Annotated in this window: 52 protein-coding genes (2 of these 52 cut by a window edge); 24 read left to right on the top strand and 28 right to left on the bottom strand. The window is 73.0% G+C overall.

Annotated features, from left to right (window positions below; genetic code table 11):
• The 7 genes in view from ACIP60_RS26860 to ACIP60_RS26830 are tightly spaced (at most 55 nt apart) and all read left to right on the top strand, a layout consistent with a single transcriptional unit that may run on beyond the window.
• A protein-coding gene (locus ACIP60_RS26860) for an amino acid adenylation domain-containing protein (protein ID WP_400688580.1) crosses the window boundary here: on the top strand, positions 1 to 4,007 show its end. The gene continues 8,830 nt to the left of window position 1, outside the view; the window shows 4,007 of its 12,837 coding nt (coding positions 8,831–12,837); its start codon lies off the left edge, out of view; it ends in the stop codon at positions 4,005 to 4,007.
• Positions 4,004 to 4,234: an MbtH family protein gene (locus ACIP60_RS26855; protein WP_400688578.1), complete on the top strand. Its 231-nt coding sequence runs from the start codon at positions 4,004 to 4,006 to the stop codon at positions 4,232 to 4,234. The genes ACIP60_RS26860 and ACIP60_RS26855 overlap by 4 nt, the downstream gene beginning before the upstream one ends.
• Positions 4,231 to 5,259 (top strand): 4-hydroxyphenylpyruvate dioxygenase, encoded by a 1,029-nt coding sequence (gene hppD / locus ACIP60_RS26850; protein ID WP_400688576.1) that lies wholly within the window; start codon positions 4,231 to 4,233, stop codon positions 5,257 to 5,259. The genes ACIP60_RS26855 and hppD overlap by 4 nt, the downstream gene beginning before the upstream one ends.
• A complete protein-coding gene (locus ACIP60_RS26845) occupies positions 5,256 to 6,371 on the top strand; it encodes an alpha-hydroxy acid oxidase (protein ID WP_400688574.1) in 1,116 nt (371 codons plus the stop codon). The genes hppD and ACIP60_RS26845 overlap by 4 nt, the downstream gene beginning before the upstream one ends.
• A 55-nt stretch (positions 6,372 to 6,426) precedes the next feature.
• Positions 6,427 to 7,764 carry a PLP-dependent aminotransferase family protein gene (locus tag ACIP60_RS26840; RefSeq protein ID WP_400688653.1) on the top strand — a complete coding sequence of 446 codons (1,338 nt, stop codon included), beginning with the start codon at positions 6,427 to 6,429 and terminating at the stop codon, positions 7,762 to 7,764.
• A gap of 46 nt (positions 7,765 to 7,810) precedes the next feature.
• Entirely contained in the window at positions 7,811 to 8,632 is an 822-nt protein-coding gene (locus ACIP60_RS26835) for an ATP-binding cassette domain-containing protein (RefSeq protein WP_400688572.1), read from the top strand.
• Positions 8,629 to 9,285 (top strand): hypothetical protein, encoded by a 657-nt coding sequence (locus ACIP60_RS26830; RefSeq protein WP_400688570.1) that lies wholly within the window; start codon positions 8,629 to 8,631, stop codon positions 9,283 to 9,285. Before ACIP60_RS26835 ends, ACIP60_RS26830 begins: the two co-directional genes overlap by 4 nt.
• Before the next feature lie 55 nt (positions 9,286 to 9,340).
• Here ACIP60_RS26830 and ACIP60_RS26825 read toward each other — a convergent pair whose 3' ends face one another.
• Positions 9,341 to 10,639, bottom strand: a complete 1,299-nt coding sequence (locus tag ACIP60_RS26825; RefSeq protein ID WP_400688568.1) for an MFS transporter — start codon at positions 10,637 to 10,639, stop codon at positions 9,341 to 9,343.
• A 526-nt stretch (positions 10,640 to 11,165) separates the two neighbouring features.
• On the opposite strand from ACIP60_RS26825, the gene ACIP60_RS26820 reads away from it, so the two are divergent.
• Positions 11,166 to 11,420, top strand: coding sequence for a hypothetical protein (locus ACIP60_RS26820; RefSeq protein WP_400688566.1), 255 nt, complete (start codon positions 11,166 to 11,168; stop codon positions 11,418 to 11,420).
• Positions 11,421 to 11,758: 338 nt separating this feature from the next.
• Here ACIP60_RS26820 and glnA read toward each other — a convergent pair whose 3' ends face one another.
• Positions 11,759 to 13,171, bottom strand: a complete 1,413-nt coding sequence (gene glnA, locus ACIP60_RS26815) for a type I glutamate--ammonia ligase (RefSeq protein ID WP_100835888.1) — start codon at positions 13,169 to 13,171, stop codon at positions 11,759 to 11,761.
• 321 nt (positions 13,172 to 13,492) lie between these two features.
• Between glnA and ACIP60_RS26810 the strand changes: the two genes are divergently transcribed.
• Entirely contained in the window at positions 13,493 to 13,960 is a 468-nt protein-coding gene (locus tag ACIP60_RS26810; protein WP_400688563.1) for an RDD family protein, read from the top strand.
• A gap of 149 nt (positions 13,961 to 14,109) precedes the next feature.
• Here the strand turns inward: ACIP60_RS26810 and ACIP60_RS26805 are convergent, their stop codons facing one another.
• From ACIP60_RS26805 to ACIP60_RS26775, 7 genes are all read right to left on the bottom strand, one after another.
• Entirely contained in the window at positions 14,110 to 14,796 is a 687-nt protein-coding gene (locus tag ACIP60_RS26805) for a DUF4191 domain-containing protein (RefSeq protein WP_400688561.1), read from the bottom strand.
• 121 nt (positions 14,797 to 14,917) lie between these two features.
• Positions 14,918 to 15,070, bottom strand: a complete 153-nt coding sequence (locus tag ACIP60_RS26800; RefSeq protein ID WP_199528046.1) for a hypothetical protein — start codon at positions 15,068 to 15,070, stop codon at positions 14,918 to 14,920.
• A gap of 191 nt (positions 15,071 to 15,261) precedes the next feature.
• Positions 15,262 to 16,218 (bottom strand): lipoyl synthase, encoded by a 957-nt coding sequence (locus ACIP60_RS26795; protein WP_033254401.1) that lies wholly within the window; start codon positions 16,216 to 16,218, stop codon positions 15,262 to 15,264.
• Positions 16,219 to 16,368: 150 nt separating this feature from the next.
• Entirely contained in the window at positions 16,369 to 17,142 is a 774-nt protein-coding gene (gene lipB, locus ACIP60_RS26790) for a lipoyl(octanoyl) transferase LipB (protein WP_400688650.1), read from the bottom strand.
• Between the two features lie 165 nt (positions 17,143 to 17,307).
• The gene (locus tag ACIP60_RS26785) at positions 17,308 to 19,200 is read right to left on the bottom strand and encodes a helix-turn-helix domain-containing protein (RefSeq protein ID WP_400688558.1); all 1,893 of its coding nucleotides are present in this window, start codon (positions 19,198 to 19,200) and stop codon (positions 17,308 to 17,310) included.
• Positions 19,201 to 19,327: 127 nt separating this feature from the next.
• Complete coding sequence (locus ACIP60_RS26780) at positions 19,328 to 20,683, bottom strand: MFS transporter (protein ID WP_400688556.1); 1,356 nt, start codon at positions 20,681 to 20,683, stop codon at positions 19,328 to 19,330.
• Between the two features lie 58 nt (positions 20,684 to 20,741).
• Positions 20,742 to 21,515, bottom strand: a complete 774-nt coding sequence (locus ACIP60_RS26775; protein WP_400688554.1) for a 3-hydroxybutyrate dehydrogenase — start codon at positions 21,513 to 21,515, stop codon at positions 20,742 to 20,744.
• A 297-nt stretch (positions 21,516 to 21,812) separates the two neighbouring features.
• On the opposite strand from ACIP60_RS26775, the gene ACIP60_RS26770 reads away from it, so the two are divergent.
• Complete coding sequence (locus tag ACIP60_RS26770) at positions 21,813 to 23,420, top strand: regulator (RefSeq protein WP_400688552.1); 1,608 nt, start codon at positions 21,813 to 21,815, stop codon at positions 23,418 to 23,420.
• 53 nt (positions 23,421 to 23,473) lie between these two features.
• Here the strand turns inward: ACIP60_RS26770 and ACIP60_RS26765 are convergent, their stop codons facing one another.
• On the bottom strand, positions 23,474 to 24,796 hold the full coding sequence (locus ACIP60_RS26765) for an NAD(P)/FAD-dependent oxidoreductase (RefSeq protein WP_400688550.1): 1,323 nt from the start codon (positions 24,794 to 24,796) through the stop codon (positions 23,474 to 23,476).
• 446 nt (positions 24,797 to 25,242) lie between these two features.
• Positions 25,243 to 26,166: a TIGR01777 family oxidoreductase gene (locus ACIP60_RS26760; protein ID WP_400688548.1), complete on the bottom strand. Its 924-nt coding sequence runs from the start codon at positions 26,164 to 26,166 to the stop codon at positions 25,243 to 25,245.
• A gap of 58 nt (positions 26,167 to 26,224) precedes the next feature.
• Between ACIP60_RS26760 and ACIP60_RS26755 the strand changes: the two genes are divergently transcribed.
• A complete protein-coding gene (locus ACIP60_RS26755) occupies positions 26,225 to 26,728 on the top strand; it encodes a GNAT family N-acetyltransferase (protein WP_400688546.1) in 504 nt (167 codons plus the stop codon).
• A gap of 114 nt (positions 26,729 to 26,842) precedes the next feature.
• Entirely contained in the window at positions 26,843 to 27,697 is an 855-nt protein-coding gene (locus ACIP60_RS26750) for a hypothetical protein (RefSeq protein WP_400688544.1), read from the top strand.
• Between the two features lie 108 nt (positions 27,698 to 27,805).
• Here the strand turns inward: ACIP60_RS26750 and ACIP60_RS26745 are convergent, their stop codons facing one another.
• The 7 genes from ACIP60_RS26745 to cobU all read right to left on the bottom strand — a co-directional run bounded on the left by ACIP60_RS26745 (position 27,806) and on the right by cobU (position 36,724).
• Complete coding sequence (locus ACIP60_RS26745; protein WP_100835877.1) at positions 27,806 to 28,321, bottom strand: DUF4240 domain-containing protein; 516 nt, start codon at positions 28,319 to 28,321, stop codon at positions 27,806 to 27,808.
• 145 nt (positions 28,322 to 28,466) lie between these two features.
• Complete coding sequence (gene sucB, locus ACIP60_RS26740) at positions 28,467 to 30,314, bottom strand: 2-oxoglutarate dehydrogenase, E2 component, dihydrolipoamide succinyltransferase (protein ID WP_400688542.1); 1,848 nt, start codon at positions 30,312 to 30,314, stop codon at positions 28,467 to 28,469.
• Between the two features lie 57 nt (positions 30,315 to 30,371).
• Complete coding sequence (gene lpdA / locus ACIP60_RS26735; RefSeq protein ID WP_400688540.1) at positions 30,372 to 31,778, bottom strand: dihydrolipoyl dehydrogenase; 1,407 nt, start codon at positions 31,776 to 31,778, stop codon at positions 30,372 to 30,374.
• 364 nt (positions 31,779 to 32,142) lie between these two features.
• A complete protein-coding gene (locus ACIP60_RS26730) occupies positions 32,143 to 33,639 on the bottom strand; it encodes a leucyl aminopeptidase (RefSeq protein WP_100835874.1) in 1,497 nt (498 codons plus the stop codon).
• A gap of 223 nt (positions 33,640 to 33,862) precedes the next feature.
• Positions 33,863 to 34,591, bottom strand: a complete 729-nt coding sequence (locus ACIP60_RS26725; protein WP_400688538.1) for an adenosylcobinamide-GDP ribazoletransferase — start codon at positions 34,589 to 34,591, stop codon at positions 33,863 to 33,865.
• Between the two features lie 442 nt (positions 34,592 to 35,033).
• A complete protein-coding gene (locus ACIP60_RS26720) occupies positions 35,034 to 36,152 on the bottom strand; it encodes a nicotinate-nucleotide--dimethylbenzimidazole phosphoribosyltransferase (protein WP_111553080.1) in 1,119 nt (372 codons plus the stop codon).
• A gap of 11 nt (positions 36,153 to 36,163) precedes the next feature.
• The gene (gene cobU / locus ACIP60_RS26715) at positions 36,164 to 36,724 is read right to left on the bottom strand and encodes a bifunctional adenosylcobinamide kinase/adenosylcobinamide-phosphate guanylyltransferase (protein ID WP_400688536.1); all 561 of its coding nucleotides are present in this window, start codon (positions 36,722 to 36,724) and stop codon (positions 36,164 to 36,166) included.
• Between the two features lie 92 nt (positions 36,725 to 36,816).
• On the opposite strand from cobU, the gene ACIP60_RS26710 reads away from it, so the two are divergent.
• Positions 36,817 to 37,017 carry a hypothetical protein gene (locus ACIP60_RS26710; RefSeq protein WP_400688648.1) on the top strand — a complete coding sequence of 67 codons (201 nt, stop codon included), beginning with the start codon at positions 36,817 to 36,819 and terminating at the stop codon, positions 37,015 to 37,017.
• A 57-nt stretch (positions 37,018 to 37,074) separates the two neighbouring features.
• On the opposite strand, the gene ACIP60_RS26705 is transcribed toward ACIP60_RS26710, so the two are convergent.
• Both ACIP60_RS26705 and ACIP60_RS26700 read right to left on the bottom strand, forming a co-directional pair.
• Entirely contained in the window at positions 37,075 to 37,719 is a 645-nt protein-coding gene (locus ACIP60_RS26705) for a methyltransferase domain-containing protein (protein ID WP_233533464.1), read from the bottom strand.
• Between the two features lie 257 nt (positions 37,720 to 37,976).
• Positions 37,977 to 38,579, bottom strand: a complete 603-nt coding sequence (locus ACIP60_RS26700; protein ID WP_400688533.1) for a DUF3043 domain-containing protein — start codon at positions 38,577 to 38,579, stop codon at positions 37,977 to 37,979.
• 219 nt (positions 38,580 to 38,798) lie between these two features.
• Here ACIP60_RS26700 and ACIP60_RS26695 point away from each other — a divergent pair, with 219 nt between their 5' ends.
• Positions 38,799 to 39,572 carry a PspA/IM30 family protein gene (locus ACIP60_RS26695; RefSeq protein ID WP_400688531.1) on the top strand — a complete coding sequence of 258 codons (774 nt, stop codon included), beginning with the start codon at positions 38,799 to 38,801 and terminating at the stop codon, positions 39,570 to 39,572.
• Positions 39,573 to 39,599: 27 nt separating this feature from the next.
• Positions 39,600 to 39,893 carry a hypothetical protein gene (locus ACIP60_RS26690; RefSeq protein WP_111553086.1) on the top strand — a complete coding sequence of 98 codons (294 nt, stop codon included), beginning with the start codon at positions 39,600 to 39,602 and terminating at the stop codon, positions 39,891 to 39,893.
• 88 nt (positions 39,894 to 39,981) lie between these two features.
• Here the strand turns inward: ACIP60_RS26690 and nadA are convergent, their stop codons facing one another.
• Complete coding sequence (gene nadA / locus ACIP60_RS26685) at positions 39,982 to 41,163, bottom strand: quinolinate synthase NadA (protein WP_400688528.1); 1,182 nt, start codon at positions 41,161 to 41,163, stop codon at positions 39,982 to 39,984.
• A gap of 181 nt (positions 41,164 to 41,344) precedes the next feature.
• On the opposite strand from nadA, the gene ACIP60_RS26680 reads away from it, so the two are divergent.
• The 3 genes from ACIP60_RS26680 to ACIP60_RS26670 all read left to right on the top strand — a co-directional run bounded on the left by ACIP60_RS26680 (position 41,345) and on the right by ACIP60_RS26670 (position 44,342).
• Positions 41,345 to 42,271 (top strand): NADP-dependent oxidoreductase, encoded by a 927-nt coding sequence (locus ACIP60_RS26680; protein ID WP_400688526.1) that lies wholly within the window; start codon positions 41,345 to 41,347, stop codon positions 42,269 to 42,271.
• Between the two features lie 90 nt (positions 42,272 to 42,361).
• Positions 42,362 to 42,838, top strand: a complete 477-nt coding sequence (locus ACIP60_RS26675) for an Lrp/AsnC family transcriptional regulator (RefSeq protein ID WP_100835865.1) — start codon at positions 42,362 to 42,364, stop codon at positions 42,836 to 42,838.
• A 136-nt stretch (positions 42,839 to 42,974) separates the two neighbouring features.
• On the top strand, positions 42,975 to 44,342 hold the full coding sequence (locus ACIP60_RS26670; RefSeq protein WP_400688524.1) for a pyridoxal phosphate-dependent decarboxylase family protein: 1,368 nt from the start codon (positions 42,975 to 42,977) through the stop codon (positions 44,340 to 44,342).
• 16 nt (positions 44,343 to 44,358) lie between these two features.
• On the opposite strand, the gene ACIP60_RS26665 is transcribed toward ACIP60_RS26670, so the two are convergent.
• Complete coding sequence (locus ACIP60_RS26665) at positions 44,359 to 45,240, bottom strand: GNAT family N-acetyltransferase (protein WP_400688522.1); 882 nt, start codon at positions 45,238 to 45,240, stop codon at positions 44,359 to 44,361.
• A gap of 206 nt (positions 45,241 to 45,446) precedes the next feature.
• Between ACIP60_RS26665 and erpA the strand changes: the two genes are divergently transcribed.
• Positions 45,447 to 45,800, top strand: coding sequence for an iron-sulfur cluster insertion protein ErpA (erpA, locus tag ACIP60_RS26660; RefSeq protein ID WP_033219641.1), 354 nt, complete (start codon positions 45,447 to 45,449; stop codon positions 45,798 to 45,800).
• Between the two features lie 113 nt (positions 45,801 to 45,913).
• Here erpA and ACIP60_RS26655 read toward each other — a convergent pair whose 3' ends face one another.
• Positions 45,914 to 46,528 (bottom strand): hypothetical protein, encoded by a 615-nt coding sequence (locus ACIP60_RS26655; protein ID WP_400688519.1) that lies wholly within the window; start codon positions 46,526 to 46,528, stop codon positions 45,914 to 45,916.
• A gap of 106 nt (positions 46,529 to 46,634) precedes the next feature.
• Positions 46,635 to 46,853 carry a hypothetical protein gene (locus ACIP60_RS26650; protein ID WP_282205497.1) on the bottom strand — a complete coding sequence of 73 codons (219 nt, stop codon included), beginning with the start codon at positions 46,851 to 46,853 and terminating at the stop codon, positions 46,635 to 46,637.
• Positions 46,854 to 47,056: 203 nt separating this feature from the next.
• Here ACIP60_RS26650 and ACIP60_RS26645 point away from each other — a divergent pair, with 203 nt between their 5' ends.
• Positions 47,057 to 48,034, top strand: coding sequence for a carbohydrate kinase family protein (locus tag ACIP60_RS26645; protein ID WP_400688516.1), 978 nt, complete (start codon positions 47,057 to 47,059; stop codon positions 48,032 to 48,034).
• Positions 48,035 to 48,069: 35 nt separating this feature from the next.
• Here the strand turns inward: ACIP60_RS26645 and ACIP60_RS26640 are convergent, their stop codons facing one another.
• Positions 48,070 to 49,473: a cysteine desulfurase/sulfurtransferase TusA family protein gene (locus ACIP60_RS26640; protein ID WP_400688514.1), complete on the bottom strand. Its 1,404-nt coding sequence runs from the start codon at positions 49,471 to 49,473 to the stop codon at positions 48,070 to 48,072.
• Positions 49,474 to 49,836: 363 nt separating this feature from the next.
• Between ACIP60_RS26640 and coxB the strand changes: the two genes are divergently transcribed.
• The 4 genes from coxB (at position 49,837) to ACIP60_RS26620 (ending at position 54,352) form a co-directional block, all read left to right on the top strand.
• The gene (coxB, locus tag ACIP60_RS26635) at positions 49,837 to 50,697 is read left to right on the top strand and encodes a cytochrome c oxidase subunit II (RefSeq protein WP_100835858.1); all 861 of its coding nucleotides are present in this window, start codon (positions 49,837 to 49,839) and stop codon (positions 50,695 to 50,697) included.
• Positions 50,694 to 52,472: a cytochrome c oxidase subunit I gene (gene ctaD, locus ACIP60_RS26630; RefSeq protein WP_100835857.1), complete on the top strand. Its 1,779-nt coding sequence runs from the start codon at positions 50,694 to 50,696 to the stop codon at positions 52,470 to 52,472. The genes coxB and ctaD overlap by 4 nt, the downstream gene beginning before the upstream one ends.
• Positions 52,469 to 52,885 carry a cytochrome c oxidase subunit 4 gene (locus tag ACIP60_RS26625; protein ID WP_400688511.1) on the top strand — a complete coding sequence of 139 codons (417 nt, stop codon included), beginning with the start codon at positions 52,469 to 52,471 and terminating at the stop codon, positions 52,883 to 52,885. The genes ctaD and ACIP60_RS26625 overlap by 4 nt, the downstream gene beginning before the upstream one ends.
• Before the next feature lie 171 nt (positions 52,886 to 53,056).
• Positions 53,057 to 54,352, top strand: a complete 1,296-nt coding sequence (locus ACIP60_RS26620) for an Ig-like domain-containing protein (RefSeq protein ID WP_400688509.1) — start codon at positions 53,057 to 53,059, stop codon at positions 54,350 to 54,352.
• Positions 54,353 to 54,421: 69 nt separating this feature from the next.
• On the opposite strand, the gene ACIP60_RS26615 is transcribed toward ACIP60_RS26620, so the two are convergent.
• The 3 genes from ACIP60_RS26615 to ACIP60_RS26605 form a co-directional block, all read right to left on the bottom strand.
• Positions 54,422 to 54,787 carry a GntR family transcriptional regulator gene (locus ACIP60_RS26615; protein ID WP_400688507.1) on the bottom strand — a complete coding sequence of 122 codons (366 nt, stop codon included), beginning with the start codon at positions 54,785 to 54,787 and terminating at the stop codon, positions 54,422 to 54,424.
• A gap of 108 nt (positions 54,788 to 54,895) precedes the next feature.
• Entirely contained in the window at positions 54,896 to 56,557 is a 1,662-nt protein-coding gene (locus ACIP60_RS26610) for a cytochrome bc complex cytochrome b subunit (protein WP_400688505.1), read from the bottom strand.
• On the bottom strand, positions 56,554 to 56,859 hold the end of the coding sequence (locus tag ACIP60_RS26605; protein ID WP_400688503.1) for a Rieske 2Fe-2S domain-containing protein. 750 nt of this gene lie beyond the right edge of the window; only the last 306 of its 1,056 coding nucleotides appear in the window; its start codon lies off the right edge, out of view — the gene reads right to left on this strand; its stop codon occupies positions 56,554 to 56,556. Before ACIP60_RS26605 ends, ACIP60_RS26610 begins: the two co-directional genes overlap by 4 nt.

Raw genomic sequence — 56,859 nt, 5'->3', positions numbered from 1 at the left:
TCGAACTGCCGCTGCGCGCGGTCTTCGAGACGCCGACCCCGGCCGGCTTGGTGGCCCGGCTGGACACCGCGGACACCGCCCGCCAGGCGCTCGTCCCGGCCGAACGCCCCGCGGTGATCCCGCTGTCGCACGCCCAGCAGCGGTTGTGGTTCCTCAACCGGCTCGACGGCAGCCCGGGGGCGTACAACATCCCGCTGGCCCTGCGGCTGTCCGGGGAGCTCGACCCGGCAGCGCTGGACGCCGCACTGCGGGACGTGGTGGAACGGCACGAGGTCCTGCGCACCGTCTTCCCGGACCACGACAGCGTTCCCCACCAGCGGATCCTCGTGGCCGAGGACGGCCCGGCCGCCCTCGTCACGGTGCCGGTCACCGCTGCGGAGCTGCCCGCCGCGCTGTCCACCGCGAGCCGGACCGGCTTCGACCTGGCCGTCGAACCGCCGCTGCGCACCGTGCTGTTCCGGCTCTCGCCGACCGAGCACGTCCTGCTCCTGGTGCTGCACCACATCGCCGGCGACGGTTCCTCGTACGCTCCGCTGGCCCGCGACCTCACCACCGCCTACCGGGCCCGCTCGTCGGGCCGGGCCCCGCAGTGGCAGCCCTTGCCGGTCCAGTACGCGGACTACACGCTCTGGCAGCGGCAACTACTCGGCACCGAGGACGCCCCGGACAGCGCCATCGCGCGGCAGCTCGCCCACTGGCGGGACGCTCTGGCGGACCTGCCGGAGGAGCTCACCCTGCCCGCCGACCGTCCGCGCCCCGCCGTGCCCGGCCACCGGGGCGGCCTGGTGCCGCTCGAACTGGACGCGCGGCTGCACCGGAAGCTGACCGAGCTGTCCCGGCGCGAGGGCGTCACCACCTTCATGGTCTTCCAGGCCGCGCTCGCGGCGCTGCTCACCCGGCTCGGCGCCGGGACGGACATCCCGATCGGCAGCCCGCTGGCGGGCCGCGGCGACCAGGCCCTCGACCAGCTGGTGGGCTTCTTCGTCAACACCGTGGTGCTGCGCACCGACACCTCCGGCGATCCGGACTTCGTCACGCTGCTGCACCGGGTCCGTACCACCGCGCTGGCCGCCTACGCTCACCAGGACGTGCCGTTCGAGCGGCTGGTCGAGGTCCTGAGCCCGACCCGCTCGGTGTCCCGGCACCCTCTGTTCCAGATCCTGCTGGTGCTGCAGAACACCGAGCCGCCGCGGTTCGACCTGGACGGCCTGACGATCACCCAACCGGAGGTGGACCCCGGCACGGCCAGGTTCGACCTCGACGTATCCATCGGCGAGAGCCGCACGCCGGAGGGCTTGGCGGCCGGCGCGCAGGGCAGCATCCGGTACAACGCGGACCTGTTCGACGAGGCCACGGTGACCGCGCTGGCCGACCGCCTGGTGGCCCTGCTGACCGCCGTGGCGGACGACCCGCGGGCGCCGATCAGCTCTCTTGACGTGCTGTTGCCGCACGAGCGGCTCGGCATCGAGCAGTGGTCCGCTGCTCCGGAGCCGCCGGTGCCCGCGCGGACCATGCCGGAGCTGTTCCAGCTGCAGGTGGCGCGCACGCCAGACCGTACGGCGCTGCGCTCCGGAGATGACACCCTGTCGTACGCGGAGCTGAACCGCCAGGCCAACCGGCTGGCGCACCACCTCCGTTCGCTCGGCGTGGGTCCGGAGAGCACCGTGGCGCTGCTGCTGCCGCGCTCGCCCGAGCAGGTGACCGCCGTGCTGGCCGTACTCAAGGCGGGCGGCGCCTTCCTGCCGGTGGACCCGGACTACCCGGCCCAGCGGATCCGGCACATGCTGGACGACGCCCGGCCGGCCCAGGTGCTTACCCTGCGCTCGCTGACCGATCGGCTGCCGGAGCCGGCTGCCGCGCTGGTGCTCGACGACCCGCTCACCGCGCGGACGGTCGACGCGCTACCGGACACCGAGCTGGCCGACCAGCACCGCACCGTCGCGCTGTTGACCGCCCATCCGGCGTACGTCATCCACACCTCGGGCTCCACCGGCCGCCCGAACGGGGTGGTGGTGACCCACGAGGGCATCGCCAATCTGGCGGTCCGTCAGATCGAGCGGTTCCAGGTCACCGCAGCGGACCGGGTGCTGCAGTTCGCCTCGCCCAGCTTCGACGCCGCCTTCTCCGAACTGTGCATGGCGCTGCTGTCCGGCGCCGAACTGGTGCTGGCCACCAGGGAGGAGCTGATGCCGGGCCGCCCGCTGGCCGAGCTGATCGCCCGGCACCGCGTCACCCACGTGACCCTGCCGCCGGTGGCACTGTCGGTCCTGCCGCCGGACGGGCTGGCGACGGTTCGAACCCTGGCCGTGGCCGGCGACGCGATGCCCGCCGACGCGGTGCGCCGGTGGGGCTCCGGACGGCGCCTGATCAACGCGTACGGGCCGACCGAGACGACCGTCTGCGCCACCATGAGCGAGCCGCTGACCGGCCCGGACCGCCCGTCGATCGGCCGTCCCATCGGCGGCGCCCGCGTGCGGGTCCTCGACGGGCGGCTGCGGCCCGTGCCGCCGGGAGTCGCCGGGGAGCTGTACGTGAGCGGTCCCGGCCTGGCCCGCGGCTACCTCGGACGGCCCGGGCTGACCGCGCAGCGGTTCCTGCCCGATCCGTTCGGCCCGCCGGGTTCGCGCATGTACCGCACCGGTGACCTGGTCCGCTGGGACCGCGAGGGTCGGCTGCACTTCCTGGGCCGCGCCGACCACCAGCTCTCGGTGCGCGGGTTCCGGATAGAGCCAGGCGAGATCGAGGCCGCGCTGCTCGACCATCCGGCCGTCGCCCAGGCCGTGCTGACCGTCCGCGAGGACGGTCGGGGCGAGCCGCGGCTGATCGGCTACGCCGTATCGCACGGTGACGCGCCGGACCCGGCCGAACTGCGAGCGCACGCGGCCGAACGGCTGCCCGCCCACATGGTGCCGGCCGCGGTGATCGTCCTACCGGCGCTGCCGGTCACGCCGAACGGGAAGCTGGACCGTGCCGCGCTGCCGGAGCCGGACTTCTCCGGACGGCCGGACCGCGCCGCGCGCAGCCCGCGCGAAGCCGTCCTGCGCGAGCTCTTCGCGGAGGTCCTCGGCGCTCCCGACCTCGGGGTCCACGACAGCTTCTTCGATGTCGGCGGCCACTCCATGCTGGCCGCCCGGCTGATCGACCGGGTCCACAACGTGCTGGGCCTCGACCTCGGGCTGCGGCTGCTGTTCGAGGCCCCGTCGGTCGCGGAGCTGGCGGCCGCCCTGGACGGCGGCGCGGACGGATCGCGGCTCGGTGGCGACTGGGACGCCTTGTTGCCGCTGCGGCCGGGCGGCACGGGCGCACCGGTGTTCTGCGTCCATCCGGCGGCCGGTCTCGGCTGGTCCTTCGCCGGGCTTGCCCGGTATCTGGACGCCGGGCACCCGCTGTACGCGCTGCAGTCGCCGGGACTGGACGGCGGCCCGGACCGCCTCCCGGCGACGGTGGCCGACATGGCGGGAGCGTACGTCGCCGAGATCCGCCGGGTCGCTCCGCAGGGTCCGTACCACCTGCTCGGCTGGTCGGCGGGTGGGCTGATCGCCCACGAGATGGCCGTGCAGCTCCAGGAATCCGGTGAACAGGTGGGTCTGCTCGCGGTGCTGGACGGCTATCCGCTGGCCGACCTGACTCCGGTCGCCGCCACGGCGCCCGAGGAGGTCGCCGAGGCAGTGCGCCGGGAGACCGCCGGACTCCAGCTCGATGACCGGATTCGGAGCAATCTGGCGGCCGTGTACCTGAGCGTCGTCCGAGCCGCCCAGGCGTTCACTCCCGGCGTCTTCCAGGGGGAGCTGCTGCACTTCGCCGCGGCCCACGACCGGGATCAGGACCGATTCGAAGCGAAGCTCTGGCAGCCGCACGTCGATGGCCCGCTGCGGCGACACGAAGTCGCCTGCGGGCACGAGGAGATGACCCGGCCGCAGGCCCTCGGCGTGATCGGACCGGTAGTCGCGGATCGGCTCCGAGAGATCACCGCATCCGCACAACACACGGAGGGAACCAACTCATGACCAATCCATTCGAGGACGACGCCACCTACCTCGTGCTGCGCAACGCCGAGGGCCAGTACTCGCTGTGGCCCTCGTTCGCCGAGGTGCCGGCCGGCTGGGAGAGGGTCTACGGCGAGGCCGACCGCCAGTCCTGCGTCGACCACGTGAACGAGCACTGGGTCGACATGCGTCCCAACAGCCTGATCGCGGCTATGGACACTGCCACGAGGGGGAGTGCCACCCCGTGAACACCGACCGCAGCCACTTCGAGGATCTGACTGTCGATCACATCATGCTCTGCGTAGTCGATCTGGACGCCCGGACCAGCGAGTTCGTCCGCGGCTACGGGCTGACCGTCACTGATGCGCCGGAGCGGACCGGTGCGGAGCGCACCGCTGTCCTCACTGGTGGGGGAATCCGCCTGGTGCTCAGACAACCGCTGCACGACGAGCATCCGGACGCCGCCTACACCCGGCGCCACGGCGACGGCGTCGCGGACATCGCCCTGGGCGCCACGGACGCGGCGGGCGCCTTCGCCGAGGCGGTTCGCCGCGGCGCGCGTCCGCTCGCTGAGCCGACAGAAAAGGACGGGGTCGTCACCGCGTCTGTGGCCGGATTCGGCGACGTGGCCCACACCTTCGTCCAGCGGCCCGCGGCCCGGCCGTCTGCCGACGCGGCGGCGACCGACACCGGCCTGCGGTACGTGGACCACTTCGCCGTGTGCGTGGAGGCGGGCGAGCTCGACGCCACCGCGGAGTTCTACCAGCGGGTCCTGGACTTCCGGATGATCTTCGAGGAGCGGATCACCGTCGGCGCCCAGGCGATGAACTCCAAAGTAGTGCAGAGCCGTTCCGGCCTGGTCACGCTGACCGTCATCGAGCCGGACACCACCGGCGACCCGGGACAGATCGACGGGTTCCTCAAGAACCACGGCGGCGCCGGCGTCCAGCACGTCGCCTTCACCACCGACGACATCGTGCGTACCGTCACGACGATGCGCTTGGCCGGTGTCGAGTTCCTCGACACCCCCGACGCGTACTATGGCAGGCTTCCTGAGCGGCTGGCGCTGTCCCGCCATTCGTCCGAGCAGCTCGGCAGTCTGCGCATCCTGGCCGACGAGGACCACGCCGGACAGCTGTTCCAGATCTTCACCCGCTCCACGCACCAGCACCGGACGCTGTTCTTCGAGCTCATCGAACGTGCCGGGGCCACTACGTTCGGCAGCGGCAACATCCGTGCGCTGTACGAGGCCGTGGCAGCGGAGGGCGAATGAGGACCGGCCCGCGGCATCCGGCCTTTACAGCGCCGCCCGGCCTGGCCGGCCTGCGGAGCGCGGCGCACGCCGCCACGGCGCCCGAGGTATGGGACTTCATCGAGGGTGGCAGCGGCTGGGAGACGACGCTGTCGGCGAACAGGGCCGCCTTCGACGCGGTGACGCTGGTGCACCGGGTGATGGCCGGCACAGCCTCCGCGTACTGCGGCGGCCGGCTGCTGGACACCGACATCGCCATGCCGCTGCTCGTGGCGCCGATGGCCTACCAGCGCCTGCTGCACCCCGACGGCGAACTCGCCACTGCCCGGGCGGCCCGCGCCGCCCGGGTGCCGTTCATCCTCAGCACTCTCAGCAGCCATCCGATCGAGGCCGTGGTCGACACCGGTGCTGCCGTGTGGTTCCAGCTGTACTGGCTGCGCGAGCGCCAGGCACGCGAGGAGCTGGTGGCCCGGGCCGAGCAACTCGGTTGCCGGGCCCTCGTGGTGACCGTGGACGTGCCGGTCATGGGCCGGCGCTGGCGGGACGTGGCCAACGGGTTCACGCTGCCCCCACACGTCCGGGCCGCACTGCTCGGGCCCGGACTCGACGACCTGGCGCACCGCCCGGCGTCCGGGGTGTCCGCGGTCGCCGCACACACCCGCTCGCTCTTCGGTGTCCCGACCCTGTCGGAGCTGGAACAGCTGCGCCGGCGAACGGAGCTGCCCCTCGTGGTCAAGGGCATCCTGGACCCGCAGGACGCCCGACGGGCGGTGGAGTGCGGCGCCGACGCGGTGGTGGTGTCCAATCACGGCGGCCGCCAACTCGACGGCGCCATCCCGAGTATCGCCCAGCTGCCCGCGGTGGTCGAGGCGGTCGGCGGGCAGTGCGACGTCCTGCTGGACAGCGGGGTGCGCACCGGCACGGACGTCCTGCGCGCGTTGGCGCTCGGTGCGGCCGCAGTGCTGTTGGGCAGGCCCGTCCTGTGGGGTCTGGCCGCTGACGGCGAGAAGGGAGTCGCCGAGGTGCTGTCCGTTCTAAGTGACGAGCTGCGCGAGAGTATGCTGCTCGCCGGCTGTGCCGACCTGGCCGCCGCGGCCGGGCTGCACGCTCGCAGGTGGGTGCCCGGTGACTGACGACCGCCGCCCCTCGGAAGCCTACGACCTGGACCTCGCCGACCTGCACGCCTCGATGGAGGATCCAGCGCTTGCCTCCATGACCTTCCTCAACGAGGTCACCGCGCGTTACCCGAACGCCCTGTCTTTCGCACCGGGCCGGCCGGCCGAGGACCGCTTCGACATCCAGTCGGTGCACTGCCGCCTGGAGCGGTTCTGCGACCACCTGTCGACCGACCTCGGCTACGGCCCCGCCGAGGTGCGCAGGACCCTGTGCCAGTACGGACGGACCAGCGGCATCGTGCAGCACCTCATCGCACGCCACCTCGAGGTGGACGAGGAGATGCGCGTCGATCCGGAGTCGATCGTCGTCACCGTCGGTTGCCAGGAGGCGATGTTCCTGGCTCTGCGCAGCCTGCGCCGGGACGAGCGCGATGTCGTCCTGGCTGTGGCACCGACCTACGTCGGGCTGACCGGCGCGGCGCGGCTGGTCGACATGCCGGTGGTGCCGGTGGCCAGCGGTACGACCGGCGTCGACCTGGCGGACTTGGCCGCGAAGCTGCACCAGGCCCGCGAGCGCGGACTACACCCCCGCGCTTGCTACGTCGTACCGGACTTCGCGAATCCCTCCGGGTTGCGCCTGGAGCTCGAAACGCGCCGCGAACTGCTCGCCCTGGCCGCCCGGGAAGGGATCCTCCTCTTGGAGGACAACCCGTACGGAATGTTCCACGACGGCTCCGGGCGTCTGCCTACTCTCAAGGCGCTCGACACCGACAGGACGGTGGTGTACCTCGGATCATTCGCGAAGACCGTGCTCCCCGGCGCCAGGGTGGGCTACCTGGTGGCCGATCAGCGGGTACGGGACGCCCAGGGGCAGGTCGGTGGATTCGCCGAGCAGCTCTCACGGATCAAGAGCATGGTCACCGTGAACACCTCACCGATCTCGCAGGCCGTCATCGGGGGCGCCCTGCTGGAGGCCGACTTCAGCCTGGCCCGGGCGACCTCCGGCGAACGGCAGATCTATCAGCGCAATCTGGCGCACGTTGTGCGCGGTCTGGAGTCGCGGTTCCGGCGGTGCCCGGACGTATCCTGGAACACCCCGGGCGGCGGGTTCTTCATCGTCGTCAATGTGCCATTCACCGTCGACGACGAATTGCTCGAACGGTCTGGTCGGGAGTTCGGTGTGCTCTGGACGCCGATGTCGTATTTTCACGACGGAAAGGAAGGGGACAATCAGCTCCGACTGTCCTGCAGTTCACTCTCCGGCGAACAGTTGGAAGAGGGGTTGAACAGGCTTGCGACCCTTTTCGCCGACCTTGGGGTACGTCATGTTGACAGGGACGCCGACTCGATGCCTGACTGTAGTAGTGTGAGCGCGGACATTACAGTCAGGAGTCGAGTTGTTGCACTGTGAAGCTGTCTGCAAGCGCTACGGTGCAGGGCGGTGGATCCTCAGCGACGTGGACATGAAGGTCTCCGCCGGCGACGTGGTCGCGGTGATAGGCACCAACGGTTCCGGGAAGTCCACCCTGCTGAAGATCCTGGTCGGGCTGTCACAGCCCACGTCCGGCACGGTTTCGGGCCGACCACCGACCGTCGGGTACGTACCGGACCGTTTTACGGCGCACGAACGCATCTCGGCGATTTCCTACCTCACCCACATGGGACGCATCCGAGGCATGTCGACATCCGTGGCCCGCGCCCGGGGCGGTGACCTGCTGGAGCGTCTGGCCCTCGTGGGCGGCCCGACCGCGTCGTTACGCACGCTCTCCAAGGGCAATGCGCAGAAGGTCGCAGTGGCCCAGGCCCTGCTGGTCCGACCCGATCTGCTCGTCCTCGACGAGCCTTGGTCGGGGCTGGACGCCTCGGCCCACGGCGTCCTGGGCGAGTTCATCGACGAAGCGGCCGCCCACGGCGGCGCGGTGGTTTTCACCGACCACCGCGAGGCGATCACCGGGACGCACGCCACCGGCGCCTACGCCATCACCGATGGCCGGGTCACTTGGCGCGGCGGCACGCACGCCGAAGGCTCCGCCCCGATGGTCGAGCTGGTACTGACCGTGCCGGCCAGCGGCGCCATCCCGGCCGAGCTGGACTGGTACTCGTTTCCGGGCGTGGTGGACGCCGCTCGCCGGGGCCAGGGCATCACCCTGCGGGTGACCCGGGAGCACTCGGACACCATACTGATGACCGCGCTGCAGCACCTCTGGTCGGTGGATGCGGTGGCCACGGCCGCGCACGACCACGGCTCCCGTCCCGACACCAGGAGTGTCGCGCTGTGATCCCCCTGGTCCGCTACATGTTCACGGTGCTGCTGCTCTCCCAGCGCTACCTCGCGCCACTGCTTCTGTTCGTCGGCCTGACCTCCGTGCTGACCAGCAGCGACAACGGCCCGCTCACCGCCAGCTACGCCGCAGTGGCCGGCGTCATGCTGCTGTGCTCCGCATGGCTCACCATGGCGCTGATCGGCCTGGAGGACCCACCGCACCGCTCGATCGTGGTCGTCAGTGCGGGCAGCCACCGGAGAGCCCTGCTCGGCTCGGTCGCTACCGCCGCCGTCTGGTGCCTGCTGCTGACGGTGGCCGGTCTGGCGTTACCGCTGTTTTTCGGAACCCACACCGTCCGCCTCGCTGATCTGGCCCTCGGCACGGAGGCCCAGCTGAGCTGCGCCTTCACCGGCATGGCCATCGGGCTGGTCTGCTCGCGGCTGGTGTTCCGGCGACAGGGCTACGCGCTCGTCGCCGCCTTGGTGCTGCTGCTGGCCGTCATGCTCGGCAAGGGCGTGTCGCCGGTCAACATCATGCTGACCGACCTCCAGCAGGCGACGAACCCGGCGGACGTCCTGGGCTCCACGGGCGTGCTGCTCGCCGCCGCCGCGGTGTTGCTCGCGGTGGGAACGGCCGTCACCCACGCGATCACCGTCAAGAAGAGCTGAGCCGAAAAGAGCCGAAGGGACGTCCCGCGCGAGTGCGGGACGTCCCTTCGGTCGCTTACGCCGCAGCCTCGCTCGTGCCACCGGGGATCTCCCGCACCAACCGCAGTTCGGAGCGGAGCAGCACCACCGTCGCGGCCGACGACGCCACCGCGGTCAGCACGAGCGCCCACCCGGTTCCGGCCTTCGGGCCCATGGCATTGCCCAGGACATCGGCAGCCGCCCCGCCCAGCAGGGCTCCGAGCGGCATCGCGCAGAAGTTGATGGTCCGTGACGTCGCGTGCACCCTGCCCAGCAGCTCCGGCCTGGTGACCGACTGTCGCAAGGTGGTGATCGTGGCGTTCCAGACCGGCACCCACACCGAGGCCGACGCACCGACTACAACGAGGGTCGGCACGGCCGGCAGCCACAGGGCCAGCGGGGCCACGGCCCACACCGCTCCGGAGGCACAAGCGGCGATGAGAGTCGTTCCGAGACCGAAGCGCGCCAGCAGCCGGTCCGCCATCCACGCGCCACCGACCCCGCCGAGGCCTACCAGCGTGAAGAGCATCCCGACCGTTCCGGGTGGGAGCCCGAGGGTTCGGTATGCGAAGAGCAGCAACACCGTCGAGCCGGCCGCGTTGCCCAGGTTCCGCACCACTGCGGCCAGCGTCGCGGGGCGCAGCAGCGGGTGCCGCCACAGTGCCGCGACGCCCTCCCTCATCTCGGCGAACATCGAAGCCCCTGGCTCCCGTGGCGGTGCCGGGGGCTCCGGGGTGCGAAGGCTTATGAGCGTCAGGACCGGTATGGCGAACGTGGCAGCGACCACCGCCAGCGCCGTCGTACCGGAGAGGAACTGACCCAGCAGGCCGCCCAGGGCCGGCGCGCCGAGCATGGCGAGAGAGGTGGACACCTCAAGCCTGGCGTTTGCCCTCGGCAGCATGTGCCTCGGCAGAAGGGTCGGCAGGTGCGACTGGTTGGCGACGTCATACAGAACGCCGAACGAACCGGCGGCGAGCGCCGCTACGCACAGTTCCGCCATGCCCAGCACCCCGGCGGCCGCGGCCAGGGGGATCGCGGCGAGCGCAAGCATCGTGCCCGCGGTCGACCCCATCATGGCCGGTCTGCGCCGCCGCCGGTCCATCGCGACGCCGGCGAAGAGTGCCAGCAATGGATAGGGAGCAGTGCTCGCTGCGTTCAGCAGGCCGACACCCAGACTGGACGCGTGGAACAGGACGATGGCGATGGTCGGAAAGAGGAAGATCGCCACCTGCTGGCCCATGACACTTACGGTCTGGCCGAGCCAGTACCAGCGGAAATCGCGGCGGGCCGACAGGTTTGTCCGTTCGGCGGAACGGTCCGGTTTGACGGCTGCCACGTGAGCCGCGAGGGTGTCGTTTTCCGCCCTTCCTGTCCTTCGCGTACTGGTCATTTCATCCCCCTGTTCCGGACGGCTTCCACCGACACGTCCGGGTAATTCAAACACGCGAAATCGAGATCGTCGACCGGGTCCTGAAATGCGGATAAATCCAGTGAAATTACTCTGGAAGATGAGGATCCGTTTCCCGTGTGACTTGTGGGGATTGGATGCCGACTGGGGCGAGTGCCCGTTTTGAGAAGTTTCGCCCGTCATGCAGGGCAAAAGTGCTGGCCAGGTGCACTTGTTTAGTAATCGTCTTGAGGTGGTACAAGACCCTGGCGTACTATACGAACCACCTGATGGATTGTTCGTTGTCGACTGTATAAATTGCCCCCGCCTCAATGAACGCGGTTCGACTGACTGGGCGTTTCGTTCCGAGCTTCGAGGTCGGGTCCCGCGCCAGGTGAGACTTCACGGGGCCGGCCGGCGCGTACGAGGACCTACTGCTGGTGGCTCTGCGGATCTGGGACCGCGCCACTTCGGCTTGCTGATGATCCGTGGCTGCCTGGCCGAGGCGCGTACCCGGCGCGACGACGCCCCGGCCGACGGCGTCGCCGCCTCCGGCGTGTTCCTCGACAACTTCCTGCGCGTCCTGGGCCCCGCCTGCCACGCCACCCGCGCCCTCCGGAACGCCCTGCGCGAGAGTCGCCCGGCGCTCCCGTCCACGACTTACAACGAGCTGCTGACCGAGAACGCAAAGGCCGAGCGCTCCGGCCGCGCGGTGCCCGCTGCCGGATGATCTCGCGGGCGGAGGCCGAGCGCATGCACGGGCTGCTGGCAGCGTGATCAGCCACACTTGATGCAGTGGCCCCTCGGATGTGCCCGGTAGGTGGCAATCGGGACGTCGGCGCACGGCCGACCGCCGCTCACCGTCACATGAGCGCCGGTTGAGCTGTGGCGGCGCAGGTCACTGAGAGGTCTTGCGCTGAGTTCGATCTCCGCGCACTCTCATTTCACACCGTGAGCCTTCGAACCTTCGATGCCAGCCCTCCGACGGACGTTTCCGCAGGTCAGCGAGGTGCTGACCTGCGGAAACGATGAGAGATCGGACTGCGTTTCCGCAGGTCGGAGGGGGTCCTACAGGTCGTAGTACAGCTCGAACTCGTGCGGGTGCGGCCGCAGCGCGATCGGGGCGATCTCGTGGGTGCGCTTGTAGTCGATCCAGGTCTCGATCAGGTCGGTGGTGAAGACGCCGCCCGCGAGGAGGTACTCGTGGTCGGCCTCCAGGGCGTCGAGGACGGCGCCGAGGGAGGCGGGGACCTGGGGGACGGCGGCGTGCTCGTCGGGGGCGAGCTCGTAGAGGTCCTTGTCGACGGGCTCCAGCGGCTCGATCTTGTTCTTGATGCCGTCCAGGCCGGCCATCAGCATGGCGGAGAAGGCCAGGTAGGGGTTGGAGGACGGGTCGGGGGCGCGGAACTCGATGCGCTTGGCCTTGGCGTTGGAGCCGGTGATCGGGATGCGGATCGCGGCGGAGCGGTTGCGCTGCGAGTAGACCAGGTTGACCGGGGCCTCGAAGCCGGGCACGAGGCGGTGGTAGGAGTTCACCGAGGGGTTGGTGAAGGCGAGCAGCGAGGGGGCGTGCTTGAGGATGCCGCCGATGTAGTAGCGGGCGGTGTCGGACAGGCCCGCGTAGCCCTGCTCGTCGTAGAAGAGCGGGGAGCCGCCGGTCCACAGCGACTGGTGGACGTGCATGCCGGAGCCGTTGTCGCCGAAGATCGGCTTGGGCATGAAGGTGGCGGACCTGCCGGCCCGCCAGGCGACGTTCTTGATGATGTACTTGAACAGCATCAGGTCGTCGGCGGCGTGCAGCAGGGTGTTGAACTTGTAGTTGATCTCGGCCTGTCCGGCGGTGCCGACCTCGTGGTGCTGGCGCTCCACCTCCAGCCCGGCCTTGGCGAGTTCGAGGGACATCTCGGCGCGCAGGTCGGCGAAGTGGTCGACCGGCGGGACGGGGAAGTAGCCGCCCTTGTACTTGACCTTGTAGCCGCGCGCGTCGCCCTCGGCGGAGCCGCTGTTCCAGGCGCCCGCGACCGAGTCGATGTGGTAGTAGGAGGCGTTGGCGGAGGTCTCGAAGCGGACCGAGTCGAAGACGTAGAACTCGGCCTCGGGCCCGAAGTAGGCGGTGTCGGCGATGCCGGAGGAGGCCAGGTACGCCTCGGCCTTGCGGGCGACGTTGCGCGGGTCGCGGCTGTAGGCCTCGCCGGTGATCGGGTCCTGGATGAAGAAGTTGATGTTGAGGTGCTTCTCGGCGCGGAACGGGTCCAGCCGGGCGGTGGCCAGGTCGGGCACCAGGGCCATGTCGGACTCGTGGATGGCCTGGAAGCCGCGGATCGAGGAGCCGTCGAACATCAGGGTCTCGGACGGGTCGAAGGTGGCGGCCGGGACCGAGAAGTGCTGCAGCACGCCCGGCAGGTCGCAGAACCGCACGTCGACGAACTTGATGTCGTTGTCCGCGATGTACTGCTTCACCTCGTCGGCGTTGGTGAACATCCGTACTCCTCCTCGGCGTGCACGTCTGAGTCTCCGTCAGGGGCGACAGGAGCCCCGGTGCAGGGGGCTCACGATAGGAACGGCCCGTTTCCGGCTCGTGACTCGCTTGTTTCCCACATGTTAACCGGGCCATTCGGGCGGGCGGCAAAGCGGTACGGTTCCGGGCAAATTCCCGGCCCCACCGGGCCGTGGATCCGCAACTGGTCCAGACCACTCGTGGCGGTCGGGCGCACCGGGTTCACCCCGACGGGAAACCCCGGCGGCGCGCCGCCGCCCGGGGCCGCCACCGGCCCCGGCCGTAAGCCCGGTTAGGGTGGATTCGTGGACACCAGAGAAGCACTCGGATCGTGGATCGACGGCCCGAAGGCGGCCGCCGAGAAGATGGGCGCCGAATTCGGCTACCGCGGCGAGCGCCTCGGCCTCCCGCGCACCGGGCCCGGTTCGCTGGCCGGCCCCGGCCGCCGGATCGGCGCGCTGTTCGTCGACGGCTGGCTGGTCAGCCTGGTCGCGTACGGGCTGCTCGCGGGCGGCGAACGGGGCACCGCCAACCTGTGGACCACCCCGCTGTTCTACGCGGTGACGGCGCTGTTCCTGGCCACCACCGGCACCACCGTCGGCAAGCGCCTGTTCGGCCTGCGGGTGGTCCGGCTGGACGGCACCCGCGCCACCATCCCGCAGGTGCTGCTGCGCACCCTGCTGCTCTGCCTGGTCGTCCCGGCCGTCGTCTGGGACCGCGACACCCGCGGCCTGCACGACAAGGCCGTCGGCACCGTCGAGGTCCGGATCTGAGTCGCCCCCGAAGGGGCACCCCGGGGAAGCACCCCCCGAGGAAGCACCCCGGGGAAGCGCCCTCGAAGGGGCACCGGAACATCGAACGGCCCCGCTCGCGGAGGGGAACCTCGCGGGCGGGGCCGTGGTGCGGAACGGGGGAGTCGCGCCTAGCGCATGCCGCCCTTGGGCATCCGGGCGCCCTTCGGCATCGGACCCTTGGGGATCGGCGCCTTGGAGAGCAGGTCGCCCAGGGCGCGCAGCCGGTCGTTGGTCTCGGTGACCTGGGCGGCGCTGATCGACCGGGGCAGGCGCATCAGGTGGATCTGCAGCTTCTTGAGCGGGATCTGGCCCTCGTCGTTGCCGACCATGATGTCGTGCACCGGGATGTCGCCGACGACCCGGGCCATCTTCTTCTTCTCGGACGCCAGCAGCGGCCGCACCCGGTTCGGGTTGCCCTCGCCGATCAGCGCGATGCCGGCCCGGCCGACCGCGCGGTAGACCGCGTCCTGGCTGCGGGTGACCGCCACCGGGGTCTGGTTCGCGCTCCAGCCGCGCCGGATGTTGCCCAGCACCGCCGCGACCGCGCCCGGCTGGCCCTCCATCTGCCCGAACGCGGCCCGCTCGGCCCGCCGGCCGAACACGATCGCGACCGCCAGCACCGCCACCACGAAACCGAGGATGCCCAGGTAGACCGGGTGGTCCAGTGCGAAGCCGATGGCGAGGAACACGCCGAAGGTCAGCAGGCCGACGCCGGCGATGATCAGGCCGATCTTGGTGTCGACCTGCTTGGTCATGACATATGCCTGGCGGATCTGTGCGAGCCGCCCAGGAGTATCGGATTTTTGCCTCGCCATACCGCTCATGGTACGTGGCGGCACACGCGATCATCCAAGGCGGTGCCGGTTCGTGACCCTGGTCTTTCCCCGAGGGGGCCCCGGTTCCCGCCGGGGGTCCGCCCCCGCCCCCACCAGGGGTTCAGGCGCCGCGTCCGAACACCTGCCCGGACTGCTCGCGTTCGCCCGCCAGCCGCCGGTTCTCGCACACCGCGGCCCACGCGTTGCGGCGCGCGCCGCGGATCAACAGCATCTGCTCGGCCCGCCGAAGGGCGATCCGGATTCCGGTACGCATGACCACACCAACTCCTCGACCCGGGTACCGCTCCAGCGTCCCGGACGCCCGTTACCGTACGGTGACCCGCCCGTCAATGCCACGTGAAACGTCGACGCTTAGCCCGGACGCGCCGGAGGGACGGGCCCGAACGGACCCGTCCCTCACCGGCCCGGCACGGCGCGCCACCGGCAAGCACCACAGCGCGCGGCTCAGACCGCGGCGGCCCGCTCCCGGTGCTCCAGCGCCTGCCGGTACAGCCGCCCGGCCCGGTACGAGGAGCGCACCAGCGGACCGGACATCACCCCGGCGAAGCCCAGCTCCTCGGCCTCCTGCTGGAGCTCGACGAACTCCTGCGGCTTCACCCAGCGCTCCACCGGGTGGTGGCGCAGCGAGGGCCGCAGGTACTGGGTGATGGTGATCAGCTCGCAGCCGGCGTCGACCAGGTCGGCCAGCGCCTCGCTGACCTCCTCGCGGGTCTCGCCCATGCCCAGGATCAGGTTGGACTTGGTGACCAGCCCGGCCGCCCGGGCCTGGGTGATCACGTCCAGCGAGCGCTCGTAGCGGAACGCCGGGCGGATCCGCTTGAAGATCCGCGGTACCGTCTCGACGTTGTGCGCCAGCACCTCGGGGCGGGCGGAGAAGACCTCGGCGAGCTGCTCGGGGACGGCGTTGAAGTCCGGGATGAGCAGTTCGACGCCGGTGCGGCCGGCCTCGCGGGCGGCGGTCATCGCGTGCACCTGGCGGACCGTCTCGGCGTACAGCCACGAGCCGCCGTCCGCCAGGTCGTCGCGGGCGACGCCGGTGATGGTGGCGTAGTTCAGGTCCATCGTGACGATGGACTCGGCGACCCGGCGCGGCTCGTCCCGGTCGAACTCGGCGGGCTTGCCGGTGTCGATCTGGCAGAAATCGCAGCGGCGGGTGCACTGGTCGCCGCCGATCAGGAAGGTCGCCTCGCGGTCCTCCCAGCACTCGAAGATGTTGGGACAGCCGGCCTCCTGGCAGACCGTGTGCAGTCCCTCCTTCTTCACCAGGGACTGCAGGGCGTTGTACTCCGGCCCCATCTTCGCCCTGGTCTTGATCCACTCGGGCTTCCGCTCGATGGGGGTCTCGCTGTTGCGGACCTCCAGCCGGAGGAGCTTCCTGCCGTCGGGTGCGACAGCGGACACGTGCGACTCCTAGAACTAGACGGGGTACCCCTCAGGGTACGCCTGCGCTTCAACGGCGGGCACCCGGCCCGGGGCTTGCCTTCGAAAGGCAACGCTCGGCGCGCCGCGCCGATTCCGCTACCGGACGGTCACCAGCCCGCTGGCGGCCCGCTACCGGACGGCGACCGCCGGCTCGGGCAGCTCGGCGAACACCTCGGCCAGCTTCCGCTCGACCGTCCCCACCGCGTCCGGCACCCCGAACGGCCGGGCCAGCTCCCCGCTCAGCGAGGCCACCCCGGCGTCCCGGATGCCGCACGGGACGATCTTGTCGAAGTACGTCATGTCCGGGTCGCAGTTCAGTGCGAAGCCGTGCATGGTCACGCCGCGGGCCACCCGCACGCCGATCGCCGCCAGCTTGCGGTCGTCGCCGCGCTGGCCCGCGTTGGACGGCGCGTACTCGGGTCCGGCCAGCCGCGGGTCGATGCCCAGCGGCAGGCCCATCCGCAGGGTCAGCTTGCCGATCTCCACCACCTGCGCGGGGTCGACCACCGCGCCGGGGATCTCCGCGCCCAGCTTCCACACCCCGCTGCGGCCCTCGATCCTGGTGGTCTCCACGCCGAACTCGCCGCAGGCCCGGATCAGCGCCTCCTCCAGCCGCCGCACGTACGCCACCACGTCGATCGGGTCCGGCAGCTTCACGATCGGGTAGCCGACCAGCTGCCCGGGACCGTGCCAGGTGATCTCCCCGCCGCGGTTGACCTCCACCACCGGCGTCCCGTCCAGCGGCAGGTCGGCCGGGTTGGTGCGCTTGCCCATCGTGTACACCGGGTCGTGCTCCAGCAGCAGCACGGTGTCCGGGATCTCGTCCGCGACCCGCAGCGCGTGCAGCCGCTGCTGCTCCGCCCACGCCTCCTGGTAGGGGACGGTCCGCTCGCCTATCCCCATCCGCACGAACCGCACGTTCTCGCTCACCACAGCACTCCCTGCCGGCCGACCAGCCCAACCTCGCCACTGTACGCCCGGCCCGGGCACGCCCGGCTCGCCGCGGGCCGGTCCGCTGCACGCCCGGCGCGGGCCGGTCCGCTGCACGCCCGGCGCGGGCCGGTCCGCTCAGCCCCCGGCGAGCAGTTGCAGCCGCAGCGCCAGCTGGAGCTCCAGCGCCCGCTCCGGCTGGTTCCAGTCGCGGCCCAGCAGCACCTCCACCCGGTCCAGCCGCTGCACCACCGTGTTCACGTGGACGTGCAGCAGGTCCTTGGCCCTCGTCAGGCCGCCGCCGCAGTCGAAGTAGGCGCGCAGGGTGCGCACCAGCTCGGTGCCGCGCTTGGCGTCGTAGTCGAGCAGCGGGCCCAGGGTGGCCCGGACGAAGCCGTCCACGTCGTGCCCGTCGCCCAGCAGCACGCCCAGGAAGCCCAGGTCGGCCGCGCACGCCCCGTCCCCGGCCCGGCCCAGCACCCGCAGGGCCCGCACGCAGCGCACCCCCTCCGCGTACGCCGCGGCCAGCGCGACCGGGCCGTTCGCGGCGCGGCCGGTGCCGACCGTGACCGGGCCGCCCGCCAGCCGGGCCAGCCGCTCGGCCGCGAGCGCGGCCACCGCGCCGTCGCCGCCGCCCTCGTGCGGCACCAGCAGCACCACGCCCTCGCCGAACTCGGCGCTGATGCCGCGCGAGCCGAACAGGTACCGGGCCGCCGCCCCGGCCAGCCGGCCCTGGGCGAGGGCGTCCTCGGCGACGGCCACCAGGGCCAGGTGCGGCCGGTTCAGGTCGACGCCCAGCCGCCGGCCGCGCGCGGTCAGCCCGGCCGGGTCGCGGCCGGGCGCGGTCAGCAGGTCGGCCAGCAGCTCGCCGCGGACCCGGTTCTCGGTCTCGGCGACCGAGCGGCGCAGCAGGAGCAGCAGCGCGGTGACGACGCCGGCCCGCTCGAACACCCGCCGGTCCGCGTCGTCCAGCTCGGGCCGCCCGTGCAGCACCAGCGCGCCCAGCAGCTCCTGCCCGGCCAGCACCGCGCACACCCACTCGGTGCCGTGCCGGACCGCGTGGCCCTCCGCGCGGGAGGCGGTGACCGCCTCGGCCAGGCCGTCGGGGGCGCCGCCGGGGCCGGTCAGCGGGGCGCCCTCGGCGTCGTGCACCGAGGCCACGCCGTCCAGCAGCGCGGCCACCTCGGCGGCCACGTCGGCCACCTCCGCACCGCGCAGCACCAGGTCGGTGAGCCGGTCGTGGGCCTGCTCGGCGCGCTGGACGGCGGCGGCGTGCGCCCGGATGACGGCGTTGGCGGCGGCCAGTTCGGCCAGCGCGGCCCGGGTGTCGGCCAGCGACTTGGCGGTGTCCAGGGCGATCGCGGCGTGCGCGGCCAGGGTGCACAGCAGCGCGACCTCGTCGGGGGAGAAGGCCCGCGGCGAGCGGTCGGCGGCGAACAGCACGCCGATCACGGTGCCGCCGAGCAGCAGCGGCACCCCGATGATCGCCACCAGGCCCTCGTCCAGCACGCCCGCGTCGATCTGCCCGGTGTGCCGGAACCGCTCGTCGACCCGGTAGTCGTGGCTGGCGTAGGGCCGGGCGGTCTGCGCGACCAGGCCGCCCAGGCCGTCGCCCAGGCTGAGCCGCAGGGTCTGGAAGATCGGCGAGACCGAGCCGTCGGTGACCCGCATGTACGTGTCCCCGGCCCGCTCGTCGGGGAGGGTCAGGTACGCGGTGTCGGTGCCCAGCAGCATCCGGGCCCGCCGGACGATGGCCTGCAGCACCGCGTCCAGGTCGCGGGAGGCGGCCAGGTCGCCCGCGGTGTCGAACAGGGCGGTCAGCTCGGCCTCGCGGCGGCGGTGCTGGCGCATGGTCCGGTGCACCCGCAGCGCCTGCCAGGTGGCGTCGTCGATCTCGGTCAGCACCTCGGCGGGCGCGCCCCGGCGGCGGGCGTCGGCGAGCACCTCGCCGAAGTCCTCGGTGGCGGCGCCGGTCGCCAGCAGGTCGAGGAGTCTGCGCAGCGCCGGCGCGGCGGTGGTGTGGCGGTCCATGCGGTCTTCCCTGTCACTAGTGCCCCCGTGGCCCCCGTGGCCCTCGTGCTCCCCCGCCCGCCGCGGGAACGGGCCGGGGCCGCGCCCCCGGTCGCCCGGTGACGCGGCCCTGATCCTGCCGAAGTGCTCAGAGGCTAGCGGGCGCCTTCACGGAGTCCACCCGAGCGTCCGCCCCGACGTCCTCCAGGTCGGCGCCGCGGGTCTCCCGGCCGCACAGCACGGCCACCACCGTGACCACCGCGGCGAGGGCCACGTACACCGCGATCGGGGTGGCGCTGCCGTAGTCCTTCAGCAGCGCGGTGGCGATCAGCGGGGCGGGCGCGCCGGCCGCCACCGAGGAGAACTGGGCGCCGATCGAGGCCCCCGAGTAGCGGGTGCGGGTGGCGAACAGCTCGGAGAAGAACGCCGCCTGCGGGGCGTACATCATGCTGTGGAAGAACAGGCCGACGGTGACGGCGGCGGTCAGCTGGACGAAGCTCCCGGTGTCGGCCATCCGGAAGAAGACGAACGCCCAGCCGCCGACGCCGACCGCGCCCACCAGGTAGACCGGCCTGCGGCCGACCCGGTCGGAGAGCGCCCCGAAGGCCGGGATCAGCGCGAACTGGACGGCCGAGCCGATCAGTACGGCGTTCAGCGCGGTCTGCTTGGGCAGGTGGGTCTGGGTGACGGCGTACGCCAGCACGAAGGTGGTCAGCACGTAGTACGAGATGTTCTCCGCCATCCGGGCGCCCATCGCCACCAGCACGTCCCGCCAGTGGTCGCGCAGCACCGCCACCAGCGGCGGCCTCTCCCGCTCGGCGCGCTGCCCGGCCGCCGCCAGCGCGGCCTTGAACAGCGGCGACTCGTCCACCGCGAGCCGGATCCACAGGCCGACCAGCACCAGCACCGCGGACAGCAGGAACGGCACCCGCCAGCCCCAGGCCAGGAACGCCGCGTCCGACTGGACGGCCGTCATCAGCGAGAGCACGCCCGCCGCCAGCAGGTTGCCGGCCGGCGCGCCGCCCTGCGGCCAGGACGCCCAGAAGCCGCGCCGCCGCCGGTCGCCGTGCTCGGAGACCAGCAGCACCGCCCCGCCCCACTCGCCGCCCAGCGCGAAGCCCTGCACCAGCCGCAGGACGGTCAGCAGCACCGGCGCCGCGACGCCGGCCTGGTCGTACGTCGGCAGGCAGCCGATCAGCGTGGTCGCGCCGCCCATCAGCAGCAGGCTCAGCACCAGCAGCCTCTTGCGGCCGATCCGGTCGCCGAAGTGCCCGAACACCAGCGCGCCCAGCGGCCGGGCGGCGAACCCGATCGCGTAGGTCAGGAAGGACAGCAGGGTGCCGGTCAGCGGGTCGGCCTTCGGGAAGAACACGTGCCCGAAGACCAGCGCCGCCGCCGATCCGTACAGGAAGTAGTCGTACCACTCGATGGTCGTACCGATCAGCGAGGCGGCGACCACCCGGGGCAGGGAGGCGGGTCTCACGTCGTCGGGAGAGGCGGCCATGGCGAATTCCCTTGCAGGTGAGGGGAGATGGGGGAGGGGGAGAGGGAGGGGGCGGAGCTCAGTGCGCGGTCCAGCCGCCGTCCACCGGCAGGCTCGCGCCGGTGATGTACGAGGCGCCGGGCGAGCAGAGCCAGACGGCAAGCTCCGCCACCTCGTCCGGCTCGATCAGCCGCTTCACGGCGGTGCGGTCGAGCATGATCCGCTCCACCACCTCGTCCTCGTGGATGCCGTGCGCCAGCGCCTGCGCGGCGATCTGCTTCTCCACCAGCGCGGTCCGCACGTACGCCGGGTTCACGCAGTTGCTGGTCACCCCGTACGGGGCGCCCTCCAGGGCCACCGTCTTGCTCAGGCCCTCCAGGGCGTGCTTGGCCGTCACGTAGGCCGACTTGAAGGCGCTCGCCCGCAGGCCGTGCACCGAGGAGATGTTGACCACCCGGCCCCACTCGCGCTCGTACATGTGCGGCAGGGTGCGGCGCAGGATCCGGAACGGGGCCTCTACCATGACCCGCTGGATCAGGGTGAACCGCTCCACCGGGAACTCGTGCACCGGCGCGACGTGCTGGAGGCCCGCGTTGTTGACCACGATGTCCGCGTCCGCCGGCAGCGCCTCCACCGCCTCCGGGTCCGACAGGTCCGCGACGTGCGCGGTCCCGCCGATCCGGGCCGCCAACTCCTCGGCCGGGCCGGCCGCCAGGTCGACGACGTACACGTGCGCGCCCGCCGCGGCGAACGCCTCCGCGCAGGCCCGGCCGATGCCGGAGGCGGCCCCGGTGACCAGGGCGGTGCGGCCGAGCAGCGGCGGCGCGGGGGGCGGGGCAGAAGTGGTGTCCATGGCCGAGAACGGTAGGAATCCGCGGGCCCCGCAACGATGTGGTCGGACACCACAGCACCGCCCTGGCATGTGGTGCGCACCGCCATGCGCCCGCACCGCGGGCAGCGGCTCCCGAACTCAAACACGCGACGCCCGTGCTTCCTCACAACGGGCGGGGCTGGTTCACCCGTTCGGAGGACGGGTGGCCCGAATCCACCCATAGCGTCCCAATGCTCGCTACATTCGCGCCGATTCCCGATCAGGGGGCGCCGTCCGGGCAGGAGGGGCCGGAACGGTGCCTGAGAGGTGTGGACTGCTATGCCCCAACGGCCAGTGATCGACAGCCCCGCGTACCGACCGCTCGACCCGCTCGACCCGCGCCCGACCGGAGCGGCCGAGACCCCTCCGCGCGCCCCCGAGCGAACCGAACCACCGGCCCCCGCGGCCGGGCGCGCCCAGAACCCCCAACTCGCCGCGCTCATCGAGGAGTCCGGCTTCTCGCACGCCGGCCTCGCCCGCCGGGTCGACCAACTCGGCCTGGAACACGGCCTCGACCTGCGCTACGACAAGACCTCGGTGACCCGCTGGCTGCGCGGCCAGCAGCCCCGCGGCGCGACCCCGGCCCTGATCGCCGAGGTCTTCACCCGCCGCCTCGGCCGCCGCCTCACCGCCCAGGACGTCGGCCTCGACGCCTGCGCCCCGGTCTACGCCGGGCTGGAGTTCGCCGAGACCCCGCAGGAGGCCGTCGACATCGTCGCCTCCATGTGGCGCAAGGACAACGGCCCCTACGCCGAGCTCCGCAAGATCGCCTTCACCCCCGCCGGGCTCGTCGTCCCCAGCCGCGACTGGCTGATCGGCCGCACCGACGAACGCGTCGCCCGGGACGGCACCACCCTCACCCCCGAGGAGCTCCGCACGCCCCCGCAGGGCGCCCGCGTCCCCCAGCAGGCACCGCGCCGCCCGGCGAACGCCTCCGGCGCCGAACCGGGCGCCGAGGCCCGGGAGTCCAGGCCCCCGGTCCGGGTCGGCCGCGGCGACATCGCCGCGATCCGCGCCGTCGGCGACCTGTTCCGCGCCCTCGACCACGCCTACGGCGGCGGCCACGCCCGGCAGGCCTTGGTCCGCTACCTGGAGAGCGAGGCCGAACCCATGCTCCGCGGCCGGTACGGCGAACAGATCGGCCGCGCCCTGTTCGGCGCCGTCTCCGACCTGACCCGGCTGGCCGGCTGGACCTCCTTCGACATCGCCGCGCACGGCCTCGCCCAGCGCTACTTCGTCCAGGCCCTGCGGCTCTCCCAGGCCGCTGGCGACCGCGTCCTGGGCGGTTTCGTCCTCACCACCATGAGCCAGCAGGCCGTCCACCTCGGCCACGCCCGCGAGGCCATCCAACTCGCCCGGGTCGCCCAGCAGGGCGTCGGCACCACCGCCGCCCCCGTCGTCCAGGCCCTGATGCACGCCGCCGAGGCCCGCGGCCACGCCCTGGCCGGCGACGTCCGGGCCTGCACCACCGCCCTGGTCCGCTGCGAACGCGCCCTGGGCACCGCCCGCGGCGCCGACGAAGTCCCCTCCTGGGCCCGCTACTTCGACGACGCCCAGCTCGCCGACGAGTTCGCCCACTGCTACCGCGACCTCCAGCAGTGGCGCCCCGCCGCCCAGCACGCCGAGAAGTCCCTCCGGCTGCGGGCCCCCGCCTACGCCCGCAGCCGCATCCTGTGCCGCCTGGTCCTCGCCTCCGCGCGGCTCGGCATGGGCGACGTCGACGAAGCCTGCTCGATGGCCACCGACTCCCTCCGCGCCGCCGGGGAGATGCGCTCCGCCCGCACCGTCGAGTACCTCCGCGACTTCCACCGCCGCCTCACCCCCTACCGCACGACCCCCGCCGCCCGCGCCTTCGAAGAGGCCTCCCGCCAGGCGGGGGTGATCTGAGGGGGCGTCCGGGGGCCCGGGAGAGCGCGCTCCCCGGGCCCCCGGACGCACTCCTACGCCGCCGCCTCCGCGGCCTCCGTCCCGGTGCGGACGCCCAGGTCGTGCAGGACCGCCTCCGCGGCCCGTCGGCCGGAGACCAGCGCGCCCTGGACGGTCCCCGTGTCCCGGTGGTCGCCGCAGACGTACAGCCCGGCCAGCAGCCGGACCGAGCGGCGGAAGTGGTGCGGCGGCGGCATCGAGACGACCGCGTCGGAGACGTGGCGGACGGTCAGGAACTCCCACCCCGCGGTGGAGGTCCCGTACAGCTCCGCCAGCCGCCGCCGGACGGCGGGTTCGTCGCCGGCCGCCCCGCCGGAGTCGAAGGCGCGGCGGCCGAGCACCGTGGTGGCGATCAGCGCGCGGCCGTCGGCGGCGTACGAGGGGTCGGCGTCGCTGAGCACCAGCGAGTGCGAGATCCCGGAGCGCTCGGCGTCCAGCAGCAGGACCGCCTCGCCCAGCGGCGAGCGCCCCGCCGCGTGGTAGTAGGTGGTGACGGGGTGGAAGCCGGGCTGGCGCAGGCCCGGCAGCAGGGTGGCCGCCGTCGCGGCGTCGGTGGCGACGACCACGGCGCGGGCCCCGATCCGGCCGTGCCCGGCGGTCCCGACGCCGTCCGTCCCGACCGAGGTGACCCGGACGCCGAGCCGGAGGCTGCCCTCCGGGAGCCGGGCGGCGAGCTGCGCGGGGACGGCCCCGCTGCCCGCCGCCGGAACGCAGAGCCGCCCCCGGGCGTACGCGCGCAGCACCAGGTCGGCGACCCGGCTGGAGGTGCCCAGCGCCGGGTCGGACAGCAGCGCGCCGAGCAGCGGGCGCAGGAAGCCGTCGACGGTGCGGGCGGGCAGGCCGCGGTCGGCCAGGGCGCGGGCGGCGGTGGTCTCCGGGCGGGCGTGGATCCGGGCGGTGGGCGTCGCGGCGAGCCGGGCCAGGGCGGCGGCGAGCCGGGCCTTGTCGAGCGGGGTGCCGAGCGGCCCGCGGACGGCGGCCTGCCGGGCGGGGGTGAGCTGCGGGTCGCCGGACCGGTAGGTGCGTCCGCCGCTGTGCACCAGGACGCCGGGGGCGAGCGGGCGCAGGTCCAGTCGGTCGAGGTCGAGCCGGCGGGCCAGCTCCGGATGCGCGGTGTTGAGCAGGTGGCCGCCGTGGTCGAGCCGGAAGCCGTCGAGTTCGCGGGTGGCCATCCGGCCGCCGACGCGCTCGGTGGCCTCCAGGACCTGGACGTCCAGGCCCCGGGCGGCCAGTGCGCTGGCGGCGGTCAGTCCGGCGACGCCGGCGCCGACGACGATCGCGTCGGGTTCGCCGGACTGGCCGCGCCGGGCGCGGCCGGTGAAGTCCTGTGCGGGCACGAGTGGGTGCTCCCTCCCTGACGGAGCCCCCCGGTGGCCGCCGCGCGCGGCGGTGCCCGCGGGCGAGCGCGCGGGTCGGTGCCGGGGCGGGCAGCGGGAGGCGGACGTGGTCCGCACTGGTGATGCCCCGTCATCCGCCGCTCCAGACCGCCGGGTGACACTCAATCGGTTCATCACACCGGAACGGGCACGCACCGAGTCCGACCGGTCACCCACCGTGCACCAAACCGGGCGCGCGGGACGGGAGCGGGCGCGCACCGTCACCGCCCGCACCTTGCGCGCCGCCCGGCTGCACCCGTGCGCCCCCCGCTGACGCCCCGTCACCCGCGGACGGCACCCCGCCGTCCGGCCGCGCCCCCGCCGTCCGGCCGCGCCCCCGCCGTCCGCCCGCGCCCCCGGCGCGCGCCCGACGCCCCCCGCCGTTCCCCGCCGCCCCGGCGCGCCCCCTACCGCAGCCCGAGCGCCGCCGCGACGACCGCCCCCGCGTCGGGGTCGCGGAACTCGAACCCCGCCTCCAGCAGCGCCTTCGGCACCACCCGGTGACTGCCCACCACCTCGACGGCCATCTCCCCGAGCACGGCGCGCAGCGCCCACTCCGGCACCGCGAACACCGCCGGACGCCCCAGCTGCCGGGACAGCTCGGCGGTCAGCTCACCGTTGGTGACGGGATCGGGCCCGACCAGGTTGACCGGCCCGGACAGCTCCTGGTGGTCGATCAGGAAGCGCAGCGCGGCCACCTCGTCGGCCAGCGAGATCAGCGACCAGTACTGCTCGCCGCTGCCCAGCCGCCCGCCCAGCGCCAGCCGGAACAGCGGCAGCAGCCGCGCCCCGGCGCCGCCCTTCGGGTCGAGCACCAGCCCGGTGCGCGGGTGCACCACCCGGATCCCGGCGTCCGCGGCGGGCCGCGCGGCGCGCTCCCACTCCTGGCAGACCTCGGCCAGGAAGTCGCTGCCGGACGGCGAGCCCTCGTCGATCACCTGGTCGCCGGTCTGCCCGTAGTAGCCGATCGCGGAGGCGCTGACCAGCACCCGCGGCGGCTCCTTCAGCCGGGACAGCGCGGCGGCCAGCGTCTCGGTGCCCAGCACCCGGCTGTCCCGGATCTCCCGCCGGTAGGAGTCCGTCCAGCGCCGGTCGCCGACGCCCGCCCCGGCCAGGTGCACCACGGCCTCGACGCCCTCCAGCGCGGGCCGGTCGATCTGCATCAGCTGGGGGTTCCAGCCGACCCCGACCGTCCCGTCCGGCTGCGGCCCGGTGCGCGAGCGCCGCCGCACCAGCCGCAGCACCTCGTGCCCGTCCGTCAGCAGGGAGTCCACCAGCGCGGACCCGATCAACCCCGTGGAGCCTGTCACCGCGATTCGCATAGCGGCCATCCTCGCAGCCCGCCCGGGCGCATCCGGTCAGAAACCCCGGACCGGAGCGGCGTCTACCATGTCCGCCATGCCCTCCACCGATGTGATCATCCGTCCGGCGCGTGACGAGGACGAGCGCGCGATCCGCGCCGTCGACCACGCCGTCTGGTCCCCGCTCAGCGAGGTCTCCCCGCGCAGCTCCGCCGACGCCCCGGTCTTCGACCAGGACCACCACCCCGGCCAGTACCTGCTGGCCGAACTGGACGGCCGGGTGGTCGGCTACGTCCGCCAGGTGCGGGAGATCCCGCTCCCGTCGAACGCGCACGTCCGCCAGATCCAGGGCCTCGGCGTCCTGCCCGAGGCCCGCGGCCGCCGGGTCGGCGACGCCCTCCTCGCCGCCGCCTGCGAAGCGGCCCGCGCCGACGGGGCCCGCCGGATGACACTGCGGGTGCTCGCCCACAACACCCCGGCCCGCCGGCTCTACGAGCGCAACGGCTTCCAGGTCCTCGGCGTCCTGCCCGAACACTTCCTGCTGGAGGGCGGCTACGCGGACGACGTCTGGATGGGCCGCGCCCTGGACTGACCGTCAGCAGCCCACCGGGCCGCCGACGGCCCGTCAGCACGCCTTCCGGGGAGCCTGGTCCGGGACCGCCCCTCGCCTCCCGGGCGCGGCGGCCGGAGCGGTACGGTAACCGCCGTGAGCACCCCGACGCCGCCCGGCCGGCACCCCGTCCCCGGCACCGGGCCGGAACGCTGGTGGAACGGCGCGGCCTGGACGGACCCGTACCGTCCGGCCGGGCTGCTCAACGACGCAGTCACCCGGTCCTGGGAGATCACCCCCGCACACCGGCCGCAGCCCCCGCACCGCCCCCGCCGGGCCGGACCGCCCGCCGGCGGAGCGGTCGCCGCCGTGCTGCTGGCGGGCGTGGTCGCCGCCGGGCTCTGGGCCCTGCGGCCGGGCGACCCGGTCCGCCCCGCCCTCGCGACGACCCTCACCGTCGCGGTCTCCGAGCCGCCCGCCCCCGCCCCGGACCCCGACAGCGACGACGGCACGGCCGGCCCCGGCCCCGCCCCGGGCATCGCCGACCGGGCGCACGGCTGGCGCGTCCCGCGGCCCGACGGCTGGACCGCCGAACCGGCCACCGCGGACGCCACCGTGCTGGAGGTCTCCGGCCGGTACGCCTGCGACCGGTCCGACGGGTCACCCTGCCTGCGCGGCCAGTTCGGGATCGCCGTCGACAGCGCCACCGCCGCCGACGCCCGCTCCGCCGCCGAACAGGAGATGGCCGCCTTCGCCCCCGCCGCCTTCGGCGACCTCCGCTCCCACCGGGAGGAGCCCGCCGGCACCCTGGAGATCGCGGGCAGCCCGGCCTGGGCGATCCGCTGGTACGTCGAACCCGAACGGGGCGCGGCCGGCTACGCGGTGGTGGCGGCCGTCCCCGACCGGGACGGCCCCGGCTACGTCATCCTGCACGGCGGCGTGGACGACGACCCCGAGGCCCCGGACCCGTCCGCCCTGGACGGCATCCTCCAGGGCATCACCCCCGCCTGACCCCCGCCCCGCCCGCGGCGCACCACCCCGCCGGGCCCCGCACGGCACCCGGACGGCACCCGGACGGCCGCCACCCGAAAGGCCCGCCCGGCCCGCCCCGCGCGGCGCTCAGTCCCCGTACAGCTCCCACAGCCGCGGGTAGCGGGCGGCCATCACCGCCCCGTCCGCGAAGTCGAAGGACACGCCCTCGGGGCCCGGCGGCTGGCGCACCCCCAGGTCCGGCAGCGGCAGCCCGGTCAGCCGCTCGTACGCCTCGTCGGCGGCGTAGCCGAGGTCCTCCGCGTCGCCGTCCTCCGCCTCGTCGAAGTCCGGCACCAGCTCGGCCAGCGCGTCCGGCTCGTGCACGGCGCCCTCGAAGACGTCCCGGCCCTGGCCGATCAGCCAGCAGCGGAAGTAGTCGAAGCCGTCCTCGGAGGCCCCGTCGAGCATCAGGTACGCGGCGCCCCACAGCTCCACCGTGTACGCCCGCTGGAAGCGCGCCTCGAACTGCCGGGCGAAGTCCAGCACCTCGTCCGGGGTGAGCCGCAGCAGCCGCTCGACCAGCACCTCGGCCTGTTCGTCCGGGTCGCCCGCGGCCGCTTCCCGGGCCTCGTCGACCAGTTGCCAGAATCCCGTCTCGTCCATCACCGCTCCAGCCTCCACGATCGCCGCCCCGCGCGCACCCGATCGGACCGCCGGCCCGGCCGCCGACCGGGCCGGAACGCGCGGGAGCCCCGCGCCGTCCGGGGACGGTGCGGGGCTCCCGGGAAGGGCTCCTGGGCGGGGCGCCTTACAGGCCGAGCTCGACCTCGAACTCGCCGGCCTCCAGGATCTCCTTGACCGCGACCAGGTAGCGGGCGGCGTCCGCGCCGTCCACCAGGCGGTGGTCGTAGGAGAGCGACAGGTAGGTCATGTCGCGGATGCCGATGGCGGTGCCGCCGTCGGCCTCGATGACCACCGGGCGCTTCACGGTCGCGCCGATGCCCAGGATCGCGACCTGGTTCGGCGGGACGATGACGGTGTCGAACAGCGCACCGCGCGAACCGGTGTTGGAGATGGTGAAGGTCGCGCCGGACAGCTCGTCCGGGGTGATCTTGCTGTCGCGGACCTTCGAGGCCAGCTCCGCGGTCTTCTTCGAGATGCCGGCGATGTTGAGGTCGCCCGCACCCTTGATGACCGGGGTCATCAGACCCTTCTCGGAGTCCACCGCGATGCCGATGTTCTCGGTGTCGAAGTAGGTGACGGTGCCCTCGGCCTCGTTGATCCGGGCGTTGATGACCGCATGGGCCTTCAGCGCCTGGGCGGCGGCCTTCACGAAGAACGGCATCGGGGACAGCTTCACGCCCTCGCGGGCCAGGAAGGTGTCCTTCGCCTTCGCGCGCAGCGACATGATCCGGGTGACGTCCACCTCGACCACGCTGGTCAGCTGGGCCTGCTCGTGCAGGGCCTTCAGCATGTTGTCGCCGATGACCTTGCGCATGCGGGTCAGCTTGACGGTCTGGCCGCGCAGCGCGGACGGCGCGGCGGCGGCCTTCGCCGGGGCGGCGGCAGCGGCGGGGGCGGCGGCCGGAGCCGGCGCGGCCTTGGCGGCCTCGGCGGCGGCGATCACGTCCTGCTTGCGGATGCGCCCGCCGACGCCGGTGCCGGCGACGGAGGAGAGCGCGACACCGTGCTCGGCGGCGAGCTTGCGCACCAGCGGGGTGACGTAGGCGTCACCGGCGTCCGCGGCCGGAGCGGCGGCGGGGGCGGCCGGAGCGGCCGGAGCGGCCACCGGAGCCGGAGCAGCCGGCGCCGGAGCGGCGGGGGCAGCCGGCGCCGGGGCCGGAGCGGCGGGGGCAGCGGGGGCGGCCGCAGCCGGAGTGGCGACCGGGGCCGGAGCGGCGGCAGCGGGGGCCGGGGCAGCCGGGGCCGGAGCCGGGGCGGCCGGAGCGGCGGGGGCAGCCGGAGCCGGGGCCGGGGCGGCCGGAGCAGCCGGGGCCGGGGCGGCGGGGGCCGCGCCCGCGGCGCCGATCAGCGCGAGCTGGGCGCCGACCTCGGCGGTCTCGTCCTCGCCGACCAGGATCTTCACCAGGGTGCCCGCCACGGGGGAGGGGATCTCGGTGTCGACCTTGTCGGTGGAGACCTCCAGCAGCGGCTCGTCGACCTCGACGCTGTCGCCCTCGGCCTTCAGCCAGCGGGTGACGGTGCCCTCGGTGACCGACTCGCCCAGCGCGGGCAGCAGGACCGGGGTGGCGTCGCCGGACGGCGCGGCGGCGGCCGGGGCCTCGGCGGCCGGGGCGGGGGCCGCGGGGGCCTCCGCGGCGGGGGCGGCCGGAGCGGCCGGAGCCTCGGCGGCCGGAGCCGGAGCCGGAGCCGGAGCGGCCTCGGCGGCGGGCGCCGGGGCGGCGGCCGGGGCGCCGGAGCCGTCGTCGATGATCGCCAGCTCGGCGCCCACCTCGACGGTCTCGTCCTCGCCGACCTTGATCGAGGCCAGGATGCCGGAGGCCGGCGCCGGGATCTCGGTGTCGACCTTGTCGGTGGAGACCTCGAGCAGCGGCTCGTCGATCTCCACGCGCTCACCCTCGGCCTTGAGCCAACGGGTGACGGTGCCTTCGGTCACGCTCTCGCCCAGCGCGGGCAGTGTTACTGAGACCGCCATGGTTCCAGCGACTCCTATCAAGTCTTGCGTACAGGAATGAAGGGGGACGGGGCGCGATCAGTCGTGCGCGTGCAGCGGCTTGCCGGCCAGCGCAAGGTGGGCCTCGCCGAGGGCCTCGGACTGGCTCGGGTGCGCGTGGATGAGCTGCGCGACCTCGGCGGGCAGGGCCTCCCAGTTGTAGATCAGCTGGGCCTCGCCGACCTGCTCGCCCATGCGGGCGCCGACCATGTGGACACCCACGACGGCGCCGTCCTTGACCTGGACCAGCTTGATCTCGCCGGCGGTCTTGAGGATCTTGCTCTTGCCGTTGCCGGCGAGGTTGTACTTGAGGGTGACGACCTTCTCCTTGCCGTACTGCTCGACGGCCTTGGCCTCGGTCAGGCCGACGGAGGCGACCTCCGGGTTGGAGTAGGTCACCCGCGGGATGCCGTCGTAGTCGATCGGGACGACCTTGAGGCCGGCGATCCGCTCGGCGACCAGGATGCCCTCGGCGAAGCCGACGTGGGCCAGCTGCAGGGTCGGGACCAGGTCGCCGACGGCGGAGATGGTCGGCACGTTGGTGCGCAGGTACTCGTCGACCAGGACGTAGCCGCGGTCCATCGCGACGCCCTGCTCCTCGTAGCCCAGGTCGGCCGAGACCGGGCCGCGGCCGATCGCGACCAGCAGCACGTCGGCCTCGATGGACTTGCCGTTCTCGGTCGAGACCCGGACGCCGTCGGCGGTGTACTCCACGCCGGAGAAGCGGGACTTGAGCTCGAACTTGATGCCGCGCTTGCGGAAGGCGCGCTCCAGCAGCTTGGAGGAGTTCTCGTCCTCCAGCGGCACCAGGTGGGGCAGGCCCTCGACGATGGTGACGTCGACGCCGAAGGACTTCCAGACCGAGGCGAACTCGCAGCCGATGACGCCGCCGCCGAGGATGATCGCCGACTTCGGGATGTAGTCCAGCTTCAGCGCGTGGTCGGAGGAGATGATCCGGTTGCCGTCGATGTCCAGGCCCGGGATCGAGCGCGGCACGGAGCCGGTGGCGAGGACGATGTGGCGGCCCTCGATCCGCTGGCCGTCGACGTCCACCGAGGTCTGCGAGGAGAGCTTGCCCTCGCCCTGGATGAAGGTGACCTTGCGGGAGGCGACCAGGCCCTGGAGGCCCTTGTACAGGCCGGCGACGACGTCGTCCTTGTACTTGTGGACGCCGTTGATGTCGATGCCCTGGAAGGTGGCGAGGACGCCGAACTCGGCGGCTTCCCTGGTCTCGTCGGCGACCTCGGCGGCGTGCAGCAGCGCCTTGGTCGGGATGCAGCCGCGGTGGAGGCAGGTGCCGCCCAGCTCGCCCTTCTCGATCAGCGCGACGCTCAGGCCGAGCTGAGCGCCACGGAGCGCCGCGGCGTAACCGCCGCTTCCGCCTCCGAGAATGACTACGTCGAAAACGGTGCTGGCGTCGTTCGCCACGTCACGTCCTCCATGCAAAAGGTGCGGATCGCCGGGCCGGTCGCGGTCCGGTGGGTGAGTGCCCTTGTAAGAGCGCCCAGTCGTGCCGGAAATACATCTTTGCACTTGTTGGCGGCAGGTGACGTCGGCGGGTGCCCCGGGGCGCACCCGGGGCGGCTCGCGTGGCGGCGGTACGACCCGTTCTCGGAGGTATCGTCGCAGCTCACAGCCGGGAAATCGGCAAGCGGAGGTACTCCGTCCGGGGGTCTTCGCGGTTCCGGTTCCGCCCTGCGGAATCAATTTTCGCCGGAGGCGAACACGCCATCGAATTGGCCCGCCCCACTACCGGCTGGTAATGCGCGTGGGGCCCGGCACCCACCGGTGCCGGGCCCCACGCGTCGGATCACTCGCCCGCGGCGGTGTCCTCCGCGAAGCGGACCAGGGTGCGCACCGCGCTCGCGGTGCCGCCCTTCGGGGTGTAGCCGTGCGGGCCGCCCTCGTTGAACGCCGGGCCGGCGATGTCCAGGTGCGCCCAGTCGACGCCCTCGGCGACGAACTCCTGCAGGAACAGGCCGGCCACCAGGCCGCCGCCCATCCGCTCGCCCATGTTCGCCAGGTCCGCGACGGTCGACTCGACCATGCCCTTGCGCAGGTCGGCCGGCAGCGGCATCGGCCAGGACGCCTCGCCCACCGCGCCCGCGGTCTCGTGCAGACGGGTGCGCAGCGCCTCGTCGTTGGCCATCACGCCGAAGGTGCGGGTGCCCAGGGCCAGCACCATCGCGCCGGTCAGGGTCGCCACGTCGACGATCACGTCCGGCTGCTCCTCGCCGGCCCGGACGATCGCGTCGGCCAGCACCAGCCGGCCCTCGGCGTCGGTGTTCAGCACCTCGACGGTCTTGCCGCCGTACATCCGCAGCACGTCGCCCGGGCGGGTGGCCGAGCCGGACGGCATGTTCTCCGCCAGCGCCAGCCACGCCGTCACGTTGACCCGCAGGCCCAGGCGCTTGGCGGCGACCACGGCGGCGAACACCGCGGCGGCGCCCGCCATGTCGCACTTCATGGTCTCGTTGTGGCCGGCCGGCTTCAGCGAGATGCCGCCCGAGTCGTAGGTGATGCCCTTGCCGATGAAGGCCAGCGAGGCCGTCGCCTTCGGGTGGGTGTAGGCCACCTTCACCAGCCGGGGCGGGTTCGCCGAACCGGCGCCCACGCCCAGGATGCCGCCGAAGCCGCCCTTGGCCAGCGCCTTCTCGTCCAGCACCTCGACCTTGAGGCCGTGCTCCTTGCCCACCGTCTGCGCCAGGGTGGCGAAGGACTTCGGGTTCAGGTCGTTCGGGGCGGTGTTCACCAGGTCGCGGGCCCGGTTCATCTCCTCGCCGATCGCCGCGGCGCGCTCCGCGGCGGCCTTGGCGTCCTTCGAGCCCTTGCGGTCCGCCAGCAGCACCAGCTCGGCGACCGGGGCCTTGGCCACCTCGCCCTTGTAGCTGCCGAAGGAGTACGCGCCGAGCAGGCCGCCCAGCGCGACCGCCTCGAACTCGTCGGCCGTCGCCGCCGGCAGGGCCAGCGCGACCTTCTTCGAACCGGCCAGCGTGCGGGCGGCCACGCCGGCCGCCCTGCGCAGCTCCTCGGCGCCGTACGCGCCGTCGGCGGCCGGGCCCAGGCCCACGGCCAGCACCAGCGGCGCCTTGGCCCCGGCCGGAGCGGGAAGCTTGACCGCCTCACCCTCGGCACCGGTGGCGCCCAGGGTGGTGAGGACCTCGGCCAGCTTGCCCTCGAACGCCTCGACGACCGCCTCGGCGCCCGGGGCGACGACCAGGCCCTTGGGCCCCTTCGCCACACCGACCACCAGGGCGTCCGCCCGCAGGCTCACGGCGGAAGAGGTGCTCACAGACAGTGCAGTCACGACAAATGCGTCCTGTTCTTTCGCGGTCCACAGCCGGTGGCGGCTCCGTTGCCGACCGGCAAAACCCAGGCAGACTCCGCGGCGAAACGGGGCGCAGGGCCAGGGTGCTCACCGCATGGTAGTCCGCATATTGGGATCCCGCCGCCCCGCCTGCCCCGTGCACGAACCGCCGCGGTCCGTGACGGTGCGTGAGTTCGTGTGCGGGGGCCGGACCGAGACCCGCTCACAGCAGCGCGACCGCCACCAGCACCGCCGTCGCCGCGGTCTCCACCAGCGCGCCCAGCACGTCCCCGGTCACCCCGCCGAACCGGCGCACGCACCGCCGCAGCACGGCCCCCGCCGCGAGTACGCCGAGCAGCACCGCGACCCCCAGCTGCCAGCGCAGCACCGCCGCCGCCCCGGCCACCAGCAGCGTCACCGCCACCGCCGCCGCCGGCCGCACGGTGGCCGCCACCATCGCCCCCAGCCCGCCCGGCCGGGCAGCCGGAACCGGACGCAGGCACCCCCAGGCCAGCGCCGCCCGCCCCGCCGTCGCGGCCACCGCCGCGGCCAGCGCCCCGCGCCCGGGCGAGACCCCGAACTGCCCGGCCAGCGCCGCGACCTGGGCCAGCATCAGCAGCAGCAGCGTCAGCACGCCGAACGGCCCGATGTCCGACTGCTTCATGATCCGCAACGCGTCCTCGGCGGGCTTGCCGCTGCCCAGCCCGTCCGCGACGTCCGCCACCCCGTCCAGGTGCAGCCCCCGGGTCAGCAGCGCGCCCACCGCGACCGCCGCCACCCCGCCCAGCACCGCCCCGCCCCGCCAGGCCACCAGCGCGCCGACGCCCCCGGCCAGCGCGCCCACCACCAGCCCGACCAGCGGCGCCAGCACCATCGCCGCCCCGCCCGCCGACCGGTCCCACCGGTCCACCCGCACCCGGAACACCGTCAACGTCCCGAACGCGAACCGCAACCCGGCACCGACCCCGGCCCCGGAACCCCCGGCCGCCCGCTGAGCCCCCGCCCCGGCCCGTTCGCCGTCCGCCCCCCGCCCCGCCGGGGGCGCGGGCAACCGCGCGGGTCCGGAAGACCGCGACGCGAGGCCCTCCGCCGACAGCTCCGCCGCCCGCCCGGCCTCCGCCTGCCCCGCCGCGGGCTGCCCCGCCTCTGCCTGCCCGGCCTCCGCCCCGGTCCGTTCGCCGTCCGCCGTCCGCCCCGTCAGGGGCGCGGGGAACCGCGCGGGTCCGGAAGACCGCGACGCGAGGCCCTCCGTCGACAGCTCCGCCGCCTGCCCGCCCTCCGCCTGCCCGGTCTCCGGCCGACCCGTCGACTGTCCCGCCTCCGGCCGACCCGCCTCCGGCCGACCCGCCCCCGGTTGCCCGTGCTCGCCGTTCATCCCGTGCCCTGACGGAGTCTCAGTAGCGGTCCAGCAGGTCCGCGGCCGTCGGCAGCTTGGCCGGGGCCCGCGGCGGGAGCGGCTTCGCGCTCGGGACGGCGGCCGGCTCGGCGAGGGTGTCGCCCGCGGCCTGGAGCAGCGGGAGGGCCAGCACCGCCGAGACGCCCTCGCCCATGGTGACGCCCGCCTCGTGCAGCGGCGTCAGCGTCAGCCGGTCGTACGCCTTGGCCTGGGCGGGCTCGCCGGTGAGCGCGGAGGCGCGCCACCACTCGGGGGCCCGGAAGGCGATCCGCTGGGCGACCAGCGCGCAGGCCGCCGAGACCACCCCGTCCAGCACGACGGGGAGCTTGCGGACGGCGGCCTGGAGCAGGAAGCCGGTGATCGCGGCGAAGTCGGCGCCGCCGGTCGCGGCGAGCAGCGCGAGCTGGTCGCCGAGCACCGGGCGGGCCCGGCGCAGCGCGTCGCGGACGGTGGCGCACTTGACCATCCAGGTCCGGTCGTCGACGCCCGAGCCGCGGCCGGTGACGGCGGCGGCGTCGGTGCCGCACAGCGCGCCGATCAGCACCGCGGCCACCGTGGTGGAGCCGACGCCCAGGTCGCCGAGCAGCACCAGGTCGGTGCCGGCGTCGGCCTCCTCGTCGGCAACGGCCATGCCGGCCCGGAAGGCCCGGGCGGCCTCCTCCGCGCTCAGCGCGTCCTCGACGTCGACCCGGCCGGAGCCGCGGCGCACCCGGTGGCGGACGACCTCCTCGGGGAACTCGGCGGGGTCGGCGTCCACGGCGATGTCGACCACCCGGACGTCCGCCCCGTAGCGGCGGGCGAGCACGGCGACCGGCGCGGTGCCGTCCAGCACGGCGCGGACCCGGTCGGCGGTGCCGCCGCGGGCGTCCAGGGTGGAGACGCCGAGCGAGGCGACGCCGTGGTCGGCGGCGAACAGCAGCACCCGGGCGCCGGTCAGCGGGCGGACCGGGGCCTCGCCCTGGGCGGACGCCAGCCAGGCCCCCAGCTCCTGGAGCCGGCCCAGGCCGCCGCGCGGCATGGCCAGGTGCTGCCAGCGCTCCTCGGCGCCGCGCCGCGCACCCTCGTCGGGCCGCTCGACGAGCGAGGAGAAAGTGTCGAGATCCACGGTGGTGTCCATCGCTCGGCAATCTACACGGACACCGCTTTGATGGTCAGCACCTGTCCGGCGACCACCAGCAGCACCTGTTCGGAGGCGTCGGCCACCGCCATGTTGAGCCGGCCGAGGGTGTCCCGGAAGCGCCGTCCGGACGCGGTGGCGGGCACCACGCCCATCCCCACCTCGTTGGAGACCGCGACCACCTCCCGCCCGCTTTCGGCCCAGGCCGCCGCCAGTGCCGCGCAGCGCTCCTCCACGGCCCGCTGCCCCCCGTCCAGCCACACCCCGTCCTCCCAGGCCCGGTGCTCGTCCATGACGGCGGTCAGCCAGAGCGCCAGGCAGTCGATCAGCACCGGCGCCGGGTCGTCCCGGTCCGCGAGCACCGCCTCCAGCGCGCAGGTCTCGGCGGTCCGCCAGGAGGCCGGCCGCCGGGCCCGGTGCAGGTCGACCCGCCGGGCCCAGTCGGCGTCGCCGTCCCGGTGCCCGGAGGTGGCCACGTACAGCACGTCGGAGCGGTCGGCGAGCAGTCGCTCGGCATGGGTGGACTTGCCGGAGCGGGCGCCGCCGAGGAGCAGGGTGCGGGGGAGTGCCATGCGATCATCCTGCCGGACGGAGCTTCGCCCCCTCGCGGGGTGGGCACGCTACCGTCACAACCCCAGTGGCACGACTCGCGGAGGAGCCCGGCATGGTGTGGACCTGGCGGTACGAGAAGAACGACGGCACCGTGGTGGAGCCGGCGAACGGGGCCGAGGAGTTCTCCAGCCAGGGCGACGCCGAGTCCTGGGTCGGCGAGGAGTGGAAGACGCTGCTGGAGGACGGGGTGGACCGGGTGGTCCTGGTCGAGGACGGGCAGGACGTCTACCCGATGAGCCTGCACGAGGGCTGACGCCCCGTCAGTTGCTCTGTCGGCGGCCCCCGGCCGCCGCCCGGGCGACCTCCCCGGTCACTTCTCGGCGACGACGTGCAGCAGCGCGGCGACGCGCCGGTACGGGTCCTGCTTGCCGGCCCGCTCCTCGGCGTCCAGCAGCTGGCCCAGCTGCCGGCCGTCGACCGGGGCGGCCTCGTCCGGCACGGTGTCGGTGAACACCCGCACCCCGTACCAGTGCCGGACCGGGACGGCGAAGCCGGACAGCGTGCCGGAGAGCTCGGCCAGCCGGTCGGCCCGGGCGGGCAGGCCCAGGCGGTTGGTGTACCGGGTGGAGTCGAAGGACTCCTGGCAGGCCCGCCAGTCGCCGGTCAGCCCGGGCCGCATGGCCAGCGCGTCGCCGTTGCGGACCAGCAGCGAGAGCAGGCCGCCGGGGGCCAGGATGCGGGCCACCGAGGCCAGCATCGGGTCCGGGTCCGGCAGGTACATCAGGGTGCCGTGGCAGAGCACCAGGTCGAAGCTGCGCGGCCCGAACCAGCGCCCGACCTGGTGGCCGTCGCCGGTGAGCAGCTGGACGCGCTCGCGGACCTCCGGCGGCTCGGCCGCCAGCGCCTGGTGCGCCAGGCCCAGGGTGGCCGGGTCGGGGTCTATGCCGGTGACGAAGTGCCCGGCCCGGGCCAGCCGCAGCGCCTGGGTGCCCTCGGCGCAGCCCACGTCCAGCACCCGCAGCGCGACGCCCCGGGTGAGCTGCTCGGCGAGCTGGCGGGTGACCAGCTCCTGCCGGACCAGGTTGTGCAGCCCGCCGTGCCGCTCCAGCCACTCGCCGGCCCCGCTGTGGTACGGCCCGCCGCGGGCCGGCAGCCGCCCGTGCCGCCCCTGCGGCGCCCCGTACCCGTGCTGCGCCGGGATGCCAGGTGCACCGAAGGCCCCGACCGGCGGCTGCGCGGGCGGGGCCCAGTACGGCGGGACGGCTTCCGCGGTCAGGGCCGCTCGCCCCGCTTGACCATCGGCTTGGGCAGCCGCAGCCGGCGCATCTGCAGGGTGCGCATCAGGCCGTACATCACGGCGCCGCGGGTGTCCTCGTTCGGGAAGCGCTGGGCCAGGCCCTTGCGCAGCTGGAGGCCGATCCGGACGAAGTCCAGGATGACCACCACGAAGAAGACCAGGAACAGCAGCGTGGAGAGCAGCTGCAGGTAGTTGACCCGGGTGATGCTGAGCACCAGCACCACCACCGCGTACGGCAGGAAGAACTCGGCCGCGGCCCAGCGGGAGTCGATGAAGTCGCGGACGTAGCGCCGCACCGGCCCCTTGTCGCGCGGCGGCAGGGCGCGCTCGTCGCCCTCCAGCAGCGCGGTGCGCTGCTTCTCGCGCTCCGCGCGCATCCGCTCGCGGGCCTGCTTGGCGGCCTCCTTGCGGTCCTTGGGAACGGTGACCCGGGTCTTCCGGTTGGCCTCGGCCTCACTGCGCTTGGGCGTGGGCCGACCCTTGGGGGCCTGCGGGTCGCGGGACGTCCTCTCGTCCTCCTTCGTCAGGGTGACGGTGGAGGAGGAGGCGGCGGATTCATCAGAGCGGCGTCGAAACACACTCCCAGCGTACGGGTTGACCGGCCGCTTTCCGGCGCGCCCCCGGACGCGAACCGATATCGATCCTGAGGACGATGCCGAACGGGCCTCCGCCGTAGCAGCATTGTTGCAGGCTGGTGCACTGCGCCGGGGACCGTGCCGCGCATACACTCGACCTGTCACGAGACGCAAACCCAGGCCCGAAGAAGGGGGCTATCGAGGCCCATGAGCGACGGAATCATGAAGCGTATGGGGCTGATCTTCCGCTCCAAGGCGAACAAGGCCTTGGACCGGGCGGAGGACCCGCGCGAAACGCTCGACTACTCCTACCAGAAGCAGCTGGAACTGCTGCAGAAGGTGCGCAGGGGCGTCGCCGACGTGGCCACCTCCCGCAAGCGCCTGGAGCTCCAGCTGACCCAGCTCCAGCAGCAGTCCTCCAAGTACGAGGACCAGGGCCGCAAGGCGCTGTCCCTCGGCCGCGAGGACCTGGCCCGCGAGGCGCTCAGCCGCAAGGCCAACCTGCAGTCCCAGATCACCGACCTGGAGACGCAGTACCAGGCCCTGCAGGGGGAGGAGGAGAAGCTCACCCTGGCCTCCCAGCGCCTCCAGGCCAAGGTGGACGCCTTCCGCACCAAGAAGGAGACCATCAAGGCCACCTACACCGCCGCCCAGGCGCAGACCCGGATCGCCGAGTCCTTCTCCGGCATCTCCGAGGAGATGGGCGACGTCGGCCTGGCGATCCAGCGCGCGGAGGACAAGACCGCGCAGATGCAGGCCCGGGCGGGCGCGATCGACGAGCTGCTGGCCTCCGGCGCGCTCGACGACGCCAGCGGCCTCGGCCGCAAGGACGACATCGAGGCCGAGCTGGAGCGGGTGGCCGGCGGCAACGACGTCGAGCTGGAGCTGGCCCGGATGAAGGCCGAGCTGACCGGCGGCACCCCCGCCGCCCAGCCGCAGGCGATCGAGCAGGGGAAGAACGACACCCCGCCGCCCACCATCAACTACAACAAGTGAGCCCGGTAGCAGGGGAGACGCACCAGCATGATCATGCGGGTCTTGGGTGAGGGGCAGTTCGAGGTCGCCGAGGGCGACCTGAACCGGCTGAACCGGCTGGACGACGAGCTGCTCCAGGCCGTCGAGGCGGGCGACGAGGCGGCCTTCAGGGCGGCGCTGGGCAGCCTGCTCGCGGCCGTCCGGGAGGTCGGCACGCCGCTCGCGCCGGAGTCGCTGGAGCCGTCGGACCTGATCCTGCCGGACGCCGAGGCGTCCCTGGAGCAGGTCCGCGAGCTGCTGCGGGACGAGGGCGACGGCCTGATCCCCGGCCTCCCGGAGTAGTTCGGGCGCCACACGTGACGAGAGGGCGGGCACCCCGGAAGGGGTGCCCGCCCTCTCTCCGTCCGGGCCCGCGGACGGGGGCGAATCGTTACGGCAGGGCCAGCATCCGGTCCAGCGCGGCCTTGGCGTGCTTCTCGGTCTCGGCGTCCACCGTGATCACGTTCGGCACCCGGCCCTCGACCAGCGACTCCAGCGCCCAGACCAGGTGCGGCAGGTCGATCCGGTTCATGGTCGAGCAGAAGCACACGGTGCGGTCGAGGAAGACGACCTCCTTGTCCGGGTGCGCCTTGGCGAGCCGGCGGACCAGGTTCAGCTCGGTGCCGATCGCCCACTTCGAGCCGGGCTCGGCGGCGTCCAGCGCCTTGATGATGTACTCGGTCGAGCCCACCATGTCGGCGGCGGTGACCACCTCGTGCCGGCACTCCGGGTGCACCAGCACGGTCACGCCGGGGATGCGCGCGCGGACCTCGTCCACCGACTCCACGCTGAACCGGCCGTGCACCGAGCAGTGGCCGCGCCACAGGATCATCTTCGCGTTCCGCAGCTGCTCGGCGGTCAGGCCGCCGTCGGGCTTGTGCGGGTTGTAGAGCACGCAGTCGTCCAGCGAGAGGCCCATCTGCAGCACCGCGGTGTTGCGGCCCAGGTGCTGGTCCGGCAGGAACAGCACCTTCTCCCCCTGCTCGAAGGCCCACTCCAGGGCCCGCTCCGCGTTGGAGGAGGTGCAGATGGTGCCGCCGTGCTTGCCGGTGAACGCCTTGATGTCGGCCGAGGAGTTCATGTACGACACCGGCACGGTGACGTCCGCGACGCCCGCCTCGGTCAGCACGTCCCAGCACTCGGCGACCTGCTCGGCGGTGGCCATGTCGGCCATCGAGCAGCCGGCCGCGAGGTCCGGCAGGACGACCCGCTGGCGGTCGGAGGTGAGGATGTCCGCGGACTCGGCCATGAAGTGCACGCCGCAGAACACGATGTACTCGGCCTCCGGGCGGGCCGCCGCGTCCCGGGCCAGCTTGAAGGAGTCGCCGGTGACGTCGGCGAACTCGATGACCTCGTCGCGCTGGTAGTGGTGGCCCAGGATGAAGACCCGGTCGCCGAGCTTCTCCTTCGCGGCGCGGGCGCGCGCCACCAGGTCGGGGTCGGAGGCGGCGGGCAGGTCGCCGGGGCACTCCACGCCGCGCTCGCTGTTCGGGTCGGCCTCCCGGCCGAGCAGCAGCAGGGCGAGCGGCGAAGGGGTGGGGTCCACGCCGTAGGTTTCGGTGGTGGTGGTCACGGGCGGCTGCCCTCCAGGTGCGGCCGGATTGACACCAGCCTTCTCGTCTATCTGACGCTATCTATGATAACCGGTTCTCGTCAGCCTGACGATGGCCGTCCTGTCGATGTGACGAGAACCGCTCACCAGGATGGATGCTTCCGACGCGAGGACCCGCCGTACCCTCCGGTTGGCTGGACCCATGAAGGCAATCGTGATCAACCGCTACGGCGGCCCCGACGTGGTCGAGTACACCGAGCTCCCCGACCCGAAGGTCGGCCCCGACACCGTACTCGTCCGCACCCGAGCGGTCGGCGTCAACCCCGTCGACTGGAAGATCCGCGAAGGACACCTCGACGGCGTCCTCGACTCCCACTTCCCGCTGGTCATGGGCTTCGACCTGGCCGGCACCGTCCAGGCCGTCGGCGGCGCCGTCACCGAGTACGCCCCCGGCGACGAGGTGATCGGCTACGTCCGCAAGGACGTCGTCGAGGGCGGCACCTACGCCGAACTCGTCGCCGCCCCCGTCCGCACCCTGGCCCGCAAACCCGCCGCCCTCGACTGGGCCGAGGCCGGCGGCCTGCCCCTGGCCGGGCTCACCGCCCAGCAGTCCCTGGTCGGGGCGCTCGGACTGCGCCGCGGCGAGACCGTGCTGATCCACGCCGCGGCCGGCGGCGTCGGCTCGATCGCCTGCCAGGTCGCCACCGCCCTCGGCGCCCGGGTCATCGGCACCGCCGGGGAGCACAACCACACCTTCCTGCGCGGCCTGGGCGTCGAACCCGTCGAGTACGGCCCCGGCCTCGCCGACCGGGTCCGCGCGCTGGCCCCCGAGGGCGTCGACGCCGCACTCGACCTGATCGGCGGCGACGCCGTCGAGGTCTCCCTCGGGCTGGTCGAGGACCCCGCCCGGATCGCCTCCACGGTCGACTACACCGTCACCGCCCGCGGCGGACGCTACGTCTTCACCCGCCCCGACCACGACGACCTCACCGCCGTCGCCCGGCTCGCCGAGGAGGGCCTGCTCACCGTCCCGGTCGCCTCCACCTTCCCGCTCGCCCAGGCCGCCTCCGCCCAGGCCCTCAACGCCGAGGGCCGCACCCGCGGCAAGATCGTCCTGCTGGTGGACTGACCCGGTTCCGGCCGTCCGCGACAATGGGCTCCGCAGAGCCGTTCCCCCCACGGCTCACCACCCTCACCCGCACCACCGTGGAGCCCCGCCATGAGCACCCACCGGCCGCCCGACCTCGGGCCCGTCCGGCCGGACGGGCCGGCCCTCGACGACACCGACCGCCTGCTGCTCGAACACCTCAGCCGCGACGGCCGCGCCTCCTACGCCGAGATCGGACTGCTCACCAACCTCTCCGCCACCGCCGTCCGCCGCCGGATCGACCGGCTGCGGGCGCGCGGGGCGGTCCGCGGCTTCACCGTCGTCCTCGACCCCGCCCTGCTCGGCTGGCGCACCGAGGCCTTCGTCGAGGTCTACTGCCGCCCCCGCACCTCGCCCGAGGAACTGCTCGCCTCGCTGCGCCAGTTCCCCGAGGTCGCCGCCGCCTGGACGGTCACCGGCGACCCCGACGCCCTGGTCCACCTGCGCGCCGCCGACACCCGCCACCTGGAAGCCGTCATCGAGCGCATCCGCAAGGAACCCGGCGTCCAGCGCAGCCGCTCCTCCGTCGTCCTCTCCCAGCTCATCTGACGCAGCTTTCCTGCGTGCCCCCGCCCGAACACGCAGGAAACCGGCCCCGGACGGCCGCGTTCCGACGCGCGCCCGCCCACCCCCGCTGCCTACGCTGATCACGCCCCCAGCACCGCCCGCAGCGAAGAGGACACCCGTGTACGCAGCCCCCGACCGCATGCACAAGCCGGACAACGAGCTGGTCGACCTCGTCTTCGACTACATGCGCGAACGCCTGCAGTACGACCCCGTCCCGCTCGACCACCCCGGCGACGGCACCCACCTGCGCCGGGCCCTCGCCGGACTGCTGAACGACCACGGCAACGACCCCGCCGACGTGCTCAAGCTCTACGACCACGAGCTCTCCCGCGCCGTCATCTCCGCCGACAGCCCGCGCTACCTCTCCTTCATCCCCTGCGCCCCCACCAAGGCCGCGCTGCTCTTCGACATGGTGGTCTCCTGCGCCTCCCTCCAGGGCATCTCCTGGCTGGAGGCGGCCGGCGCGATCGCCGCCGAGAACCAGGTGCTGCGCCTGATAGCGGACCGGGCCGGCCTCCCCGCGAGCGCCGGCGGCACCTTCGTCTCCGGCGGCTCGGCCGGCAACCTCTCCGCGCTGGTCGTCGCCCGCGACACCGCCCGCCGCCGCCTTGGCGTCGGCCCCGAGGCCCGGCTCCGGATCGCCGTCGCCGACCAGGTGCACTCCTCGGTCAAGAACACCTTCAACATCATCGGCGTCGAAGCCTTCCCCGTCCCCGCCGTCGACCGCCGCCTCACCGGCCCCGCCCTGCGCGCCGCCCTCGCCGCCGACCCGCACCCCGAGACGGTCATCGCCGTGGTCGGCACCGCCGGCACCACCAACGAGGGCATCGTCGACGACCTCGCCGGCATCGCCGAGGTGGCCCGCGAGCACGGCCTCTGGTTCCACGTCGACGGCGCCTACGGCGGCGCCGGCCTCTTCGCCCCCTCCGTCCGCGAGCGCTACAACGGCATCGAGCACGCCGACAGCTTCGTCGTCGACCCGCACAAGTGGCTGTTCGCCCCGTTCGACTGCGCCGCCCTGCTCTACCGCGAACCGCGCCTGGCCCGCGCCGTCCACACCCAGGACGCCTCCTACCTCGACGTCCTGCACACCGAGGGCGACGAGTGGAACCCCACCGACTACGCCTACCACCTCACCCGCCGCGCCCGCGGCCTCCCGCTCTGGTTCTCGCTCGCCGTCCACGGCGTCCAGGCCTACACCGACGCCATCGAGGCCGGCCTGCGCCTCGCCCGCGACACCGCGCGGCTCATCCGCGACAGCGAGCACCTCGAACTGCTCCACGACCCCCAGCTCTCCGCCGTCTGCTTCCGCCGCAAGGGCTGGACCCGCGACGACTACTACCGCTGGTCCCGGCAGCTCCTCGCCGACCAGGTCGGCTTCGTCACCCCCACCGGCTGGGACGGCGAGACGGTCGCCCGCTTCGCCTTCCTGCACCCGGGCACGACGATGGAGATGGTCGAGGAGATCCTCGCCACGATGGAGTGAGCGGGGCCGCGGACGCCTACAGGTAGCCGCCGTTGGGGATGTACGGCGCCGGGGGCCGCATGCCGCGCAGCGCCAGGTAGCCGCGGTTGGTGACGGAGAGGCCCAGGTCGAGGCCGACGTCCAGGGCCCACTCCTGCTCGGCGGTCAGGAAGGAGACCGCGGCCTCCTGCTCCGCCGGGACCCGGGCCAGCGCCTCGCGCAGCAGCCGGACCGCGATCCGCTTCGAGGTCGCGGCCAGCAGCTGCACGGTGCCGCCGTCCCGGTAGCAGTAGCCGGTGCCGGCCAGGGTGTCGGCGATCAGCAGCTCCTCGAAGTGGGCCAGCATGAACGGGTGGTCGGGGCCGTGCGCCGCGCCCCGCAGCCGGCGGTCCACCGAGTCGAGCAGGTGCAGGTGCGCCGCGCCGCCCGGGTGCACCGGGATGTCGCCGGGGTCGAGCAGCCGTCCCCGGTCGACCCGCCCGGCCAGCCGCATCGTGGGGTACAGCGTGAACCCGGCCGCCCGGTACCGGCGGGCCGCGGCCGGCGACGGCGAGGCGCACAGCATGCCGCGCAGACAGCCCCGCCCGTACGCGGTGGCCCGCTCCAGCAGCAGCCGCCCCACCCCCCGCCCCTGCGCGGAGGGCAGCACCACGAACAGCGGCAGCACCCACACGCCCTCGCGGCGCAGCGACAGCGCCACCCCGACGGCCTCGCCGTCCTGCTCGGCGATCCAGCACCCGTCCGGGTCCGTCACCGCGAGGTGCCGGGTCCGGGCCAGCGCCCGGACCCGGTGGGCCGCGTCGCCGGGCCGGTCGGGATCGTCCTGCGGCCGGCCGTCGAGATCGCGGAACGCGGCGCGGGAGACCCGCTGGACGGCCTCGGCGTCGGCGGCGGTGTTCCTGAGCTGACGAATGATCACCCGTCACATCCTGCTGCGCCCGGTGCGCGGGCGGTAGCGGTTTGCCGAAGCGGGCGGTGACCCGCCGGGCCCGGTGTGCGAGCATGGGGGGCGTGGGGGAGTGGGCGACGAAAAATGTCCCCCGAACGCACCACCTTCCGGAAATGAATCCGGGAGGCCGCTGGTTGGCACTGGCGGATCACAGTCGTCACAGACCGGGAGTAAGCATGACCGTCCAGGACGAGACCACCGTCGAGAGTGGCATTCTCCTCACCGATGCCGCCGCGGCCAAGGTCAAGGGCCTGCTGGAGCAGGAAGGCCGCGACGACCTCTCGCTGCGCGTCGCCGTGCAGCCCGGCGGCTGCTCGGGCCTGCGTTACCAGCTGTTCTTCGACGAGCGTTCGCTGGACGGCGACGTCGTCAAGGACTTCAACGGTGTCAAGGTCGTCACCGACCGGATGAGCGCCCCCTACCTGGGCGGCGCCACCGTCGACTTCGTGGACACCATCGAGAAGCAGGGCTTCACGATCGACAACCCGAACGCCACCGGCTCCTGCGCCTGCGGCGACTCGTTCAGCTAGGCCCCGCGCCGAGGCCCGGCACGCACGCCGAGGCCCGGCACGCACGCCGAGGGCGGCTCCCCCAGCACGGGGGAGCCGCCCTCGCGGCGTTCCGGAAGCGGTCGGGCGGCCTCTCAGCGCGGGTCGCCGCCCGCGACGCCGCTCTGCACGGGCACCTGTTCGCCCGTCGCGGTGTCCACCACGCCGCCGCCGGTCATCGGCCCGGGCAGGGTGACGGTCGCCTGCTGCTCCTTGACCAGCTGCGGGCACGCCTTGCCCGGCTCCGCGGTCTGGGTGATCACCACCCGCAGCTTCACCACCGGCGGGGCGGCCTCCTCGACCCGGACCCCGTACTTGTCGCAGATCCCGGCGGTGAAGAACACCGTCAGCTGGGTCGGGCCGTCCTGCCGGTACCCGGTCGCGGGGATCTTCACGGCGGTCGGCGGGCGCTCGCCGACGGCTATCCCCGGCGTGGTCGGCTGGGCCGCCGAGGGCTGCGGACTGGCGCTCGCCGACGGGCTCGCCGCGGCCGGGGCGGAGGCGGTGGCGCCGGGGTCGCCACTCGCGGACGGGCTCGCACTCGGCGAGGCGGTGGCGGTGGCGCTGACGGGGGCCGTGGCGGTGGCGGGCGAACCCGCGCCGCCGCACGCGGTCAGCAGGCCGGCCGCGAGGGCCGCGCCGAACAGCGCGGCGGCGGCCCGGCGCGGGTGCGGAGCCTTGGTGGGGGCGGCTGCGGTGCTCTCGTCCATGATCTGCGTTCCTCCCGAGGGTCGTGCGGCGCCGCGGTGAGCGGTACCGCGCCGGTTTGACGTGCCCCGGAGGAAACCGGTTCCGGCAGGATCCGGAGGAGCGGGCCTATCCGCCGTACTCCGGCATGCCCGCCACCACCCGGCGCGCCTCGATCGGCACCCGCACCCGCGTCACGGCCGGGGCCGACACCGTCGGGAGCGGCCCGGCGACCGGCCAGAACCGGCCCAATCGGCGCGAGGAGTCCAGCAGTTCGGCCAGCGACTCGGCGTCGGCGTCGTCGCGGCGGCGGCCCGGCCGCCACCCGGAGGAGTGATCGATCACCATGGCTACCCAGCTCCGATCGCCGTGCCGCGGCCACGCTGCCGCGGACCTGGACGGGGGCCGCGTCCGGCCCCCGTACTGGCGACCCTAGGCCGACCTGCGGCCGGAAGACAGCCCTACCGCTCGGTAGCACCCGGTCGGGCCGGTACCGTAGGCGGGTTGTTGCCCCCAGCTCCGGCCACCGCCGGGCCGCCAGAGGAGACCCCGTGCGCATCGCCGTCGCCGGCTCGATCGCCACCGACCACCTGACGACCTTCCCCGGACGCTTCTCCGACCAGCTGGTGCCCGAGCAGCTGCACACGGTGTCGCTCTCCTTCCTGGTCGACACCCTGGACATCCGCCGCGGCGGGGTGGGCCCCAACATCGCCTTCGGCATGGGCGTCCTCGGCCTGCGCCCCGTCCTGGTCGGCGCGGCCGGCGGCGACTTCGCCGAGTACCGCAGCTGGCTCGACCGGCACGGCGTGGACACCGACTCGGTGCACATCTCGGAGACCCGGCACACCGCCCGGTTCATGTGCACCACCGACCAGGACCACAACCAGATCGCGTCCTTCTACACCGGCGCGATGGTCGAGGCCCGCAACATCGAGCTCAAGCCGATCGCCGACCGGGTCGGCGGCCTCGACCTGGTGCTGATCGGCGCGGACGACCCGGCCGCGATGGTGCGCCACACCCAGGAGTGCCGCACCCGCGGCTACGCCTTCGCCGCCGACCCCTCCCAGCAGCTCGCCCGCCTGGAGGGCGACGACATCCGGGAGATCGTCGACGGCGCGGCCTACCTCTTCACCAACGAGTACGAGGCCGCCCTGATCGAGTCCAAGACCGGCTGGTCCTCGGACGAGATCCTGGAGCGCGTCACCACCCGGGTCACCACCCTCGGCCCCAAGGGCGTCCGCATCCAGCGCCGGGGCGAGCCCGACATCGTGGTCGGCTGCCCCGCCGAGGAGCGCAAGGCCGACCCCACCGGCGTCGGCGACGCCTTCCGGGCCGGCTTCCTGGCCGGGCTCTCCTGGGAGCTGGGCCTGGAGCGCGCCGCCCAGCTCGGCTGCATGCTCGCCACCCTGGTGATCGAGACCGTCGGCACCCAGGAGTACGAGCTGCGCGGCGGCCACTTCCTGGAGCGCTTCGAGACCGCCTACGGCGCCGAGGCGGCGGCCGACATCCGCACCAGGATCGCGCTCTAGGCCGGACAGGGCCCGGCCCACCCGCCGGCCCGCTGCTACGCGCCGGCCGACGGCTCCGGCCGGGCCCGGCGCACCAGGTAGGCGGTGCCGCGGGCGCCCCCGTACTCCGCGGCGGGGGCCTCGCCCTCGTAGGCGTGGCCGCACATCTCGCACCAGGCGGGGATGTCGTGGCGGGCCGCCTCGTCGTCGGACAGGACGGCGACGCGCCCGCCGGGGGCGACCTCGCCGATGTGCTTGGCCAGTTCGATCACCGGGATCGGGCAGCGCTTGCCGAGGGCGTCCAGGACCAGCGCGTCGGCGCTGCCCGCCGGGGGCAGGTCGAGGCCGAGCGGGGCGCGGACCTCGGCGACCACCCGGGGGAGCACGTCGAGGAAGGCGTCGACCTCGGCGGAGGTGGTGCCGGCCGGGAGCGAGACCCGCAGGTTGCCCTCGGTGAGGACGCCCATCGCGGCCAGCACGTGGCTGGGCGTCAGGGTGCTGGAGGTGCAGGAGGAGCCGGAGCTGACCGCGAAGCCGGCCCGGTCGAGCTCGGTGAGCAGCACCTCGCCGTCCACGTACAGGCAGGAGAAGGTGACCAGGTGCGGGAGGCGCAGCTCGGGGTGGCCGACCACCTCGACGGCGGGCACCAGCTCCGGGACCCGGCGGCGGATCACCTCGACCAGCGCCCGCAGCCGGGCGTTCTCCGCCGCCGCCCCGTCCCGGACGGCGCGCAGCGAGGCCGCGGCGGCGACGATCGCCGGGACGTTGGTGAAGCCGGGCACCCGCCCGTTCTCCCGGTCGTCGGCGGGCAGCGGCGAGGAGTAGCGGACGCCCTTGCGGACCGCGAGCACCCCGACGCCGGCCGGCCCGCCCCACTTGTGCGCGCTCGCGGTGAGCACCGACCAGCCCTCCGGCACCGGCAGCCGCCCGGCGCTCTGCGCGGCGTCCACCAGCAGCGGGACGTCGCCGAGCAGCGCGGCGGTCTCGGCCACCGGCTGCAGGGTGCCGACCTCGTGGTTGGCGGACTGCAGGACGGCGAGCGCGGTGTCGGGGCGCAGCGCGGCGGCGAACTCCCCGGCGTCGACCCGGCCGTGGCGGTCGACCGGGACGGCGGTGGCGCTGCCGCCGTCGGCCTCCCAGCGTTCGGCGGTGTGCAGGACGGCGGAGTGCTCGACGGCGGAGTGCACCAGGTGGGCGCCGCGGCGGCGGTGGCCGCGCAGGGTGCCCAGGACGCCCAACTGGAGGGCCTGGGTGCCGGACCCGGTGAAGGCGATCTCGTCGGCTCGGGCGCCGAGCACCTCGGCGACGGTCTCCCGGGCGGCGTCCAGCAGCATCCGGGCCTGCCGGGCGGAGCGGTGCAGCCGGGCCGGGTCGGCCCAGCCCTCGTCGAGGGCGGCGAGCAGGGCCTGCCGGGCGACGGGGTGCAGCGGGGCGGTGGAGGCGGCGTCGAAGTAGGGCACCGGGCCACCGTAGACGACCGCGCGCGGTGCCCCTTACGGGGTGATTCCTCCCGGCCCGTCAGGGAGCCGACGCTCCGTCACCCGCGTGTCGCAGGACGGTCGCCCGTTCGGCCGTGGGAGGCTCGGATGTCCGCCATGACCTGCGACTCCGTCCGCCCCGCGGGGGCGGTTCACCCCACGGGGGCTGATCGGGTAGCCGGGCGGCGCGTTACCGGGGGCTGCCCGTGAGCGCCGCATAAGGATGGAGTAGCGTTTGGCCCGCATAAGCATTCAAACCGTGCCCGTGGCCGGATCACCGAGGAGACCTGACAACGGACTCCGGACGGTGGTGCGTTCCCGGGCGAGACTTCGGGAAGGCGCTACGTGAGTCCCAACGGCTCCGACCGCTCGCCGCGGCGCACGATGCGGCGGAAGCTGCCTCAGGCGCTGGCACTGGGCCTCGTCATCGCGACCGCCACCGGCTGCTCGGCCAACGACCTGCCCAGGCTTGGCCTCCCCAGTCCCGTCACGAAGGAAGGCCCGCTGGTCCTTCACATGTGGCAGGGCTCGTGGATCGCGGCTCTGGTTGTTGGTGCATTGATGTGGGGTCTGATCCTCTGGAGCGTGATCTTCCACCGGCGCAGCCGCACCAAGGTGGAGGTCCCCGCTCAGACCCGGTACAACGTGCCCATCGAGGCGCTGTACACCGCGGTCCCCCTCGTCATCGTCTCGGTGCTGTTCTACTTCGTCGCCCGCGACGAGGCCACCCTGACGAAGGTCGACGCGAAGCCCCAGCACACGATCAACGTGGTGGGCTTCCAGTGGAGTTGGGCGTTCAACTACGAGAACTCCGAGATCCCGGACCCGGCGAGCACCACCGCCGCGTACGAGGTCGGCACGACCAAGGAGCCTCCGACGCTCTACCTGCCGATCAATGAGTCCGTGAAGTTCCGGCTGACCTCCAACGACGTCATCCACGACTTCTGGCCCGTCAACTTCATGATGAAGATGGACGTCGTGCCCGGTGTGGTCAACGAGTTCCAGGTCACCCCGACCGCGCTCGGCACCTACCGCGGCAAGTGCGCCGAGCTCTGCGGCCAGGACCACTCGCGGATGCTGTTCAACGTCAAGGTCGTCACGGCCGACGAGTACCAGCAGCACCTCAAGGAACTCCGCGACAAGGGCCAGGCCGGCGCGGTTCCCGCAGGCATCCTCCCCACCACGGGAAGTAGTGAAGAGAAGTGACCATCCTCAACGAGCCCGCCGCGGCCGGTGGGGGAGCCGGGGCCGTCACCTCGGGGACTCCGCGGGTGCGCAAGCCGGGCAACGCGATCATCAAGTGGCTCACCACCACCGACCACAAGACGATCGGCACGATGTACCTGGCGACCTCGTTCGCCTTCTTCCTGATCGGTGGCGTGCTCGCCCTGGTCATGCGTGCCGAGCTGGCCCGCCCGGGCACCCAGATCCTGTCGAACGAGCAGTTCAACCAGGCGTTCACCATGCATGGCACGATCATGCTGCTGATGTTCGCCACCCCGCTGTTCGCGGGCTTCGCCAACTGGATCATGCCGCTCCAGATCGGCGCCCCCGACGTCGCCTTCCCGCGACTGAACATGTTCGCCTACTGGCTGTACCTGTTCGGCTCGATCATCGCGGTGGCGGGCTTCCTGACCCCGCAGGGCGCGGCCGACTTCGGCTGGTTCGCCTACTCGCCGCTGAGCGACGCGGTCCGCTCGCCGGGCGTCGGCGCCGACATGTGGATCATGGGCCTGGCCTTCTCCGGCTTCGGCACCATCCTCGGTGCGGTCAACTTCATCACCACGATCATCTGCATGCGCGCGCCCGGCATGACGATGTTCCGGATGTCGATCTTCGTCTGGAACGTCCTGCTGACCGCCGTGCTGGTCCTGCTGGCCTTCCCGGTCCTCGCCGCCGCGCTGTTCGCCCTGGAGGCGGACCGGAAGTTCGGGGCGCACGTCTTCGACCCGACGAACGGCGGCGCGCTGCTCTGGCAGCACCTGTTCTGGTTCTTCGGCCACCCCGAGGTCTACATCATCGCGCTGCCGTTCTTCGGCATCGTCTCCGAGATCATCCCGGTGTTCAGCCGCAAGCCGATGTTCGGCTACTCCGGCCTGATCGCCGCGACCATCGCCATCGCCGGCCTCTCGGTGACGGTGTGGGCGCACCACATGTACGTGACGGGGCAGGTGCTGCTGCCGTTCTTCTCGTTCATGACCTTCCTGATCGCGGTCCCGACCGGTGTGAAGTTCTTCAACTGGGTCGGCACCATGTGGAAGGGCTCGCTCAGCTTCGAGACCCCGATGCTCTGGACGGTCGGCTTCCTGGTCACCTTCCTGTTCGGCGGCCTGACCGGCGTGCTGCTCGCCTCCCCGCCGATCGACTTCCACGTCTCGGACTCGTACTTCGTCGTCGCGCACTTCCACTACGTGGTGTTCGGCACCGTCGTCTTCGCGATGTTCGCCGGCTTCCACTTCTGGTGGCCGAAGATGACCGGCAAGATGCTGGACGAGCGCCTGGGCAAGATCACCTTCTGGACGCTGTTCATCGGCTTCCACACCACCTTCCTGGTCCAGCACTGGCTGGGCGCCGAGGGCATGCCCCGCCGCTACGCCGACTACCTGGCCTCGGACGGCTTCACCACGCTCAACACCGTCTCGACCATCGGCTCGTTCCTGCTCGGCCTGTCGATCCTGCCGTTCCTCTACAACGTCTGGAAGACCGCCAAGTACGGCGAGAAGGTCAACGTCGACGACCCGTGGGGCTACGGCCGCTCGCTGGAGTGGGCGACCTCCTGCCCGCCGCCGCGGCACAACTTCACCACCCTGCCGCGGATCCGCTCCGAGTCCCCGGCGTTCGACCTGCACCACCCGGAGATCGCCGCGCTGGACTACCTGGAGAACCACGGTGAGCCGGCCAAGCACTTCGAGGGTGTGACCCCCGCGCAGTACGACCGTCCGTCGCTGGGCAAGGGCAAGAATGAGGGTGACGCCCGATGAAGGAACAGGGAAAGATCTTCGCCGGTCTGGCCGTGTTCATCCTGGCCATCGCCATCACCTACATGGTCTGGACCGGTAAGTCGGACCACGGCCTGGAGGCCGCCGGCACCACCGCGCTCTTCCTGGCCTTCGGCCTGGCCGCCTTCATCGGCTTCTACCTGGCGTTCACCGCCAAGCGGGTGGACACCGGCGCGGGCGACAACCCCGAGGCCGAGGTCGCGGACGACGCCGGCGAGCTGGGCTTCTTCGCCCCGCACAGCTGGCAGCCGCTCTCGCTGGCGATCGGCGGCGCGCTGGCCTTCCTCGGCGTGGTCTTCGGCTGGTGGCTGCTGTTCTGGTCGGTCCCGATCATCCTGATCGGCCTGTTCGGCTGGGTCTTCGAGTTCTACCGCGGCGAGAACCAGAACCAGTAGGTTCCGGATCGCGCAGCCGCACGGCGGGCCGGGCACCCCCCTCGGGGGTGCCCGGCCCCCGTCGTTCCCGGGGCGGGCCGCGCCTCCGTCCCCCGACCGGGTTACCCGGAGTGCCGACCGGGTGACGCCTTCCTACGCTCTGAGGCAGGTTCACACCCCTGGGAGGTTCCGTTGAAGGGCTCTCGGATAGCCGGCAGTACCCGGACCGCGCTGGCCGCCATGTTGGTGCTGGCCCCCGCCGCGGCCTGTTCCTCCGACAACGACTCGGCGGAGAAGGACTCGTCGCCCCGTCAGATCGACGTGACCCCACTGGTCCACACCTCGGCCGCCGAGGAGCAGGCCGACCCGGCACAGGCGTTCAGCGTCACCACGGACGGCACCGCGAAACTCGACGCCGTCACCGTCACCGACCCCGACGGGAAGCCGGTGGCCGGCGAACTCGCCGCCGACCAGCAGCACTGGCGGACCACCGACCCGCTCCGGGCCGGCGCCGCGTACACCGTCAAGGTCGCGGCCGAGGACGGCAAGGGCGGCCACGGCGAGACCGGCTCCACCTTCACCACCGCCGAGGCGCAGCACGTCGTCACCGCCGAACTCGGCCCCGACAGCTCCGGCAGCGGCGTCTACGGCGTCGGCCAGCCGCTCACCGTCAAGCTCTCCGAGCCGGTCACCGACCCGGTGGCCCGCCAGCAGATCGAACGCGGGCTGACCGTCACCTCGCAGCCCGCCGTGACCGGCGCCTGGTACTGGGTCGACGACGAGAACCTGCACTTCCGGCCGCAGGACTACTGGCCCGCCAACGCCACCGTCAAGCTCTCCTACGACCTGCCGGGCGTCCCGCTCTCCGCCGGCGTCTACGGCGGCGAGGAGCAGACCCTCGACCTCCGGACCGGCGACCGGATCGAGGCGCTGGTCGACGCGGCCACCGACCAGCTGACGTACAAGCGCAACGGCGAGGTGGTGAAGACCATCCCGGTCACCACCGGCAAGCCCGGCTTCGACACCCGCAACGGCGTCAAGGTGGTGCTCGGGCAGGAGTCCGACGTCCGGATGAGCAGCGAGACCATCGGCATCGCGGCCGGCAGCAGCGAGGCCTACGACCTGGACGTGAAGTGGGCGACCCGGGTCACCTGGAGCGGCGAGTACGTCCACGCCGCGCCGTGGTCCGTGTCGTCGCAGGGCAAGGAGAACGTCAGCCACGGCTGCACCGGGATGAGCACCGACGAGGCCAAGTGGTTCTTCGACAACACCCGGGTCGGTGACGTCGTGCAGGTGGTCAACAGCAAGGGCCACGACATGGAGCCGTTCGGCAACGGGTTCGGCGACTGGAACATCGGCTTCGACGAGTACGTGAAGCACAGCGCGCTGGGCAAGCCGGTCAGCACGGCGGCGTCCGGGGACGCGGCGAACGCGATGCCCGCCCCCAGCGTCAACCCGGGTCCGAGCGCGAGCCCGACGGGCCGGTGAGGCGCGGCGAGGTCCGCCCGGGGAGCGAGGCTCCCGCCGGGCGGACCTCGCCGCTGTCCGCCCGGCGGGTCAGCGGTAGGCCGCGTCCAGGGCGGTGGCGACCGCGGCCAGCGCCTCGTCGCGGGTGAGGCCGAGGCGGGCGGCGCGGGCCGCGTACTCGGCGGCGGCGGTGGCGGCCAGGCGGTGCGAGGTGTCCCCGGTGGGGGCGACGGTGGTGCCGGCCCGGCCGCGGGTCTCGACCACCCCGTCGGCCTCCAGCTCGCGGTAGGCGCGGGCCACGGTGTTCGCGGCCAGGCCGAGCTGTTCGGCCAGCGCGCGGACGGTGGGGAGCTTCAGGCCGACCGGGAGCTCGCCGGTACGGGCCCGGGCCGCGATCTGCGAGCGGACCTGCTCGTAGGGCGGGGTGGGGGACTGGTGATCGATCGCCACGTGCACCCGGTCAACATAACAGGGCGTCAGGGCGGGTTCCGGCCCGAGATGCCAGAACCCCCCTCCGGCCGGAGCCGGAGGGGGGTTCTGACGTGGCGGGACAGCTACCCGGGATCAGTGGTGGCCGTGGCCGCTGGTGATCTCGTGGTACTCCTCGGTGGTGGGCTTGGCGATCTGGTTGCCCTCGCCGTAGAAGCCCTCGGAGAGCTTCACCCGGGTCTTGGTGATCACGCCGGCCTTGCGGGCCACGCCGTTCTCGTCCGTCTCGGCGGGCAGCTCCAGCGGCTGGGGCTGCTCGTGGGCGGTGAGGGTGTGCAGGTCCTTCGGCGCCAGCGGGGTGTGCACCTCGACGAACTCGCCGTGCGGCAGGCGCTTGATGACGCCGGACTCGCGGCCGTGCAGCACCTTCTCCTTGTCGCGGCGCTGGAGGCCGAGGCACCAGCGCTTGGTGACGAAGAAGGTGAGGACCGGCACCACGAAGAAGCCGACCCGGACGAAGTACGTGATCGAGTTGATCGACAGGTGCAGGTGGGTGGCGAACAGGTCGTTGCCGCCGCCGACCAGCAGGACCAGGTACAGCGAGATCCAGGCCGCGCCGAGCGCGGTGCGGACCGGGGCGTTGCGCGGGCGGTCCAGGATGTGGTGCTCGCGCTTGTCGCCGGTGACCCAGGACTCGATGAACGGGTAGACCGCGATCGCGGCCAGCACCAGCGGGAAGATCATCAGCGGCACGAACACGCCCAGGTTCAGGGTGTGGCCGCCCCAGACCGAGATCTCCCAGCCCGGCATGATGCGGATCAGGCCCTCGGAGAAGCCCATGTACCAGTCGGGCTGGGCGTCGGTCGACACCTGGTCCGGACGGTACGGGCCGTACGCCCAGATCGGGTTGATCGTGGCGATCGCGGAGATCGCCGCGATGATGCCGAACACCAGGAAGAAGAAGCCGCCGGCCTTCGCCATGTAGACCGGCATCAGCGGCATGCCGACGACGTTCTTCTCGGTCTTGCCCGGGCCCGCCCACTGGGTGTGCTTGTGGTAGAAGACCAGGATCAGGTGCGCGACCAGCAGGCCCAGCATGATGCCCGGGATGAGCAGCACGTGGATGGTGAAGAAGCGCGGGACGATGTCGGTGCCCGGGAACTCGCCGCCGAACAGGAACATCTGGATGTAGGTGCCGACGATCGGCACCGCCAGGATCGCGCCCTCCATGAAGCGGATGCCGGTGCCCGACAGCAGGTCGTCCGGCAGCGAGTAGCCGAAGAAGCCGTCGAACATGCCCAGCGCCAGCAGCAGGAAGCCGAACACCCAGTTGATCTCGCGCGGCTTGCGGAAGGCGCCGGTGAAGAAGACGCGCATCATGTGCACGAGCATCGCGGCCACGAAGACCAGGGCGGCCCAGTGGTGGATCTGCCGGATCAGCAGACCGCCGCGGATCTCGAAGCTGATGTTCATCGTGGAGGCGTACGCCTCCGACATCCGGATGCCGTTCAGCGGCAGGTACGAGCCGTGGTAGACGGTCTCGGCCATGCTCGGCTTGAAGAACAGCGTCAGGTACACACCCGTGAGGATGATGATGATGAAGCTGTAGAGGCAGATCTCGCCGAGCATGAAGGACCAGTGGTCCGGGAAGATCTTGCGCAGGTTGGCCTTGGCCAGGGAGTAGATCCCGACCCGGCCGTCCACCCAGTCGGCAGCGGCCTCGGCCTTGTTGGCGGGCTTGGCGCGGGTGCTGGCCGGCTTGGAGGCGCCGGTGTTGGTGCCGCTTGCGGAACTCATCGCGGACGCTCCCAGTAGCTCGGGCCGACGGGCTCGTCGAAGTCGCCGGTGGCGACCAGGTAGCCCTGCTCATCGGTGGTGATCTTCAGCTGCGGCAGCGGGTGGCCGGCCGGGCCGAAGATGACGCGAGCGCCGTCCGCCAGGTCGAAGGTCGACTGGTGGCAGGGGCAGAGCGCGTGGTGGGTCTGCTGTTCGTACAGCGAGATCGGGCAGCCGACGTGGGTGCAGATCTTCGAGTAGGCGAGGATGCCCTCGAAGCCCTTGTCGCGGGACTTGTCGTCCTTGATGTCCTCCGGGGCGAT

Origin of the sequence: Kitasatospora sp. NPDC088783, from assembly GCF_044750705.1 — a bacterium.
Classification (GTDB): Bacteria; Actinomycetota; Actinomycetes; order Streptomycetales; family Streptomycetaceae; genus Kitasatospora; species Kitasatospora fiedleri.
Note: the sequence above shows the minus strand (reverse complement) of the source record. Positions and strands in the feature narration are given on the sequence as shown.

Bases quoted from the DNA above. Each gene is read 5' to 3' on its own strand.
- ACIP60_RS26855 (WP_400688578.1), top strand. From the start codon at position 4,004: ATGACCAATCCATTCGAGGACGACGCCACCTACCTCGTGCTGCGCAAC.
- ACIP60_RS26845 (WP_400688574.1), top strand. From the start codon at position 5,256: ATGAGGACCGGCCCGCGGCATCCGGCCTTTACAGCGCCGCCCGGCCTG.
- ACIP60_RS26840 (WP_400688653.1), top strand. From the start codon at position 6,427: ATGGAGGATCCAGCGCTTGCCTCCATGACCTTCCTCAACGAGGTCACC.
- glnA (WP_100835888.1), bottom strand. From the start codon at position 13,171: ATGTTCACCAACGCCGACGAGGTGAAGCAGTACATCGCGGACAACGAC.
- ACIP60_RS26805 (WP_400688561.1), bottom strand. From the start codon at position 14,796: ATGGCGAGGCAAAAATCCGATACTCCTGGGCGGCTCGCACAGATCCGC.
- ACIP60_RS26800 (WP_199528046.1), bottom strand. From the start codon at position 15,070: ATGCGTACCGGAATCCGGATCGCCCTTCGGCGGGCCGAGCAGATGCTG.
- lipB (WP_400688650.1), bottom strand. From the start codon at position 17,142: ATGGGGATAGGCGAGCGGACCGTCCCCTACCAGGAGGCGTGGGCGGAG.
- ACIP60_RS26785 (WP_400688558.1), bottom strand. From the start codon at position 19,200: ATGGACCGCCACACCACCGCCGCGCCGGCGCTGCGCAGACTCCTCGAC.
- ACIP60_RS26780 (WP_400688556.1), bottom strand. From the start codon at position 20,683: ATGGCCGCCTCTCCCGACGACGTGAGACCCGCCTCCCTGCCCCGGGTG.
- ACIP60_RS26775 (WP_400688554.1), bottom strand. From the start codon at position 21,515: ATGGACACCACTTCTGCCCCGCCCCCCGCGCCGCCGCTGCTCGGCCGC.
- ACIP60_RS26770 (WP_400688552.1), top strand. From the start codon at position 21,813: ATGCCCCAACGGCCAGTGATCGACAGCCCCGCGTACCGACCGCTCGAC.
- ACIP60_RS26760 (WP_400688548.1), bottom strand. From the start codon at position 26,166: ATGGCCGCTATGCGAATCGCGGTGACAGGCTCCACGGGGTTGATCGGG.
- ACIP60_RS26755 (WP_400688546.1), top strand. From the start codon at position 26,225: ATGTCCGCCATGCCCTCCACCGATGTGATCATCCGTCCGGCGCGTGAC.
- ACIP60_RS26745 (WP_100835877.1), bottom strand. From the start codon at position 28,321: ATGGACGAGACGGGATTCTGGCAACTGGTCGACGAGGCCCGGGAAGCG.
- sucB (WP_400688542.1), bottom strand. From the start codon at position 30,314: ATGGCGGTCTCAGTAACACTGCCCGCGCTGGGCGAGAGCGTGACCGAA.
- ACIP60_RS26720 (WP_111553080.1), bottom strand. From the start codon at position 36,152: ATGGACACCACCGTGGATCTCGACACTTTCTCCTCGCTCGTCGAGCGG.
- cobU (WP_400688536.1), bottom strand. From the start codon at position 36,724: ATGGCACTCCCCCGCACCCTGCTCCTCGGCGGCGCCCGCTCCGGCAAG.
- ACIP60_RS26710 (WP_400688648.1), top strand. From the start codon at position 36,817: ATGGTGTGGACCTGGCGGTACGAGAAGAACGACGGCACCGTGGTGGAG.
- ACIP60_RS26695 (WP_400688531.1), top strand. From the start codon at position 38,799: ATGAAGCGTATGGGGCTGATCTTCCGCTCCAAGGCGAACAAGGCCTTG.
- ACIP60_RS26690 (WP_111553086.1), top strand. From the start codon at position 39,600: ATGATCATGCGGGTCTTGGGTGAGGGGCAGTTCGAGGTCGCCGAGGGC.
- ACIP60_RS26680 (WP_400688526.1), top strand. From the start codon at position 41,345: ATGAAGGCAATCGTGATCAACCGCTACGGCGGCCCCGACGTGGTCGAG.
- ACIP60_RS26675 (WP_100835865.1), top strand. From the start codon at position 42,362: ATGAGCACCCACCGGCCGCCCGACCTCGGGCCCGTCCGGCCGGACGGG.
- erpA (WP_033219641.1), top strand. From the start codon at position 45,447: ATGACCGTCCAGGACGAGACCACCGTCGAGAGTGGCATTCTCCTCACC.
- ACIP60_RS26655 (WP_400688519.1), bottom strand. From the start codon at position 46,528: ATGGACGAGAGCACCGCAGCCGCCCCCACCAAGGCTCCGCACCCGCGC.
- ACIP60_RS26650 (WP_282205497.1), bottom strand. From the start codon at position 46,853: ATGGTGATCGATCACTCCTCCGGGTGGCGGCCGGGCCGCCGCCGCGAC.
- ACIP60_RS26625 (WP_400688511.1), top strand. From the start codon at position 52,469: ATGAAGGAACAGGGAAAGATCTTCGCCGGTCTGGCCGTGTTCATCCTG.
- ACIP60_RS26610 (WP_400688505.1), bottom strand. From the start codon at position 56,557: ATGAGTTCCGCAAGCGGCACCAACACCGGCGCCTCCAAGCCGGCCAGC.